Consider the following 56,460-nt stretch of genomic DNA (forward strand, 5'->3'; position numbering starts at 1 on the left):
CGTGCCGGCCCGTTGGGCGACGAACGAGCCACGGTAGGTGCCCGCCGCCAGCCGGATGGTCTGGCCGGGTTGGGCGGTGGCCAGTGCGGACCTGAGTTCCGCCGCGGTGCTCACGTTCACCGTCGGCCCGCTGGGCGGCGGTGTGGTCGGCGGAGGCGTGCTCGGTGGGGGCGGTGTGGTCGGCGGTGGTGTGGTCGGCGGGCCGGTGGTCGGCGGCGGCGTGCTCGGTGGAGGGGTCGTCGGCGGGGGCGTGGCGGTCGGGGGAGGTGGGGTTGGGCCACCGGTGCAGGGCGCGCCGTTCAGGGTGCAGTTGGTCGGGGTGGCGAGGCCGCTGACGTTGAAGCCGAAGCTCTGCGTGCCGCCGGGTGCCACGGTGCCGTTCCACCCGGCGTTGGCGAACCGGTAACGCTGCCCGGACTGGCTGCGTACGGAGTCCCAGGAGGTGCTGACGGTGGAACCGGCGGCCAGGTCGAACTCGACCACCCAGCCGTTGGCGGCGGCGTCCCCACCGTTGCGGATCGTGTACGCGGCGGCGTAGCCGCTGCCCCACGCCGAGGACTGGGTGAAGGCGGCGGTCAGGGCGGGGCCGGCGGCGTGTGCGGTGGGCGTGAGGGCCAGGGTGGTGGCGACGGCGAGGGTGGCGGCGACGGATGCGCCGAGGGCCGTACGGCCGACCGGGGTGAGTGTCACAGGCAGGGCCTTCCGTCGATCGATCGATGGGCGGAACCGCCCGACACGGAACGACCGTGCTCGATCAGTTAGTAAACCTAACAGTTATCGACGGGGTCAAGGACGGAAGCGACGCGAGGTCTAGGCGGCCAGGTGGGGGCGGCGGGCGGGGCGGGCCAGGGTCAGGCCGAGCAGGGCCAGGACGGCGAGCGCCATGACCGCGATGCCGTACTCCCGGGCGGTGGTCAGGACTCCGCCGGCGTGCACGACCAGGAAGCCGGCGATCACCGCGGGCAGGCCCATGGCCAGGTAAGACACCACGTAGATCACGGAGAGCACCCCGGCGCGTTCGTGCGGTCGAGCCAGCGGGATCACGGTCCGGATCGCGCCCTGGAAACCGGCCCCGAAGCCCGCTCCGGCCACCACGGTCCCGAAGAAGAAGAGGGCTTCCGAGGTGGCGGTGATGGCGAGCAGGGTGATGCCCACCCCCACGAACAGGCCGGCGGTGCCGACGAACATCAACGTACGGGGGGAGGCGGCCCGCAGCAGCAGCACCAGGACACCGCCGCTGGCCGCGAGGGTGAACAGGGCGAGCCCGCCGAGTACGAACGAGTTGGAGCCGGCGACCAGGCGTACCACGCTGGGGCCGAGTGACCCGTAGAAGCCGGCCAGGGCCCACGCTGCCACCAGGGCCGGTACGGCCAGCAGCAGGGGGCGGCGGGCGACCGGGGGCAGGGCGAACTGGAGTCGCAGCGAGGCCAGCGCGCCGGGTCGGGGGGACGACGATTCCCGCATCAGCAGCACGCCGACGCCCTGGAGCACGAAGATGCCGAACAGCACCAGGTAGACCAGGTGGGCCGGGGCCGGCAGGTACTGGACCAGCAGTCCGGAGCCGAGGGCACCGGTGGCCGTACCGACCATGGGTCCGACCGCGTTGGTAATCGCGCCCTTGGCCTGGTTGAGGTCGAGCATGCCGGCACCGATGGCACCGGCGGCGGCGCCGGTCGAGAGGCCCTGGAGGACCCGAGCGACCATCAGTTCCGGTACGCCGTCGGCGGCGGCGAACACCAGCATGGTCGCCGCCTGGACGGCGATGGCCGCGATCAGTACCGGCCGGCGCCCGACGTGGTCCGAGAGCGAGCCCACGGTGAGCAGCGCGACCAGTACGGCCAGCGCGTACACCCCGAAGACCAGGGTCACCGTGATCGGCGAAAAGCCCCATTCGGCCTGGTAGATGGCGTAGAGCGGGGTTGGGGCGCTGGAGCCGGCGAGGAACGCCACCACGATCGAGGCGAGCAGCCAGAATCCGACGGCGGTGGGCAGCCTTCGGGACCGGGCCGGGGCACGGGTGACGGGTGGGGTGGCAAGCAGGGAGGTCATCGGGCTTCTCTCGCGGACGGGCGCGACTTCCTCGTGGACAGGCGCACGAACAGACAGGTTTGTCTAGCTCGGCTAGGCTAGACAAACCTGTCTGTCAGTGCCAAGTGATTGTCATCCACGCCACTCTGACCAGGGCGGCTGCGCCGGTCAGGGGGCGGCGGTCGGGGTGGCCGGTTTGCGGCCGATGGTGACCCGTCGGGTGGGCGGGGGCTCCGGGGTGGCGGGGTGCGGCGCCACCAGGCCCCGCTTCCCGCGCGCCTCGCACAGCTCGGCCAGCTTCGCGTACGCGGGCGCGCCGATCAGCGCCGTCAGCTCGGCCGCGTACGACAGGTACATGGCCTCCTGGCCGACGTGCGCCTCCGGCGAGGAGGTGCACCACCAGTCGAGATCGTGGCCGCCCGCGCCCCAACCCCGCCGGTCGAACTCGCTCAGCGTCGAGACCAGCAGCTTGCTGCCGTCCGGGCGCTTGGTCCAGTCCTGGTCCCGCCGGACCGGTAGCTGCCAGCAGACGTCCGGCTTGTACTCCAGCGGGTGCACCCCGTCGCGCAGCGCCTGACCGTGCAGGGCACAGCCGCCGCCACCGGCGAAGTCGGCGTCGTTGAGGAAGACGCACGGACCCTCACCGGACGACTGGGTCGCGGTACGCCGGGCCGGCGTCTTGCCGTCGACCGTGTCCATCTCGGTGTACTTCTTGAAACCCCGCCGGTAGTGCTGCCAGGTCTGCGGGGTGAGCCGGCTCGCCGCCGCCTTCACCCGCTGCTCGTCATCGTCGTCGGTGAAGAAGGCGCCGTGCGAGCAGCACCCGTCGGCGGCCCGGCCGGCGATGATGCCGTGACAGCCCTTGCCGAAGACACAGGTCCAACGGGACAGCAACCAGGTCAGGTCGGCGCGGACGAGATGCTCGGAGTCCGCCGGGTCGAGGAACTCGATCCACTCCCTGGGGAAGTCGAGGTCGACCTCCCGGCTACGGGGGTCGGTCGGATCCTGGACCAGAATGCGGAGCTGCGTACGGCCTGCCACCTGGTCAGCGTACGCCCGGTGGGTCTACCAGGCCGGATAGCTGCCGTTTCGGGCGCGGTGCGCAGGGTGCGAGCGGACCGGGGCGGCGGGCGAGTCTAGGGTTTCGGCATGCGGCTCGGAGTACTCGACGTCGGTTCCAACACGGTCCACCTCCTCGTGGTCGACGCCCACCATGGCGCCCACCCGTGGCCGGCGCACTCGGAGAAGGCCGTACTGCGGCTGGCCGAGCAGATCGGTCGCAACGGCGAGCTGACCGGAAGCGGCGAGGACGCGCTGGTGGCGTCGGTCGCCGAGGCGAAGGCGTCGGCCGCCCGGCTGACCGTCGACGACCTGCTCGCCTTCGCCACGTCGGCGGTCCGGGACGCGAAGAACGCGGCGCACGTGCTGGGCCGGGTGCGGGCCGAGACCGGCGTACAGCTCGAGGTGTTGTCCGGGGCGGACGAGGCGCGGGCGACGTTCCTCGCGGTCCGTCGCTGGTTCGGCTGGTCGGCCGGCCGGCTCCTGGTGCTCGACATCGGTGGCGGGTCCCTGGAGGTCGCGGCCGGCATCGACGAGGACCCGGACATCGCGCTCTCGCTGCCGCTGGGCGCCGGGCGACTGACCAGGGAACGGCTCAGGGTCGATCCCAGCACCACCGAGCCGCCGTCGGCCCTAGCCGTGGCGGAACTCGAGGAGTACATCGACTCGATGCTCGACCCGGTGGTGGAGCGGATGACCCAGGTCGGCTGGGAACGGCCGGTGGCCACCTCGAAGACGTTCCGGATGCTGGCCCGGCTGGCCGGGGCCGCCCCCTCCAGTGCCGGTCTCTGGGCCCGGCGCAGCCTCTCCCAGCACGGCCTCCGGCAGGTGATCGGGTTCATCCGGCACATCCCGCCGAGCAAGCTCTCGGAGTTGGAGGGGGTGAGCAGCAGCCGGGCGCACCAGCTCCTGGCGGGTGCGGTGGTGGCGGAGGCGGTGATGCGGCGGCTGGGCATCGAGTCGCTGGACATCTGCCCGTGGGCACTGCGCGAAGGGGTCATCCTCCGCCGGTTGGACCAACTCGAACCGGCATGACCTGACCTGCGGATACGGGCGGTTTAGGGCATCTTGTCGGTGGCGCTCGTGCCGCTGAGAGCTACGCTGACAACCGTGGCGACCCCTGTGCTCCTGTCCAGCTCCTCGGTCTTCCCCGAGCCCACGGCGGCGGCTTTCGAACTCGCCGCCGCCCTCGGGTACGACGGTGTCGAGGTCATGGTCTGGACCGATGCGGTGAGTCAGGACGCCGGTGCCCTGCGTGGCCTGGCCGAGCACTACGGCGTACCGGTGCTCTCGGTGCACGCGCCGTGCCTGCTGGTGACCCAGCGGGTGTGGAGCAACGATCCGGGACAGCGACTGCGCCGGGCGGTGGAACTGGCCGAGACGCTCCGGGCGCCGACGGTGGTGGTGCACCCGCCTTTCACCTGGCAGCGCGACTACGCCCGCTCCTTCGGCCCGATCCTCGACGGGCTGGCCGAGGACCACCCGGGCGTACGCGTCGCGGTCGAGAACATGTACCCCGTCCGGATGGCCGGACGGGAGTTCGTCCCGTATGTGCCGAGCTGGAACCCGACCGACACCGGGTATGACGCGTACACCCTCGACCTGTCGCACTGTGCCGCCTCGCACACCGACTCGCTCGAGATGGCCGACATGATGGGGGCGAAGCTCGCCCACGTCCACCTCGGCGACGGCACCGGCGAGGGGCGCGACGAGCACCTGGTGCCCGGCCGGGGCAACCAGCCGTGCGCCGAACTGCTCGCCTCGCTGGCCGGTCGCGGGTTCACCGGCGCGATCGCGGTCGAGGTGTCGACCCGGGGCGCCAAGAGCCGCGCCGCCCGTGAGGCGGACCTCGGCGCGGCGCTGACCTTCGCCCGCGAACACCTGGCCACCGCCCCCACCCTCAAGCATTAACCGGAGGTAGAAACTTCGGTTGGGGTGGGGACCGGGCTCTCAGACCTTGGTGAGGGTCGGTGCGGGGAGGGCGGACTTGGGGACGCTCGGCTTGGGTACGGCCGCCGCCTGCACCGCCCCCTGGACCGCGGCCCGCTTCCGGGCCCGGTGGGCGGCGACGTGCGAGCGGGTGGCGCAGCGCTCCGAGCAGAACCGGCGGCAACAGTTGGACGAGGTGTCCAGGTAGACGTTGCCGCAGCGGTCGTCAGCGCAGACGCCGAAGCGGGCGCTGCCGTACTCGCAGAGCCAGACCGAAAGACCCCAGACCGCGCCGGCCAGATACTCCGCGCTGACCGAGGCGCCCCGGCTGGTCACGTGCATGTGCCAGTCGCTGGATCCGTGACCGGAAATGCGGGGCTGCACGGGAAAGGTCTCCAGTAGCGAGTTCAGTTCGGTCACCGCGGCCGCGTCGCGGCCGGAGGTGCCGAATTCGAAGACGTCACGCAGACGCTTCTGTGCGCGGCGGAATATCGCCACGTCGCGTTCGGCCACCTCATCGCGCATCCAGAGGTTTTCGTCGGCGAAGAGCGCCTTCAGGTCGTCGAGGTCGTCCAGGCGCGCGTTGACAAGGTCAACTCCGGTCCGGGCGTACGCGTCGAAGTTCACCCGACAACCGTAGACGATTCGCGGCCGAAGTGGCGCCTGACCGTAGTGCCGTAGAAGCCGGGCGTGTATCAGTGATAAGGCTTTCACTTTGTGATTGCCCGACCCGCGCCGGACCCAGTGGCTGATGACATACTCCGTCATCCGTGGTGACGAATCGAGAAATGCCGGCAACAGCTAAGGGTGTTCCGGAAAAAGTTCTCATGGCCTCGGCGAGTGGTCCGTTCTGTGAAAGTCGCAACTTCCACGTAACCCCCGCCGGCCGGTCGGGGAACCGCCCGAGGCCGGGTCCGGCGGATCGGACCTGCCCGCTGCCCGGTTCCGGCCCGACGGCGGGCGTTACGCTCCCAGCATGCGCTCGGTCATCCTCGCCGCCTCCCGGTCATCCCGGGTCGAGCGGCTCGTCGAGACGGCCCCGTACACCCGGGACGTCGTACGCCGATTCGTCGCCGGCACCGCCACCGACGACGCACTCCGTGCCACCCGTGAACTCGTCGGCAGCGGGCTGGCGGTGACCCTCGATTACCTCGGGGAGGACACCGTGACCCCCGAGCAGGCCACCGCGGTCCGGGAGGAGTACCTCACCCTGCTGACCGTGCTCGCCGGGGCCGACCTGACCCCGGCCGCCGAGGTCAGCGTCAAACTCTCCGCCCTCGGGCAGAAGTTCGACGAGAAGCTCGCCTACGACAACGTACGGGCGATCTGCACCGCCGCCGCGGCTGCCGGCACCACGGTGACCCTCGACATGGAGGACCACACCACCACCGACTCGACCCTGGACATCCTGGCGCGGCTGCGCAAGGACTTCCCGTCGACCGGCGCGGTGCTCCAGGCGTACCTGCGGCGGACCGAGGCGGACTGCCGAGAACTGGCCACCGCCGGCTCCCGGGTACGGCTCTGCAAGGGGGCGTACAAGGAGCCGGAGTCGGTGGCGTACCAGTCGGCGCGCGACGTCGACAAGTCGTACGTCCGCTGCCTCAACATCCTGCTCTCCGGTGACGGCTACCCGATGCTCGCCACCCACGACCCGCGCCTGATCGCGATCGGCCAGGACCGGGCCCGGTGGTTCGACCGCTCGCCGGACGAGTTCGAGTTCCAGATGCTCTACGGCATCCGCCCGGAGGAGCAGATCCGGCTGGCCGGCGAGGGGCACACGGTCCGGACCTACCTGCCCTACGGCAGCGACTGGTACGGCTACCTGATGCGCCGGCTCGCCGAACGCCCGGCGAACCTGGTCTTCTTCGCCCGCGCCCTGCTCTCCCGGAGCTGATCCGCTGCCTCTCCCGGAGCTGAACGGCGGCGCTCGCCGGGCACGACCTGGGTGTGCCCCGCCGAGCGCGACGGCCCCGAGCGCGCTGACACGGTTTCTCCGTACATCGTCTTTGATGTGGGCACATCAAAGACGATGTAGACGGAAACCGAGTTGTGCCTCCACAGGGGAGGGTGGCGCGGCGGCGTGCGTACGGATGATTGCCGTACGGGGGATATGCGGGCATCCGGCGTACAGGGGGATGTCGTACTCTCCCGTGGGTGATCGACGGGGTGGACACGCGGCCGGTGCGCCGGTGGCGGTGGCCGTTGTGGGTGGCTCTCGGTGTCGTCGGGGTGCTGCTGTTCTGCGGGGTGCCGGTCGGGTTGACGGCGGTGCTGATCGCCCGGATGCCGGACCCGGCGAGCCTGCCCGACACGGCCGCCAGCGCGACACCGGCGGTCAGCCCCGAGCCGGGCGACCCGGTGGAGGTCACCGCCGCCTGGCTCGGTGAGCGGATCGACGCCCTCCTGGACCAGCAGGCACAGGCCCTGCTGCGCGGCGACGAGCAGGGCTTCCTCGCGGTGGCCGATCCGGCGTCACCGGCTGCCGCCGACCTGAAACGGCAGTTCCGGGTGCTCCGGTCGATGAAGGTCGCCGCCTGGCATCCGTCGCTCAACGGCCGGCCGACCCGGATGAACAGCAACACCAGCGAGTGGCGGGTCCTGGTCACCATCGGACACTGCTTCGTCCTGACGGACTGCCGTACCGGTCCGGTGACGATCGGCACCCGATGGGACGACGTCCGCCCGCAGCCGCGCCTCATCGCCATCGAGCCGTCCATGTCCGGGACGGACGGACCGAGGCCGTGGGAGGTCAGCGACCTCGCGGTCGGCATCGGCGCCCGGACCCTGGTCGCGGTCCCGCAGACGGTACGCGACAAGCTCCCCGACCTGCTCAAGGCTGCCGAGCAGGCGGCCGTGGTGGCCGACCGGTACGCCGTCGGCGGCACCCGCCCGGACGTCTACCGGATCTTCTACGCCCCCGGTGCCGAGTGGAAACTCTGGTACGGGGGCGGCCGACCGGCCTGGACCGGCGGGTACGCGGTCGGTATCGGTGGCGACCGGTTCGACGTGGTGCTCAACGGCGACGGGCTGCACCGTACGGCCGTCGACGACCTGCTGCGGCACGAGATGACGCATGCCGCCTCGTTGCCCGGCCGGGGTTATGCCAGCAGCGAGAACTGGTGGCTGGTCGAGGGGATCGCCGAGTACGCCGGTGCCGGTGGCCGCCCGGTGGCCCAGTACGAGGGACTCGCCGACGTGACCCGGCTGCTTGCCGCCGGCGGCGGCTGGAACGGCAAGCTCGAATCGGTCGAGCCGGCCGACAGCGCGGAGGACTGGCGGGTCTCGGGCAGCTACGGGGTCGGTTACCTGGCCGTCCGCTACCTGGTGGACCGGTTCGGCGAGGAGGACCTGCTGGCCTTCTACCGGTTGGTGGTGCACGAGGGGCGCTCGGTGGGGGACGCCGCCCAACAGGCGTTCGGCGTGGACTGGAGCGCCCTGCACAACGAGTGCGTGGGGTACGCCCGCAGCGTCGCCCGCTGACCGACGAGAGCGGCCGGCTGTATGGGCCGGGGGTGGGTGCACCGCGCGTCGCGGTGCTCGTACCAGGGGTGTTGCTCGTAGCATGAGGCCGTGAGTCGCGTTCCGTCGCCGCCCGTGTACGCAGCGTCGCGGCCCCTCCTGCCTGCCCTTGTTGTCGGCTCGGTTGTCCTGGTGAGCCTCGGCGCTGCCGCGTGCGGCGACGAGCCCACCCCGGTCACCCTCGCCAGCGCGTCGCGGGCCAGCGTCGCCGAACTGGTCGACGCCCCGGCCAGCGTCACCGCCCGTGCGATGGCGACCCTCAGCGCGCCCGCCGACGGCGTCCTGACCGACCTGCGGGTCGACCCCGGCGACACCGTCACCGCCGGCCAGATCCTCGCCGTGGTCGACTCCCCGGTGGCCCGGAGCCGGCTCGAACAGGCCGGGCAGGCACTCGACGCGGCCAAGCGGGCGGGCCGGGGCGCCGGTGGCATCCGGCGCGCCGACCTGAAGCGGAATCAACGCGCCACCGACGAGGCTGCCGCCCGCGCGTTCGCCACCGCCCGGGACGCCGCCGGGAAGATCACCGAACCCGGACTCCGGGACGCCCAACTCGCCCAGGTCCGGGCCGCCGAACAGCAGTACAAAACCGCCGCCCGCGCCGCCGACCAGGCCGTACGGGCCGCACAGCGCGGCGTCGCCCAACTCGGTGCGGCGGTCGGCGCACTCGGCACCGCCCAGCGGATCCAGGCCCAGCAGGCGTACGACCTGGCGAAGTCGACCGTGGACGCGCTCACCCTGCGGGCGCCGGTCGGCGGAGTGGTCCAGTTGGGCGGCACCGCCGACGACACCGGTCCGGCCGACGCGCTCACCGGACTGCTCGGGGCGGCCGGCATCACCGGAGGAGCGGGCGGCGCCGGGGGAGCGGGTGCGACCCGCGGCCTCGGGCCACTGGCCAACCCGGCGGTGCCCGGCGTCGACGGAGCCGTACCGGTGGGCGGCCGGGTCAGCGCCGGAACACCGATCATGACCGTGGTGGACCTCGCCCAACTGGGACTGGTCGCCGAGGTGGACGAGACCGACGTACTGCTGGTCGCGCCCGGACTCGCGGCGACCGTCGAGTTCGACGCCGCCACCGGCGCCACGTACGACGCCCGGGTGCACGCCGTCGACGTACTGCCGGCGGCCGGGGCGGGGGCCGGGGTCAGCTACCGGGTCCGGCTCGCCCTCGCCGACGGGCGGTACCCCGACGGGCGCCCCGCCCCCGCACCGCGCCCGGGCATGAGCGCCGTCGCCCACCTGCGGGTACGCCAGGCCGACGACGCGGTGACCGTGCCGGCCGCGGCGGTCTTCTCCACCGAGGGGCGGGACAACGTCTGGCTGGTCCGGTCCGGTCGGGCCGAACGGGTGCCGGTGACCGTGGGTGTCGAGGGGGCCGAACTGGTGCAGATCCTCGACGGGGTGCAGCCGGGAGAGCAGCTCGTCGTACGCGGCACCGACCGGGTCCGTACCGGACAGCAGGTCCCTTGACCGGGACCGGTTCCACGGTCGGGTACGGGGTCGAAGCCGCGGTCGAGGCGATCGACGTGACCCGGACGTACGACCTGGGTGGGGGCGAGGTGGCCGCGCTGCGCGGGGTGTCGCTGCGGATCGCGCCCGGCGACCACGTCGCGGTCGTCGGCCCGTCCGGGTCCGGTAAGTCGACCCTGATGCACCTGCTCGGCGGCCTGGACCGGCCGACCGCCGGACTGCTGCGCATCGGCGGGCGGGACGTCGGCACGCTGAGCGCCCCGGAACTGGCGGCCCTGCGCAACCGGACCATCGGTTTCGTGTTCCAGTCGTTCCACCTGCTGCCCCGGACCAGCGCGGTGGACAACGTCGCGCTGCCCCTGGTGTACCGGGGACTCGGTGCCCGGCAGCGACGCCTGCTGGCCACCGAAACCCTGGTACGGGTCGGCCTCGGCCACCGGCTCGGGCACCGGCCGAACCAGCTCTCCGGCGGCGAGCAGCAGCGGGTGGCGATCGCGCGGGCGCTGGTCACCGAGCCGGCCGTACTGCTGGCCGACGAGCCGACCGGCAACCTGGACAGTGCCACCGGTGAGTCAGTACTCGCCCTGCTGGAGGAGTTGAACGCGGAACGCGGGGTGGCGGTCGTACTGGTCACCCACGACCGGCAACTGGCCGCCCGTACGCGGCGACAGATCATCATCCGGGACGGGCGGATCGTCGAGGACGAGCCCGCGCCGGTCGGGCCGGTTTCCTCACCTGAGATAGTGGACGCCGCTCCCAGCGCGGAGCCCCGGTTCGCGTCCGGAAGCGAGTCGGGGCACCCGTCCGGTGGCTCCGGTGGCGCCGCCGGAGCCACCGGGCGCCTTCGCCCCGCGCATCCCCTCCCCACGCCCCGCCGCGGCGGGACCACGTGAACCGGCTTCTCCGGCTTCACCTGAACCGACCGGACCCGGTGGATCGTGCGGCTGGCTGAGGGCTGGCGGGTGGCACGGGACGCGTTGCGGGCCAACCGGATGCGCAGCGCGTTGACCATGCTCGGCGTGATCATCGGCGTGGCCGCGGTGGTGGTGCTGGTGGCCATCGGCACCGGCGCCAAGCGCGAGGTCGAGCAGCAGGTCGAGGGGCTCGGCTCGAACCTGCTCGTGGTGGTGCCGGGCCGGCTCGACTTCGGTGCCGCGCCGGCGGTGTCCCGGCTCGACCTGTCGGACGTCGAGGCGGTCTCCCGGGTGGTCGGTGACGCTGGTCAGGTCACCGCGACGGTCGCCTCTGGCGAGACCGTACGGGTCGGCACCCGTTCGGTGTTCAGCACCGTGCAGGGCGTACTGGAGACGACGCAGGAGGTCTTCGTCCGCGATCTCGACCGGGGGGCGTACCTCGGTTCGTCCGATGTGGACACCGCTCGCCGGGTGGCGGTGCTCGGATCGCGGGTGGCCGGCACGCTCTTCGGTGACCGGGACCCGATCGGCCAGCAGGTCTCGATCGCCTCGGTACGGTTCCGCGTGATCGGGACCTTCGCACCGCTGGGGCAGAGTCTCGGCGTGGACCGGGACGACGAGGTGCACGTACCGATCACCGCCGCGCACCGGCTCTACGGTACGACGCGGATCGACGGGATCGCCGTGAAAGCGCCGGACCGGGAGCGGATCGGCGAACTGGGCAACCGGATCGTGGGCGAGTTGACCACCCGGCACCCGGACACCGAGTTCAGCGCGGTGACCCAGGAGCAGATCCTCGGCGTACTCGGCGACATCCTCGGTGTGCTGACCGGGGTGCTCACCGCCATCGCCGGCATCTCACTACTGGTCGGCGGGGTGGGCGTCTCCAACATCATGCTGGTCTCCGTACGCGAACGGACCCGGGAGATCGGCCTGCGCAAGGCGGTCGGCGCCCGGCCCCGGGACATCGGGCTGCAGTTCCTCCTGGAGGCGGTGCTGCTGACCGCGCTCGGCGGGGTGACCGGGATGGGGCTAGGTATCGGCGGGGCGTTGCTGGTGGCCGGACTCACCCCGGTCCCGGCGACGGTCACCGGTTGGTCGCTGGCGTTGGCCTTCGGGGTCTCGGCGGTGGTGGGCATCGTCTTCGGGGTGCTGCCGGCCCGTCGTGCGGGACGCCTGGATCCGGTGATCGCGCTGCGGGCGGAGTAGTTCTGTCCCCTACCGGGTGGAATATGCCTGCTCGCAACGGTGTGGCGGCTTGACTACCTATGATCAACAGCGTGAAGGGATCGCGCAGGTCACAGCCGTCCCGCTACCGTACTGGTAACACGCGCGTTGCCCGCCGTGGCGCGGGAGCAGCCCGCCCGGGGGCACGCGCCGGGGAATGGAATGGGTCGGTGAGCCATGACGGGATCACCACAGTCCGACGCTCGGTTGTCGGAGGTCAGGTTCCTGACCGTCGCCGAGGTGGCGACTCTGATGCGGGTTTCCAAGATGACCGTCTACCGGCTCGTGCACTCCGGTGAACTCACCGCGGTGCGGGTCGGCCGGTCGTTCCGGGTGCCCGAGCACGCGGTGCACGAGTACCTGCGCGGCGCGTTTCAAGAAACGGCCTGATCCCGCCCGCGGCGCCCTCCGGCGTCGGGGCGGTGCAGGCCGGGGTGGTCGTGGCCGGGGCCATGACGGCTGTGCATGGGGCCGCGTTGGGCCTGTGCAGGGGCGACGGCTACCCTGGACCGCGACCGTGATCCCATCTTGGTGCGTCCAACACCCACCAGCCGGGTCCGGTCCGTTGTCCAGTTCGGTTCCCGGAGCCATCCGACGATGGCTTCCGGGCCGACCCGCACGTTGCATCGGAAGGGCTGTCGTATGGGCTCGGTGGTCAAGAAGCGCCGCAAGCGCATGGCTAAGAAGAAGCACCGCAAGCTGCTGCGTAAGACCCGCGTCCAGCGTCGCAAGCTCGGCAAGTGACCTGGGCCGGGCGTTCGCCCGGCTCATGGCGCCACTTGCCACCCGTCGACCCTCGGAGGCACCCGTGACACGGTCGCGGTGGTCCGGGCCGTTGCGCCCGTACCCGCTGACGGGGAGCGTGGGATGACCCCCGGCCGCACCTCCGGTGCACCGGGGGTTGTCGTGGTAACCGGGGTCAGTCGCTACCTCGGTGCCCACGTCGCGGCCCGCCTCGCCGCCGATCCCCGGATCGAGCGGGTGGTCGGCCTGGACGCCGCCGACCCGTCCACCGAACTCGCCCCCCTGCTCGACGGGGTCGACCGGGTACGGGCCGACGCCGCGTCGGTCGGCACAGTGATCGACGACCTGGGCGCCGACTCGGTGGTCCACCTCGCGTTGGTGACCGCCCCCGACCAGCAGCACGGTGGGCGGGCGGCGATGAAGGAACAGAACGTCATCGGCACCATGCAGCTCCTCGCCGCCTGCCAACGCGCGCCGAGGCTGCGCCGGTTGGTGGTCCGTTCCTCCACCGCCGCGTACGGGGCGTCGTTCCGCGACCCGGCGGTCTTCACCGAGGAGACCGAGCCGCACGCGGTCCCGCGCGGCGGATTCGCCCGCGACATCCTGGACATCGAGGGCTACGTCCGGGGCTTCCGTCGACGCCGGCCCGACGTCACCGCCACCGTGTTGCGGTTCGCCCCGTTCATCGGCTCCACCGCCGACACGACGCTGACCCGCTACTTCTCCCAGCGGGTCGTACCGACGGTGCTCGGGCGGGACCCGCGACTGCAGTTCCTGCACATCTCCGACGCGCTCGAAGTGCTGTACCGGTCGGTCACCGAGGAGCACGGCGGGACGTACAACGTCGCCGGTCCGGGCGTACTCGCCCTGTCCCAGGCGATCAGGCGTTCCGGGCGGGTCGCCGTACCGGTGCTCGAACCCGGTCTGTCGGGTGCGGCCGGGATCGCCCGTACCCTCGGCTTCGGGCGCTACGGGCTGGACCAGGTCGATCTCTTCGTGCACGGCCGGGTCGTCGACACCACCCGGCTCACCACCGAGTACGGCTTCACCCCGCGCTCGACCGCCGCCGCGTTCGACGACTTCATCGGCGGACACACCGACCGTACGGTGGTCCGGCCCGACCAGCTCGCCACCGCCGAGCGGGCGATCCTGGACGGCATCCGTCAGGTACGTGCCGCGGTGGCCGACCCCTCGGACCGGCGACCACCGGCGAGTGACCGTTGATGAGTGAGAACGGGCGCCCACCCGCGCCGGAGCCGATCGGACCCGCGGTGCCGGACCAGCCGGGCGACGTCTGGGACCGGCGGGTCGCCTCCGGGCTGGCGTTCCTCCGCCGCCGGCTCACCGGTCAGTACGAGATCGACGAGTTCGGGTTCGACCCCGAGCTGACCGACCGGGTGTTCCATCCGCTGCTGCGCCAGCTTTACCGGGAGTGGTTCCGTACCGAGGTCACCGGGGTGGAGAACCTGCCGGTCGAGGGCGCGGGGCTGGTGGTGGGCAACCACTCCGGCACCGTCGCCCTGGACGCGTTGATCCTCTCCGCGGTGCTGCACGACCGGCACCCCGCCCACCGCTACCTGCGCCTGCTCGGCGCCGACATCGTGTTCCGGATGCCGGGCGTCTCCGAACTGGCCCGCAAGACCGGCGGCACCATGGCGTGCAACCCGGACGCGGAGCGGCTGCTGGGCCGGGGCGAACTGGTCGGGGTGTTTCCCGAGGGGTTCAAGGGGGTCGGCAAGCTCTACTCCGACCGCTACAAGCTGCAGCGGTTCGGCCGGGGCGGGTTCGTCTCGGCGGCACTGCGTACGGGCACCCCGATCATTCCGGTGGCGATCGTCGGGGCCGAGGAGACGTACCCGATGCTCGCCGACGTCAAGCCACTGGCCCGGCTGCTCAAGCTGCCGTACTTTCCGCTGACGCCGACCTTCCCGTGGCTCGGGCCGCTGGGTCTGGTGCCGCTGCCGAGCAAGTGGCTGATCGAGTTCTGCCCGCCGATCTCGACCGAGGGCATGGCCGACCAGGCGGACGACCCGCTGGTCGTGTTCAACCTCGCCGACCAGGTACGCGAGACCATCCAGCAGACGCTGCACCAGTTGCTGGAACGCCGCCCGGACCCGTTCGGCCCCTGACCGCCGGCCCTACTTCAGGGTGCGCAGGTCGAGGGTGTGCCAGGCGGTGATGTCGCTGCCCCCGGTCGACCACCACAGGATGCCGTCCCGGCAGAGCACCAGACCGCTGCCGTCGCTCACCACCACGGTCCGTTTCTCGCGTACGTCGTACAGCAGCAACTGCTGACTGTCGGTGGCGGTCCGCTGGGCGTCGGCGAGGGAGACCACCTCGAACCGGTCGAGCACCGCGACGTCGATCACCGCGGCGGTCGCCACCCCACCGGCCACCTGCTGCCGGTCCGTGCCGTCGGGGCGCATCAGCTCGATCCGTCCCGGCCCGTCGGCGGCCAGCACCAGCACCCGGCACCAGGTCGGGCTACAGGTGACCAGTTCGGAGCCGGTGGCGTCGACCTCGATCACCTTGCGCTGTTCGAGGTTGCGTAGCTGCACCGGCCCGCTCGTCCCGGTCCCGGCGCTGACCAGCCACGGGTACGCGGAGACGGACCAGGCGCCCTGCTCGGTACGGACGGACACCGCTCCGCCGGTCAACGCCACCGAACGGATCTCGGTCGCCGTTTCTTCGTCGGGCGCGACGGACGCCCAGTAGAGCCGGCCGGAGTTGATCACCATGTCGTACTGGGAGTTGAAGAAGACCACGTCACCGGTGTCCGCGGTGAGCCGCCGGGCAGGCTGGGCGGTGGCCAGGTTCGCCGCCCACACCTCGGTACGCCCGTGACCGTCCGCCCCGGGGACCGACTCGGCCCAGGCGAACTCGTCGCCGTCGCGGGCGAATCCGGCGTACACCGGGCCGTCCGCGATCGGCAGCCGGCGCAGTTCGCGGATCGTGCCGTCGGCGGCCCGGAGCACCAGGCGCAGGTGGGTGCCCTCCGGGCTGGGCGCGGTGCCGACCGACACCCGCGCGTCGAGGAAGAAGACCGGGCTGTACGCCGGCCCGTCCGACAGCGCGGCCGGGATCTCCACCGGTCGGGCGTCCGGCCACACCTGTTCGATCGTGCGGACCTGGGTGCCGGGCGGGTCAGGGTCGGCGGTGGGCAGGGCGAGCAGCACCCCGCCCGCGCCCAGTGCCGCGACCAGCCCGATCAGCCCGCCGAGCCGGTGCCGCCTCGGGTTGACGGTCGGTCCGGTGACCGGTGCGGGCGTACGGGTGGCCGTGTCGGTGGCCGGCTGCGCCGTCATCGGCCCTGCTTACGGCGACGTACCGCAAGCCCGGCGGTCACCGCGCCGGCCAGCAGGCCCGCGGCAACCGTCGACGGTACGGCGATCCTGGCCGCCTTACGTCCGGTACGGAAGTCGCGTATTTCCCAACCGCGCATCCGGGAGGCCCGGCGGAGGTTGTTGTCCGGGTTGATCGCGACCGCCCGCCCGACCGTGCAGAGCATCGGCAGATCGTTGGAGGAGTCGCTGTACGCGACGCATCGGGCCAGGTCGAGGTGCTCCACCGCAGCGAGCTGGCACACCGCGTCGGCCTTCGCCGGGCCGTGCATCAGGTCCCCGACCAGCCGCCCGGTGTACGCGCCATCGTGGATCTCGGCCACCGTGCCGATCGCGCCGGTGAGGCCGAGTCGGGCCGCGATAACCCGGCCGATCTCCACCGGTGCGGCGCTGACCAGCCAGACCCGCTGGCCGGCGTCGAGGTGCAGTTGGGCCAGGGCGCGGGTGCCGGCCCAGATCCTGGGCGCCATCAGCTCGTCGAAGATCTCCTCGGTGAGCCGCTCGACGTCCTCGACCCGCCACCCCTCCACGAAGGCGAGCGCGGCCTCCTTGGCGTGGGACATGTCGCCCGCGTGCTCGGTGGCGAGCAGCCGGAACCGCAGTTGCTGCCAGGCGAACCGGGCCAGGTCACCGGTGGTGAAGTACTTGCGTGCGGCCAGCCCACGGGCGAACCAGTAGATGGAGGCGCCCTGCATCATCGTGTTGTCCACGTCGAAGAAGGCGGCGGCGCTCCGGTCGACGGGTGCGGCCGGGGCCGGTTCGGGTTCCGTCGCTGCCCAGCCGGCGGTGTGACCGTGCGCGTCCGTACTGACGGTCACCTTTCGGATCCGGGCCACGCGGACCTCCCTCCGCTCGATGGATGCGTCCCGTGCCTCCAGCGAGCCTAGTCGGGACCGGCACCACCCAGCGCCGTCCTACCGCAGTGCACCGCCGGTCACCCGGCAGAGTGTTCGGATGGTTGCCGTCGGTGTTCGGTGCGACGCAACGGCGTACGCGCTGTGGGGTCCGGACCAGAAGGCCCGGACCCCACAGCGGATGCTCGACGTGCTCGCCGCCCTGCCGTCACTCGGCGGGTCGGCCGTCGACCGGCGTGGTGCTGTCGAAGACCGGCTTCTTCCCGTTCGGCCCGAGCTCCAACTGCCGGTCCGGCGTGCCGCTCGGAGTGACCTCCGGCTCCTCCGACGTCTCCGGCCGTGGTGTGCCCGGTGTCCGGGGAGTGCTGGGGCGGTTCTCCTGTGGGGAGTTCTGCTGTGCCCCGGCCGAGCCGCGGCTGGTGCCGCAGGCGCGGGGCAGCGGCCCGAGGGTGTCGATCCGCGCGGCCGGCTCCACGCCGCACTGCAACGCCGCGCGGAGCAGGTCGGCGCGCTTGCCGATCGAGTCGAGCAGGGCGAGCGACTCGCCCACCCGCTGACTGTCGGCGGTGGTCGCCCCGCCCAGCAGCCCGGTGATCTGCCGGCGCTGGCCGGTCAGGAACTTGCCGATCGCGTCCAGCGCCGCGGCGTCGCGGCGCTGTGCGGCGGAGGTGTTCAGAAGCTTGATGCCCTGGCGGGTGTCGTCGTCCATGTCGTCGAGAACGGCCGCGAAGCCGGCCTCGTCGCCCTGGACCGCGACCGCCTCGGCGAGTCGGGTCTGGGCGAAGTCGAGGAAGAGCTGCCCCCGGCTGAGGTCCGAACTGGCCAGTGCGAGCTGGGCCCGTTCGGTGGACCTCTTGACCGCGTACAGGGCGTCGCCCGGCAGGGCGTTCTCGCTGGCGGCGGACATGCCGGAGACCGCGATCGCGCCGACGGCCACGCCGACGATGACCGAGCCCCGGACCCGGGCCCGGCTGCGCTGGGGGCGCTGTGCGGTTCGCCGGGCGCGCTTCTCGGCACCCGGATCCGCGCCTGCCGCCGCGTCGATCGCCGCCTGCTCGGCGGCGGCCATCAGGATCAGGCGCAGCCCGGTACGGAACTCCGGGTCGACCTCGGCCTCGACGGACTGCTGTGCGCCACGCATCCGCTGTCCGACCGTCACCAGTTCGGTAAGGTCGTCGTCGGCGCGGGAACGGATGTGGTGTCGACGGCCACCGTTGGCTTCGTCGAGGAGTTGCGCGAAGCGCTCGGCGCGCCAGCGGCGGAATAGGTTGAGATTCACCGCGGGCACCTCCCTTCGCTGGTCACGGCCGTACGGGCGGCATCGTCGCCGACCGTGCGACGGTGGCTTGGGTCCGGGCCGCTCGGCCGTGGCCGATCAGTCGGCCGGACCGACGGGCCGGCGGTGTGCCTGGGCAACCGCCCGTCGCATCGGGACAAACGGCCGGTGAGCCTGCCCGGTTACGGGCCGTTCGGTCGCAGTATCACGATGAGTGATCGGTGGTGCCGCGTCTGAGTATCCCGGATGCACCGGACTCACGGCTGGAACCCGTCCGGGAGCAGGCGGGCCAGGGCCCGTACGGCGCGGTACTGGAGGGCCTTGATCGCGCCCTCGTTCTTGCCCATCGTCTGCGCCGTCTCCGCCACGGAGAAGCCCTGCAGGAACCGGAGCACGATGCATTCCTGCTGCTCGGGGTTGAGTTGTTTCACCGCGCCGAGCAGCGCCATGTTGGTGATGTGCTCGACGACCGCGGCCTCCGGGCTCCCTTCCGGACCCCGATCCTCACGATCCGCATCTAACACATCACCCGTAGTAACTTCGAGTCGGTACCGGCCGGACTTGAAGTGGTCGGCGACCAGGTTCCGGGCGATCGTCACGAGCCAGGCACCGAGATCGCGCCCCTGCCAGGTGAAGCTGCCGATGCGTTTGAGTGCGCGCAGGAAGGTGTCCGAGGTCAGGTCCTCGGCCAACTGCCGGTTGCCGACCCGGAAGTAGACGAACCGGAAGACGGTGTCCACGTACCGGTCGTAGATCAGACCGAACGCCTCGGACTCGCCCTGCTGGGCCCGCTCGATCAGCTTCCACACCTCGGTCGCCGGATCCGAGGGATCCGGGCGGTCCGGGTAGCCGGTCGGTGGCGGTGCCGCCGGCCCGGGTGCCGGGTCGACGGCCGGGACGACCGGCAGGATGGCGGTCTCGGTCTCCGGTGCGTCCGGCCGGGGTCCCGTCTGTCCGGGGCCGGGTTGGGCCGGCATCGGGGGTCGGGTCGGGCTGGTCACCCGACCGCTGATCGGGCGCGCGTTGCTCCCCGGCGGGGTGTGCCGCGACGGCGTCTCGTTCGGATGCGGTCGGTTCCGGATCCGTTTGGGACTGCCCTCGCCGCGTACGGCCAGGCTCCGCATGTCGTCCATGGAGATCCGCAGCATGCTGAGGCCCTGGTTCAGGGCCGCGCGGGCGGATTGAACCTCGCGGCGACGTGCGGCGTCCGCGTATCCGTAAGTGCTCACAGGCCCTCCCCGAGCCGGTACGCCAGCGGGGCCGGTCGCCACGATCTCGCGGCCACGATGCCGCGAACCCGGCCTGGACCGGCACGATCCACCAGACCGAGGGCAGACTGCCCCGGTTGGCGGCACGCATCCATGAGGTGCTGGTGCAGTGCAGTTACAGGCACGGCGGCCTCCTCGGGCTGAGGGGTGTCGACTCACAGCAAAAGGGGTGAGCCAACCCGAGTGATGATAGGGCCAACGTCACCCACGCGTGGCGAGTCCGTTACACAGAGCCAAAGTATTTCCCAGATTTGCCCAACTGGGGCGGACGATTTGTGCGTTGTCGGATCCTCGACAGTCGGGTCATCCGGCCCGTGAGCTGCAAAAACACCGCAACACGCCGAGGAGCGGCACGGTTTGGCGTGCCGCCGGCATAAGTGCTAACGGTGACGGTCGGTCCCGCTCGTGATATTTCCACGCCGGGACACGGTCTCGTGGACGGTACCGTGAGCCACCGGGGAAGTCGAGAGGCAGTCGGACGTCGATGCGCGGGAGCGGTCCGGGCCGGTCCTGTGCCAGACTGCTGCGATCCACGCCGGACCTGGGAGAACGCATGGCGAGCGAGCCGAGACTGACCCTGATCACCCGTCCCGGGTGTCATCTGTGCGAGGTGGCCAAGGAGGCGATCGACCGGGTGGCGGCCAGCACCGGCACCGGTTGGGTCGAGGTCGACATCACCGCCGACCTCGAACTCGAACGCGAGTACGGCGACCGCGTACCGGTGATCCTGCTCGACGGCAAGGAACACGGCTACTGGCGGGTGGAGGAACCCCGCCTCCTCCAGGCCCTGACCCGGACCTCCTAGCCCGCCCTCCGTTCCGCGGTCGGCGGGGCGGGCTCGGCGGGGTGGGTGCGTGGCGGCCGAGTTATTGTGCTGCGATGGGAACGGCTCGTAGGCACCTGGTTTGGGACTGGAACGGGACGCTGCTCAACGACCTCAGCCTGGTTGTCGCGTCGACCAACGTGGTGTTCGCCAGCGTCGGTGGACCGGTGGTCACGGCCGAGGAGCACCGGCTCGGGTTCCGGCGCCCGATCTCCGAGTACTACGCCGACGTACTGGGCCGGGCGGTGGACACCGACGCGTTCGGCTCACTCGACAAGGTCTTTCACGACGCGTACCGGACCGGGTTGACCACCTGCGAGCTGGCCGAGGACGCCACCACCGCCATGCGGTCCTGGACCGGCACCCAGTCGCTGCTGTCCATGTGGTTCCACGACGAGCTGGTCCCCGCCGTCGAGACGTACGGCCTGACCGCGATGTTCAACCGGATCGACGGTCTGCGGGGCACCGTCGGCGGCGACCACAAGGCCGACCACCTCGCGCGTCACCTGGACGAACTCGGCATCGACGGCTCGTCGGTGGTGCTCATCGGCGACTCCATCGACGACGCTGACGCCGCCGACTCGGTCGGCGCCGCGAGCGTCCTCTATACCGGCGGCTTCACCGACCCGGCCCGCCTGCGCGCCTCCGGCCGCCCCGTAGCCGACACCCTCACCGAAGCAGTAACCCTCGCCCTCACCCTCCCCACCCGGTAACCCCGTAACCCCCTTCCCTGCGTCGATCTTGCACTTTGGGTCGTTCACGTATGCCCCCAAAGAGGGACATGGCGGGAACCACAACTGCAAGATCGACGGCGGGCGGGGGGTGGGACGGGGGGTGGGGTTAGCCGCGGAGGTAGGTGAGGACGGCCAGGACTCGGCGGTGTTGTTCCTCGTCGGGGGGTAGGCGGAGTTTGGTGAAGATGTTCCGGACGTGTTTCTCCACGGCGCCGTCGCTGACGACGAGGGCGCGGGCGATGGCGGTGTTGGAGCGGCCCTCGGCCATCAGGCCGAGCACCTCGCGCTCGCGTGGGGTCAACTCGCGCAGCGGGTCGTCGCGGCGACGGCGGACCAGCAGTTGTCCGACCACCTCGGGGTCCAGGACGGTGCCACCGGCGGCGACCCGGCGGAGCGCGTCGAGGAACTCGTCGATCGCCGCCACCCGGTCCTTGAGCAGGTAGCCGATCCCGCCGCCGGCACCCGGTCCGGGATTGACCGTGGCGAGCAGGTCGTCGGCGTACGAGACCTCGACGTACTGGGAGAGGACCAGGATCGGGGCGCGGGGGACCAGCCGGCGGGCTTCCACCGCCGCCCGGAGACCCTCGTCGGTGTGGCTCGGCGGCATCCGTACGTCGACGATCGAGACGTCGGGCAGGTGGGCGACCACCGCCTCGACCAGGGCGGTGCCGTCTCCCACCGCGGCGACCACCTCGTGGCCGTGTTCGGTCAGCAGGCGGGCCAGCCCCTCGCGGAGCAGGAACGCGTCGTCGGCGATCACTACACGCATGGCTCGGTTGTCTACCACGTTGTCGTCGGTCACGGCGTCACCGGCTCTGCTCGGGATGATCGTTTCGCTCAGTACGGGAGATCGGTGCGGGAGTTCGGTCGGCGGGCTCAGCACGGGAGCTCGGCGCGGATCTCGGTCGGGCCGCCGGTCGGGCTGATCACGGTCAGAGTGCCGCCGGTGGCGCGTACGCGGTCGGCGATGCCGGCCAGCCCGTGCCCCTTGGAGAGGTGGGCGCCGCCCTCGCCGTCGTCGATCACCGCGATGTGCAGTTGACGGTCGGCGCGGGTGACGGTGAGCCAGCACTCGGTGGCCCGGCTGTGCTTGGCGACGTTGGTCAGGGCTTCGGCCACCACGAAGTAGGCGGCGTTCTCGACCGCCGGGTCGAGTCGGCCGGTGGGCGTACCGAGCTGCGGGTCGACGGTGAGCTCGACCGGGATCAGCCCCCGACCGGCGAGCGCGGCGAGGGCGCTGGGCAGGCCCCGGTCGACCAGGATCGGCGGGGCGATGCCACGGGAGAGCGCCCGCAGCTCGGCGAGGGTGTCCCGGGTCTGGGTCAGTGCCTCGTCGAGGGTGCGTCGGGCCGCCTCCGGGTCGGTGGCGAGTTGGTGCTGGGCGCGGCTGATGTCCATGGCGAGCCGGACCAGGCGTTGCTGGGGGCCGTCGTGGATGTCGCGTTCGAGTCGGCGCAGGGCGCTGGCCTCGGCGGAGACGGCGGCCCGCTTCTGTTCCTCCAGCACGGTGATCCGGTTGCGCATCTCGGCGACCCCGGTGAGCAGGGCCCGGCCGAAGCTGGCCTGGAGCAGTGCGCAGCCGCGGACCACGATCGGGAGGGTGATCAGGAAGAAGATGCCGAAGGCGCTGTTCAGCCCGATCCGGGCGCCGGCCGAGTCGCCGAGGCCGAGGAGCTCGTTCAGCCCCTCGTTTCCGTCGCCCTGCGGCAGGGTCCAGTCGTACGCCCAGTAGAAGGAGCCGCCGATGGCGCCGGCCCACCAGGCGACGGTGACGACGAAGGTGGCCGCCGCCACGATCAGCTTGACGCAGCCGTGCGCCAGGTCGAGCCAGGACTGGCCGTCGGTGATCGGTACGAAGATCCGCCGCCAGGCGTTCGCCTCGGGCTCGGGGGCCCGGTACTGCGGCCGGATCCGGGGCTGGTGCAGTACGGCGGGCAGGCGTCGCCGTTCGAGGTCGGCCCAGGCGCGGGCGAGGTAGAGCGTGCCGGCGAGGATCGGAAGTCCGATCACGGTCACCATCAGGCCCACGCCGAGAGCCAGGCCGATGATCAACAAGATGAAACTGGCCAGCGCGAGTGGGAATCCGAGCAGCACGTACGCCGAGTCGACGCCGAGTTGGCGCAGAATCGTGGACGGGGCCGGTTCGGCGTTGGCGGTGACGGTGGTCATGTCCTCCACGCTAGGCAACCGGACGACCGGTCCATATCCCGTCGGCCTGCCTATTTCCGGTAGGGCTGGCCTCACCTGCGCCGGTCCTCGCGGCCCACGATAGCTGGTCGAGTTGGCGAGAATAGTCGGAATTGAGCCATAATCGATATGGCGGAACCGTACCCCCCTGAAGCCGATCTTGTGAATGGAGTTCCTGGTGAACCCGTGTCGCGTGGCTTCAAGATCGCGATTTGTGCACGTCTTCACAAGCGCCTACTCTGTTACTCCGACGAGCCCTGCTAGCACAGCCGGTCACAGCGGTCGCAAGCGGGAGCCCTGTAATGGCCCGCCACTCCGGCTGGTCGAGGATCGCACCGCACGGAGTCACATGAGTCAGCACCGCCCCGCAGGCGCGTCCGGGCGCGCCGGTGCCGTTCCGGCGCTTCCGGATCTCCCTGAGGCGACGGTCGCCCGGCTCCCCGAATACCTGCGTGCACTGCACAATCTCGCCGAAGCCGGTGACGACACGGTCTCCAGCGAGGGACTGGCAGCCGCCGCCGGGGTGAACTCGGCCAAGCTCCGCAAGGATCTCTCGCACCTCGGCTCGTACGGCACGCGGGGGGTCGGTTACGACGTCGCCCTCCTGATCGACCAGATCGAGTACGTCCTCGGCCTCACCCAACGCCGCGCGGTAGCGCTGGTCGGCGTGGGTAATCTCGGTCACGCGCTGGCCGGTTACGCCGGCTTCGCCAGCCGTGGTTTCCGGATCGCCGCCCTCTTCGACGCGGACCCGGCCCGGGTGGGCGAGGAGATCAACGGGCTGACCGTCCGGCACATCGACGACCTGCCGCTGACCGCCGCCGAGGAGGCGATCGCGATCGGGGTGATCGCCACCCCCGCCTCCGCCGCGCAGCGCGTCGCCGACCTGCTGGTGGCCGCCGGTGTGACCAGCATCCTCAACTTCGCGCCCTGCGTGCTCGGGGTGCCGGAGGGGGTGGACGTGCGCAAGGTCGACCTCGCGATCGAGTTGCAGATCCTCTCCTTCCACGAACACCGCAAGGCATCCTTGACCGCGTTGCCCGGCGGCCGGGCCGAGACCGATCCGGATCTCGCCGCCACCGGGACCGAGGACGTCACCGTCACCGTCAGCGGCACCGGCACCAAGGAACCCGCCCCGCCGGGCCGTCCCCGCTCGAACCGTACGGAGGTGGTCGGCTCGTGAACCTGCTCGTCGTCGGCGCGTCCTACCGCACCGCCCCGGTCGCCACGCTGGAGCGGCTCTCGGTCAGCACGGCCGACCTGCCCCGGATCCTCGACCGGCTGCTCGCCCAGACCTACATCGGCGAGGCCGTGGTGGTTTCGACCTGCAACCGGGTCGAGATCTACGCCGCGGTCTCCGGTTTCCACGGCGGTCTCGGCGACGTCTGCGCGGTGCTCGCCGCCGAGGCGGGCTGCTCGCCCGCGGACCTGGCCAACCACCTCTACGTCCACTACGACGAGGCCGCGGTCGAGCACGTGTTCCGGGTCGCCACCGGGCTGGACTCGATGGTCGTCGGCGAGGCGCAGATCCTGGGACAGCTCCGGGACGCCTACCACGTGGCGACCGAGGCGGACGCGACCGGCCGGCAGTTGCACGAGTTGATGCAGCAGGCGCTGCGGGTCGGCAAGCGGGCCCATGCCGAGACCGGCATCGACCAGGCGGGCCAGAGCGTGGTCACCGCCGGGCTGGAGATCGCCGCCAACCGGTTCGGCGGATCGCTGTCCGACCGCCCGGCACTGGTGATCGGTGCGGGCGCGATGGGCGCCCTGGCCGTGGCGACGCTGACCCGGCTCGGGCTCGGGTCGATCGCGGTCACCAACCGGGGCGCGGACCGGGCGTCGCGGCTGGCCGAGGCGTACGGCGCGACCGCCGTAGCCTTCGACGATCTTACCGTAGCCCTGTCCACTGTGGACATCGTAGTCACCGCCACAGCGGCGATCGAGCCGGTGCTCACCCGAGAGACGGTGGCCGCCGCACTGGCCCGACGGGCCGCGAACGGGTCCGCCACCCCGCTGGTCCTGCTCGACCTCGCCGTACCCCGGGATGTCGACGCGGCCGTGGCCGAGCTGCCCGGCGTACTCGTGGTCGACATCGACCGGCTCGCGGCCGACCTCGCCGACGGACCGGTCGCCACCGACGCCGCCGCGGTCGCCGACATCGTCACCAGCGAGGTGGCCGCCTTCCTCACCTGGCTGCGCGGCGCCGAGGTGGTGCCCACCGTGGCCGCCCTGCGCGCCCGCGCCGACGAGGTGGTCACCGCCGAGCTGCGCCGGCTCGCCCAGCGCCGCCCCGACCTCACCGACGAACAGCGGGCCGACGTCGCGCACACCGTGCACCGGGTGGTGCAACGGCTGCTGCACTCGCCGACCGTACGGGTCCGCCAGCTCGCCGCCGAGCCCGGCGGCGACCAGTACACCGCGCTGTTGCGTGAGCTCTTCGACCTCGAGGTGCCGAACACCTCGCCGGTCGAGGCCGTTCCCGACATCGCCCCCAGGGTGTCGCTGCCCGCTCCGGGAGGAGACCGATGACCGCGCTACGTCTGGGCACCCGGGGCAGCGCCCTGGCCATGGCCCAGTCCGGCATGATCGCCGACGCGGTCCGGGCCGCCACCGGCCGGGAGGTCGAACTGGTCGAGGTGGTCACCGCCGGCGACCGGTCCTCCGCCCCGGTGCAGCGGCTCGGCGTCGGGGTCTTCGTCTCGGCGCTGCGCGACGCGCTGCTCGCCCGGGAGATCGACTTCGCCGTGCACTCGTACAAGGACCTGCCCACCGCGCCCGCGGACGGCCTGCACATCGCGGCCGTACCGGAGCGGGAGGATCCCCGCGACGCGCTGGTCGCCCGGGACGGGCGCACCCTGGCCGAGCTGCCGCCCGGCGCGACCATCGGCACCGGCGCGCTGCGCCGGATCGCCCAGCTGCACGCACTCGGACTCCAGTTCGAGATCACCCCGATCCGCGGCAACGTCGACACCCGCGTCAAGCGCGTGCTCGGCCCGGACGCGGACCTTGACGCGGTGGTGCTCGCCCGAGCCGGACTGAGCCGGCTCGGCCGTACCGCCGAGATCACCGAGACGCTCGATCCGATGCTGATGTTGCCCGCGCCCGCCCAGGGTGCTCTCGCGGTCGAGTGCCGCGGCGACGATCAGGAGCTGATCGATCTGCTCGCCCTGCTCGACCACGCACCGACCCGGGCCGCGATCACCGCGGAACGCGCGTTGCTGGCCACCCTGGAGGCCGGCTGTAGCGCACCGGTCGCCGCATTCGCGGAACTCGCCGAGGGCGACGACGGCGATGAGATCTACCTGCGCGGGGCGGTGATCAGTCCGGACGGGGCCCGTGACCTCCGGCTGTCCCGCACCGGTACGCCCGCCGACGCTGAGGAGATCGGTAAGGCGCTCGCCGCCGAACTCCTCGACCGCGGCGCCGACTCGATCCTCGGTACGCCTTCGCACCCCGGCGCGAGGACCCAGCATTTTGGAGCACAGCCATGATCCGCACCCGTAAGCCCGCAGGCCACATCGCGTTCGTCGGGGCAGGCCCCGGCGACCCCGGCCTGCTGACCCGCCGGGCGCACGACGCGCTGGTCGAGGCGGACCAGGTCATCTTCGACCGGGGCGTCCCCGAGTCGCTGCTCGATGTCCTGCGCGCCGAGGCCAAGGAGGACGCCCAGTTCAGCCCGGCGGAGGGCGCCCCCGGCGACGTCGCCAAGGTACTGATCTCCGCGGCCCGTTCCGGGCTGTCCGCGGTGCACCTCGTCGCAGGTGACCCGTTCGGCCACGACTCCGTGGTCAAGGAGGTGCAGGCGGTCGTCCGTACCGCGGTGCACTTCGAGGTGGTACCGGGCATCGGCCAGGCCGAGGGCGTGGCCAGCTACGCCGGGGTCCCGCTGCCGGGCGTACGCACCGCCGCCGACGTCGACGACGTCACCGCGCTGGACTTCGAGGCGCTCGCCGCCGCGGTCAACCGGGGTTCGCTCGCGCTCGCCGTGGACGCCGGTGACCTCGCCGCCGTCCGGGACGGACTGCTCGCGGTCGGCGTCGACGGCACCACCCCGGTCGGGGTGACCGGTGACGGCACCGGCGAGACGCAGTACACCACCACCTCGACCGTGGACAGCTTCGTCGCCGCCGCGCTCGGTTTCACCGGCCGGGTCGTCCTCACCCTGGGCGCCGGGGTCAGCCAGCGGGACAAGCTGAGCTGGTGGGAGAACCGCCCGCTGTACGGCTGGAAGGTGCTGGTCCCGCGCACCAAGGAGCAGGCCGGCGTGATGAGCGCCCGGCTGCGCGCGTACGGGGCGATCCCGTGCGAGGTGCCGACGATCGCGGTCGAGCCGCCCCGTACCCCGGCCCAGATGGAGCGGGCGGTCAAGGGCCTGGTCGACGGCAGGTACGCCTGGGTGATCTTCACCTCGGTCAACGCCGTACGCGCGGTCTGGGAGAAGTTCGCCGAGCACGGCCTGGACGCCCGCCACTTCGGCGGCGTCAAGATCGCCTGTATCGGCGAGGCCACCGCCGACGCGGTCCGCGCCTTCGGCATCCAGCCCGAGCTGGTGCCGGCCGGGGACCAGTCCTCGGAGGGCCTGCTGGCCGAGTTCTCCCCGCACGACGAGATCCTCGACCCGGTCGGCCGGGTGCTGCTGCCGCGCGCCGACATCGCGACCGAGACCCTCGCCGCCGGGCTGACCGAGCGGGGCTGGGAGGTCGACGACGTCACCGCCTACCGGACCGTACGGGCGGCCCCGCCGCCGGCCGAGATCCGGGACGCGATCAAGTCGGGCGGGTTCGACGCGGTCCTGTTCACGTCCTCGTCGACAGTGCGCAATTTAGTGGGTATCGCGGGCAAGCCGCACCCTCGTACGGTTGTTGCAGTGATCGGACCGAAGACGGCCGAGACGGCAACCGAGTTTGGCCTGCGGGTGGACGCCCAGCCGACCAACGCCTCGGTGCCCGACCTCGTCGAGGCGCTCGCCTCATACGCCGTCGAACTGCGCGAGAAGCTGGCGGCGATGCCGGCCAAGCAGCGCCGTGGCTCGAAGGTGCAGGGGCCGACCGCGTTGCGGTTCCGCTGACCGACCGAGGAACGGTCGGGGCGACCAGTCGGGTCGCGCCGACCGGGTAGTACAGGAGGGCTCATGTCGTACCCCGACATCCGACCGCGACGGTTGCGGCGTACCCCGGCGATCCGCCGGCTGGTGACCGAGACCCGGGTGGCGCCCGCCGAGCTGGTGCTGCCGATGTTCGTCAAGGAAGGGCTGGCCGAACCCCGGCCGATCGCGACCCTGCCGGGGGTGGTGCAACACTCCCGCGACTCGCTGCGCAAGGCGGCGGTCGAGGCGGTCCGGGCCGGGGTCGGCGGCATCATGCTGTTCGGCGTGCCGGCCACCCGGGACGAGCGGGGCTCCGGCGGGACCGACCCGGACGGCATCCTCAACGTGGCGCTACGGGACCTCACCGCCGAGCTGGGCGACAGCACGGTGCTGATGAGCGACCTGTGCCTGGACGAGTTCACTTCGCACGGGCACTGCGGCGTGCTCGCCCCGGACGGCAGCGTGGACAACGACGCGACCCTGGCCGCGTACGCCGAGATGGCCGTGGTCCAGGCTGCCTCCGGCGCGCAGATGGTCGGGCCGTCCGGGATGATGGACGGCCAGGTCGGTGTGGTCCGCAGGGCTCTGGACGCGGCCGGCTACCAGGACACCTCGGTCCTGGCGTACGCGGTGAAGTACGCCTCGGCGTTCTTCGGCCCGTTCCGGGACGCGGTCGAGTCCGCGTTGCAGGGCGACCGGAAGAGCTACCAGCAGGATCCGGCGAACCTGCGGGAGTCCCTGCGCGAGGTGCAGCTCGACATCGCCGAGGGCGCCGATCTGGTGATGGTGAAGCCGGCGGGGCCCTACCTCGACGTGCTGGCCGCGGTCCGCGACTCGGTGGACGTGCCGGTCGCCGCCTACCAGGTCTCCGGCGAGTACGCGATGGTCGAGGCCGCCGCGGCGAACGGTTGGATCGACCGGGAGCGGGCGATCATGGAATCGCTCACCTCGATCCGCCGGGCCGGGGCGCAGGTCATCCTCACGTACTGGGCCGTCGAGGCGGCCAAGATGCTGCGCGAGAGTTACTGACCCGGACGGGGCCGACCGGGGTCCGGCGCTACGGCGTGCCGGACCCGGAGGTGTCGATCCGGTGCACCAGCTCGGCGACGTTCACCCCGTACTCGCACCAGTCCCGTTCGGCCCGGAAACCCAGCTCGGCGTTGACCTTGATCATCGGCTCGTTGGCCTGGGCGTTCCAGGTCTGCACCTCGGCCAGGTCCGGCTCGGCCGTACGCAGCTCGAACAGCATCCGGGCCTTGATCGCCCGGTCGATGCCGTAACCGCGGTGGTCCTGGACCACGATGGTGTCGTACTGGTCCGCCCGGGTCGGGTGCTGGGCCGGCACCACCACCTCGGTCAGACCGGCCACCTCGCCACTGCTCTCGTGCACCGCGAGCACGATGTACGGCTTCATGCCCCGGCGGTGCAGGCAGCTCAAGCTGTCCTTCAGTCGCTGCGGGTCATAGGAACTCGGGCGCAGGTCCAGGTCGCCGTCGTCGATGTCGCGGATCTCGGCCTTGGCCCGCGCGTACGCGACGAGCATGTCGTCCGGCGGCCCACCCGGGTAGAACTCCAGCCGGTAGCCGCTGCCGATGCCCCGGGCCATCTCCTCCAGCGTCACCCAGTCCACCGTGGACAGGGGCAGCACACTGCGGGTCTCGACGTACTCCCGAGCGAAGCCGAGCGCCTCGAAGAAGTGGATCGCCGGGGTGTCCCCGATGACCTCGACCCCGATCGAGGAGAAGCCCTCCTGATAGGTCCGGCGGGCGGCCTTGGCCAGCAGTTCCCGTCCCAGCCCCCGCCGACGGGCGTCCGGGTGCACGAGTACGTCGATCACGCCGATGTCGCCGAGCAGCAGGACGTGAATGTGACCCATGATCCGACCGGAAGTGCCGTCGGCGGCCGGTTCCTCCTGGGCGATCCAGGAAATCCGCCGCTCGCCCGGCATCACCTCGGCGAGATACTCCCGCAAGGAGCTGTTCCGCCATTGAGGATCTGCCGGAAGGTCCGCCGCGAAGGCCGCGTTGACAGTGTCCAGCAACGACTCGATCTCGGCGGACGACGCGGTCCTCGGATCCCACTCGCGCACCATCACCAGTACAGCTTGCCGCTAACCGCAGTCTGGCGAAAGTGGCCAATTCTTCAATGTACGTGGACCATTACGCTACGTCTAGACTACGCCCGGCTGCTGGCACCGTACTCGTTGGCCTTGTTGAACACGTCCTGAGCGTAAACCTGCAGGTTGTTGTAGGAAAGGATGGCATTCCACCAGTCCTCGGGCACGGAGAGATTCCGGGTCCCCTTGCACAGATAGTTACCGGCCGCGAGGGCTGCGTCATCCAGGTCCTGCGGGTTCTTCACCCCGTCGTTGTCCGCGTCGACGCCGTTTTCCTGCCACGTGGTGGGGATGAACTGCATCGGCCCGACCGCCCGGTCGTACGTGACGTCGCCGTCGAGTGCGCCGCGATCGGTGTCCATGATCCGCATTCGGTTCCCCTGGCCGTCCAGTGGTTCGCCGATGATCTTTGGTGTGGACGCTCCGTTCGCGTCGAGCTGGGCGCCGTTCGCGGTCCCGTGTCTCGACTCGACATATCCGATCGCGGCCAATGTGGTCCAGGTGAGCTTGCACCCCGGCTTGGTCTGGGCGAGTACGAGTTCCGCGTAGCCGTACGCCTGCATCGCCATCGGGGCCACCCCGGTCTTCGCGGAGGCCTGCTGGGCCCAACTCGTGAGGACCTCCGCCGGTCGGGCGGTCGGTGGCAACGCGCCCGGCAGGCCGTTGGTCGGCAGTGGGGTGACCGGCAGGCCGCCGCCGTCGGTGGGGGCGACCGAGCCGTCCGGCCCGAGCGTCGGTGTGGCGAGGTCGGGGTTGGGGCCACCGCCGGCGCCGGCACGGGACGGCGGCACGTGCGAGGTGGCCGGGATCAGCACTCCACCGGCCAGCCCGGCCGCCGCGATCAGCGCCAGGATGAAGAGGGCGGGGAGGACGAGCCGTCCGCTCCCCCCGGTGGACCAGGACCGGACCGCGCGGGTGGTCGCGGCGGGGATCTGGCGGGGCGGTGGGAACCGGCGTACGGCGTGCGCGAACGGCACCCGGATCCGTCGGCCGCGGCCGGTGGCGCCCGCCGGGATGGCGTCGCCGGTGGCACCGTCCGGGCTCGGCGTGCTCGTGCCCGACTCGGTAGCGGTCTTCGTTCCCGGCTCACCGGCTGCCGCCCCGGTCTTGGCGTCCTTGGCGTCGGCGCTGTCGTCGGCCTTCGGATTCGGGCTCTCGTCGGCCTTCGGCTCGGCGCTCCCGCTCCCGGCCGGCTTTCCGTCCTCCGGTGCGGCGCCTTCCGGCGCGGCGGCGGCCTTCGGGGCGGCCTGCTCGGGCTCGGCCTGCTCCGCGTCGGCGCGTCCGGCGTCGACCGCTGGGGTCGCCGGGGTGTCGTTCGGCAACCGAGCGCCGGCCTCGCCGGCTGCCGGCTTCGCGTCGGGAGTGGCGGCATCGGCCGGCTTCGCGGCGGCGGGTGCCGCGCGGACCGGATCCGGTGCCGCGCCCGAACTCGCGAGCGGTCCGTCGAGCAGTGGTACGGCCGGTCGCAGCGGCCGAGCCGCCGGACTGTCCGCGCCGTCCGTCACCCGTTCATCCCGGTCCGCCACGCGTCGAGTATTACCCATCCACCGAAAATCGTCAGGTGCGGTCGTACCCTGTTGCCATGCCCCGGTATGAGTTCCGCTGCCGCGCCTGCGGTGACACGTTCGAGATGAATCGACCGATGGCCGAGGCGTCCGCGCCCGCAGCCTGCCCACAGGGCCACGACGACACGGTGAAGCTGCTCTCCGCGGTGTCGGTCACCGGTCGCGGCGGATCGGCGACGGGTGGCTCGATGGGGGCCGGTCCGTCCGGCGGCGGTGGCGGTTGCTGCGGCGGCGCGTGCGGTTGTTGAGCGGTTCTCCCCGCTGCTCGCCCGCTCCGCGTCCTGTCGTAACTGTGCATAATGCCCGAAGTGCCGCGAACGTCTAAATTGCTCAAGGAGCAGAGATTTAGGCGTTCCTCCATGGTCACGTAGCGGGTTGGCACTTGGGGCGGTCACGCCCCGTCCGTTCCTACGATGCGCTGTGACGTCGAAATGCGGCAGCATGAACGCGACTTCCAGGGGGCGGAGGTTCCACGCATGTCGGTACGGATCCACCTGCCGAGTGGGCTGGTGACTTTCATGTTCACCGACATCGAGGGCTCAACCCGGTTGGCCCAGATGCTCGGTTCGGGCTATCGCCCGGTGCTCAGTGAGCACCGACGGCTGCTCCGCTCCACCCTGGCCGCGAGCGACGGCACGGAGCTGTTCACCGAGGGCGACTCGTTTTTCATCGCGTTCGCCGACGCGGCAGCCGCACTGGACGCCTGCCTGACCGCGCAACGCGCGCTGGCCAGCCACGAATGGCCCACCCCCGAGGCCACCCCGAGGGTCCGGATGGGGCTGCACACCGGACACGCCGAGCCGCTCGCCGGCGAGTACGCCAGCGCCGAGGTGCACCGGGCCGCTCGGATCGCCGCCGCCGCCCACGGCGGGCAGGTGCTCTGCTCCGGCGCCACCGCCCGGCACGCGGCACCGCTGCCGCCCGGCGCCTCGCTGCTCGACCTGGGACTGCACCGGCTGCGCGGCTTCGACGACCGGGAACGCCTCTTCCAGCTGGTCGCACCCGGGCTGGAGCGCCAGTTCCCCCGGCCGCGTACCGCGGATGCCGTACCGCACAACCTGCCGACCCAGGTCACCTCGTTCGTCGGCCGCCGGGCGGAACGTACCGAGCTGGACCGCCTGGTCAACGAGCACCGGCTGGTCACCGTGGTCGGGGCCGGTGGGGCGGGCAAGACCCGACTCGCGGTCGAGGTGGCCGGGGCGGACGTGGAGACGTACCCCGACGGGATCTGGTTCGTCGACATCGCCGCGGTGACGGATCCGGGCCTGGTCGCCTTCGCCATCGCCGCGGTGCTCGGGTTGCGGCCCGAGCCCGGCCGGCCCATGTCGGAAACCCTGGTCGAGTACGCCGCGTCGCGGCGGATGCTGCTCCTGCTCGACACCTGTGACGCCCAGCCGGCCGCCTGCGCCGAGGTCATCGCCCGGCTGCTGACCGGCGGCAGCGGCGTACGGGTGCTGGTGACGAGCCGGGAGTCGCTGGGCCTGCCGGGTGAGGTGGTGTGGCGGATCCCGCCGCTCTCCGTGGAACCGGGACCGGGCGGTGGCCCGAGCGACGCCATCGCCCTGCTGCTGGACCGCACCGTGGCCGCCCGTGGCGGGCGACGTTCCAGCCCCGCCGAGTCGGCCGACCTGGAACGGGTGGTGGCCCGGTTGGACGGGCTCCCGCTGGCGATCGAGCTGGCCGCCGCCCGGCTGCGGGTGCTCTCGGCCAGTCAGCTCGCCGGCCGCCTGGACGACGTGCTCGGCGCGTTGGACGCCGGGCGGGACGAACCGGAGCAGCCGAGCGAGGCCGCGCCCCGGTGGATCGCCAACCAGCACGACACCGTCGACCTGGCCGCCGCCGCCCTGGACGTGCCCCCGGTCGCCGCCGCCCGGGCCGCCCAACGCTCGGCGACCCAGCGACACGTCACCATGCAGGCGACCGTCACCTGGTCGTACCGGACGCTCGGGCCCCGCGCCGCGCGGCTGCTGCGCTGGCTCGCGGTCTTCTCCGGCCCGGTCGACCTGGCCACGGTGGAGTGGCTGCTGGACGACGATCCGCTCGACCCGCTCTCGGTGCTCGCCGACAAGTCGATGATCCAGGTCGAGCCGAACGTCTCCGGCAGCACCTACCGGATGCTCGACCCGATCCGCGCCTACGCCGCCCGCCGGCTGGTCGACGCCGGTGAGGAGCAGAGCGCCCGGGACCGGCACGTCGCCTGGTCGCTGCACGCGCTGGAACGGGCGTACCTCGGGCCGGACGACCGGCCGGTCACCCTCTCGCTGTACGCGCTCGACCCGCTGGCCGACGAGATGCGTGCCGCGCTGCGGTGGACCGCGACCGGGGGCAGCGCCCGCGAGGGACTGCGGCTGGCCGGCGGGCTCGACCAGTGGTGGCGCGAACGGGGGCTGGCCCGGGAGGGACGGCTCTGGCTGTTCCGGCTCTACGGTCGGATCGCCGAGACCGGCGAGCGGATTCCCGAGGCGGAGCTGGCTGCGGCGTACCACATGCACTCGCTGCACGCCGGGGCGGACGGCGAGTTCGCCGAGGAGCTGCGCTTCTCGCAGCGGGCCGAGTCGGCCGCCCGGCAGGCCGGTGACGCCGGCCTCCAGGCCCGGGTGCTGGCGGGCAGGGCCGCGCCGCTGATCGACATGGGACAACTCGTCGAGGCCGAGCGGGTGTGCCGCGAGGTGATCGCCTGGGCGCACCAGAACGACGTCTCCGGTGACGCGTTGTTCGCCGTCTACAGCCTGGCCGAACTGCTCTGGCGGCGCTGCGCCCTGGACGAGGCCGCGGAGTTGCTCGGCGCCGCCCGGCCGGTGGAGGCGGCCCGCCCGACCGAGCGGGCCCGGAGGTCGGTCGACATGCTGCTCGGCATGGTGGCGCTGTCCCGTGGTGACCTGGTCGCCGCGCACGACCACCTGGTGGTGGCGCTCCGGTCCCGGATGGGGCACGGATTCCACGGCCGCGCCTGCGACACCATCAACGCGATCGCGGTGCGCTGCGCGTGGGGCGGTGACCCGATCACCGCCGCCCGTCTGTTCGGGGCGGCCCAGGCGACCCGGTCCGCGATGCGCAGCACGGCCGGCATGTTCGGCCAGTACTGGCTGGAGGAGCAGGCCGGGCTGCGGGGGGTGCTGGGCGACGTGGCGTTCGACGCGGCCTACGCGGAGGGGGCCGAGTTGACGTTGGAGGAGGCGGCGGCGGTGGCCCTCGCGGTCGACCATCCCGACCTGGCCGCCGGATCGATCCGGTTCTCCGGCGTCGAGCAGGCGGCCCAGCGGTCGAGGGCCGGGCGCGGCTTGGTCCAGACCGATCCGGCGCGCGAGGCCCTCGACCGCCGTGAGCATCCCGGTTCCTGACGGGCCGGTCCGCCCCGCCCGGCCGGGCTCACGGGGTGAGCCCGGCCGACCGGTGAACCCTGCTCGGTGGACGAAAACGCTTCTCAGTGGACGAGCGCGGCGGCCCGTTCCGCGTCGGACTTCATCTTGGCCGCCCGGTCCAGGTCGGCCTGGCTCACGGCGACCTTGCCGAAGACCTTGACCGCCTGGTAGTAGGTCCACGCCAGGCTGATGCAGGCCGGGCGTACGACCGAGTTGTACGTGGCGCAGGAGCGCTTCAGGTCCTCGTAGAACGCGCTGTCCAGTCGGGACTTGTTGGCCGGGAACTGGCCGATCGCCTTGAAGTTGCGGTATCCGAAGTCGTGCCGGTAGCAGGAAAGCTCGAAGTTGAACCCGAGGGGGTTGTCCGGGCTCGACGAGCAGTAGTCGGTGGACCAGTCGAAGTTGTATTCGGCCCAGGGGGCCCGGTTGGTCCGGGCGGCGTTCCAGTTGCCGTAGCTGCCGGCGCTGGTCTGGGTCCAACTTGTCAGGACGGAGAGCTTCTGGGCGGGCGTCACCGCGGCTGCGGGCGAGGCGACGCCGAGTACGCCGAGCAGGGCAAACGCTGCGGCGGCGAGCATTGTGGTCAACCGACGGGGCATGGGGGATACCTCCGGGACGAGTGACGCCCCTGGTGGGGGCATCGGGGGGAACGGGGGTTTGTTACCGGTGGGTACCGGGTCCGTACAGTCTCGGTGAATCGCCGGACGTCGATCTCGATCTAGCGTGAATATTTGTCGACATGCGTCGAAACAGGCGAATGTGTGGGGGCTGCCGTCACCGGGGCGCCGCGCCGGTTGACGCCGTGCCGATGCCCGTGCCGGCCGCCCGTGCGGTCCCGGCCGGACGTACCCGCTATGTTGTGGGCGTGCAGCAGAGTGTGGCGATCGGGCCGGGCCCGCGGTGATCCATTTCCCCGCCGTCCGGCAGGGCCCGTTACGTGCCCTCAGCCTGCGACTTCTCGCCGCGATCGGCCTGGTGCTGATCATCGTCTTCGTGGTCTACCTGGACCGGGACGGCTACCGGGACGTCAACGAGGACAGCCTCACCCTGCTCGACTCCGCCTACTACGCGGTGGTCACCCTCTCGACCACCGGCTACGGCGACATCACCCCGACCTCGCCCTCGGCCCGGTTGGTGAACGTCCTGATCATCACCCCGGCCCGGGTGCTGTTCCTGATCATCCTGGTCGGCACGACGCTGGAAGTCCTGACCGAGCAGTACCGCACCAACCTCCGCATGACGCGGTGGAGGAAAACTGTGAAAGACCACGTCATCATCTGCGGTTACGGCACCAAGGGCCGCAGTGCCATCAGCGCCCTGCTGGAAACCGACTACGACAAGTCGAAGATCGTCGTGGTCGAGCGGAGCGCGACCGCCGTGCGGCAGGCCACCGCGGCCGGACTGGTCGCCATCGAGGGCTCGGCCACCCGGTCCTCGGTGCTCAACGAGGCACACGTCAAGAACGCCAAGGCGGTGATCATCGCGACCGACAGCGACGACGCGTCGGTCCTGGTCGCGCTCACCGTACGGCAGCTCACCGCAGGGCAGGTACGGATCATCGCGGCCGTACGGGAGGCCGAGAACGCGCCGCTGCTGAAGCAGAGCGGTGCGCACCACGTGATCGTCTCGTCGGCCACCGCCGGCCGCCTGCTCGGGCTCTCCACCTCCGCCCCGCCGCTGATCGACGTGGTCGAGGACCTGCTCACTCCGGGCCAGGGCATGGCGTTGGCGATGCGCTCGGCCGAGCGGCACGAGGTCGGCACCTCGCCCCGCGAGGTCGAGGCGCTGGTCATCGCGCTGATCCGGCGCGGCAAGGTGGTATCCGTGGTGGAGCCGGCCGGGGTACGGATCGAGACCGGGGACATGCTGGTCTACGTACGCGACGACCGGACGTCCACGTCCTCGTCCACGGCCTGACCACTCAGACTGACCGCACCACCTCGACGGGCCCCACGGTTTTCCGTGAGGCCCGTCGACGTCTGTCGGTGCTGAACTACATGATGGTCCAGGTGTCACCGCTGTTGAGCAGGCCGGCGAGCTGCTGCTCCGGCGTCTCGCTGTTGCCCGCCACGGCGGTCGCGACCTGCTCCTGCACGATGCTGTCGTAGGACGGCCGGGACACCTTCCGGAGCACCCCGATCGGGGTGTTGCGCAGGTCGAACCCGGGCAGCCGGGAGAGCGCGAACGCGTACGCCGGCTCGGTCACCCCGCTGTCGTGTACCACGATGTCCTCGGGGCGTACGGCGGCGGTTTCGCGTACCTCCAGGCCGAAGCCGCCCGGCGTCTGTACGACGCAGAACTGCCCCTGCGAGCCGAACGTGATCGGCTGCCCGTGCTCCAGCCGGATCAGGTAGTCGTCGCGCGTACCCGGCTCCTTGAGCTGGTCGAACGCGCCGTCGTTGAAGATGTTGCAGTTCTGGTAGATCTCCACGAACGCCGACCCCTGGTGCTCGGCCGCGGCCCGGAGCACCGACTGGAGGTGCTTGCGGTCGGAGTCGATGGTGCGGGCGACGAAGGTCGCCTCCGCGCCCAGCGCCAGCGACAGCGGGTTGAACGGCGAGTCCGCCGAGCCGACCGGGGTCGACTTGGTGATCTTGCCGACCTCCGAGGTGGGAGAGTACTGACCCTTGGTCAGGCCGTAGATCCGGTTGTTGAACAGCAGGATCTTCAGGTTGACGTTGCGGCGCAGCGCGTGGATCAGGTGGTTCCCGCCGATCGAGAGGGCGTCGCCGTCACCGGTGACCACCCAGACCGACAGGTCCGGCCGGGAGACCGACAGGCCGGTCGCGATCGCCGGGGCCCGCCCGTGGATCGAGTGCATCCCGTACGTGTTCATGTAGTACGGGAAGCGCGACGAGCAGCCGATGCCGGAGACGAACACGGTCCGCTCGCGCGGGATCTGCAACTCCGGCATGAACTGCTGGATCGCGGCCAGGATCGCGTAGTCACCGCAGCCGGGGCACCAGCGCACCTCCTGGTCGGACTTGAAGTCCTTGGCGGTGAGCTTGAGGGCGAGGGGCTCAGGCATTCTTCACTACCTCTTCCAGCATGGACTCCAGCTCGGCGGCGGTGAACGGCAGCCCCCGGACCTGGTTGTAGCTGATCGCGTCGACGAGGAACCGGGCCCGGATCACGTGCGCGAGCTGGCCGAGGTTCATCTCCGGGATGACCACCCGGTCGTACGCCTTCAGCACCTCGCCGAGGTTGGCCGGCATCGGCGACAGGTGGCGCAGGTGCGCCTGGGCCACCGAGAGCCCCTTCTGTCGCAGCGCGCGGCAGGCCGCGCCGATCGGGCCGTAGGTGGAACCCCAGCCGAGGACGAGCACCCGGGCGTCCCCGTCCGGATCCTCCACCTCGAGGTCCGGCACCGGGATGGCCTCGATCCGGGCCGCCCGGGTACGGACCATGAAGTCGTGGTTCGCCGGGTCGTACGAGATGTCACCGGTCTTGTCGGCCTTTTCCAGACCGCCAATCCGGTGTTCCAGACCAGCCGTGCCGGGGATCGCCCACGGTCGGGCCAGCGTCACCGGGTCGCGCAGGTACGGCAGGAACGTGGTGCCGTCCTCGCCGTTGGGCTCGGTCGCGAACTCGACCTGGAGGTCGGGCAGGGAGTCGACCTCGGGCAGCAGCCACGGCTCGGAGCCGTTGGCGACGTAGTTGTCCGAGAGCAGGATCACCGGCGTGCGGTACGTCAACGCGATCCTGGCCGCCTCGATCGCGGCGTGGAAGCAGTCCGACGGGGACCTCGGGGCGATCACAGCGACCGGTGCCTCGCCGTGCCGGCCGTACAGCGCCATGTTCAGGTCGGCCTGCTCGGTCTTGGTCGGCATACCGGTCGACGGACCGGCCCGCTGCACGTCGACGATGACCAGCGGCAGTTCCAGCGCCACCGCGAGCGAGATCGTCTCGCCCTTGAGGGCGACACCGGGGCCGCTGGTGGTGGTCACGCCGAGGGCGCCGCCGTACGACGCGCCCAGGGCCGCGCCGATCGCCGCGATCTCGTCCTCGGCCTGCACCGTCGTCACGCCGAACCGCTTGTGCTTGCTCAGCTCGTGCAGGATGTCCGAGGCCGGGGTGATCGGGTAGGCACCGAGGAAGACCGGCAGTTTCGCCCGTACGCCGGCGGCGACCAGGCCGAGCGAGAGCGCCGCGTTACCGGTGATGTTGCGGTACGTGCCGGGGCTCATCTTGGCCGGCTTGACCTCGTACCGGACGCCGAAGTCCTCGGTGGTCTCGCCGAAGTTCCAGCCGGCCTTGAAGGCGGCGGTGTTCGCCGCGATCAGCTCGGGGCGCTTGGCGAACTTGCGTTCGAGGAACCGGATCGTGGACGCGTACGGCCGGGAGTACATCCAGGAGAGCAGGCCGAGGGCGAACATGTTCTTGGCCCGCTCGGCGTCCTTCTTGGCGACGTTCAGCTCGGCGAGCGCCCCGATGGTCATCGAGGTCAGCGCGACCGGGTGCAGCGCGTAGCCGTCCAGGGAGCCGTCTTCGAGGGGGCTGACCGCGTAACCGACCTTGGCCAGGTTGCGCTTGGTGAACTCGTCGGTGTTGACGATGATGTCCGCGCCGCGGGGCAGGTCGGTGAGGTTCGCCTTGAGTGCCGCCGGGTTCATCGCGACCAGGACGTTCGGCGCGTCACCCGGGGTGAGGATGTCGTAGTCGGCGAAGTGCACCTGGAAGCTGGACACGCCGGGCAGGGTGCCGGCGGGTGCCCGGATCTCGGCCGGGAAGTTCGGCAGGGTCGAGATGTCGTTGCCGAGCTGCGCGGTTTCCGAGGTGAAGCGGTCGCCGGTGAGCTGCATCCCGTCGCCGGAGTCGCCGGCGAACCGGATCACCACCCGATCCAGTTGACGGACCTGCTTGGTCACGTGACCTCCTGTCGCCGGCGGCGGTTCGTACGCCAAATGGTCTGTCCCCGCCTGTCTCTCAACCGAGAGCCTACGTCGGACCCTTAGGTAAACCTTCCCCCAGGTCCGTCGGATGGGAAGGGCAAGAAAGCGCATTTGCCGGTATTTGCCGGGTGAAACTCGATCGACGTAACCCAGATCACTGGGGTTCGGGTCCGGTTCCCGATCCATCATCGCCCGAAGCCGGTGGCCGATGCCGCTGATTGCCCGGCCGCGGAACAAGTCCGCACGATCGCGATATCCGCCCCGGTCAGGGGGTGTGCCGCCGCAGCGTCACGGCCGCGAGGGTCAGCGCCAGCACCACCAGCAGGCCGGAGACCACGATCAGTCCGATCGCGGTCCGCTGGGTGCCGGTCAGCCCGTCGTCCGGGCGTGAGACCGGTCGCACCACCGGGAGCAGCCCCTGGGAGCCGGCCGGCGCCGCGCCGGCCGCCGTCGAGGTGGAACTGGCCGCGACCGCGTTGATCCGGAAGCTCATCTGCATCCGGCTGGTCCGGCCGTGCGCCGGGGTGAGGGTGCCGATGGCGGCGCCGGACAGGGGTGCCGTCCGCTGGGCGTCCGCCGTGGCGTTGACCGGCAGCCGGACCGTGGCGGTCTGTCCGGCCCGGATCGGTCCGAGGTCGCAGGCGACCCGTCGCGGCCCGGTGCCGTTCGGGTCGGGGCTGGCCGGATCGGTGCCGGTCGGCGCCGGAGCGCTCGGCGAGGGGTCGGTGGAGCGGCACCCGGCCGGCGGGGTGGGCACGGTGACGCCGGCCGGCAGCACGACCTCGGCGGTGCCCGCCGCGTCGGCCGTACCGGTGTTGCCGAGCCGGACCGACAGCGTCGTCGGCCCCCCGGTCACGTCGAAGTTGACCTCGTCGGCGCCGAGCGTCAGCCCGGCCGACGGTGGGCCGGGTGGGAAGAGCACCGCGAACCCCTCGTCGTCGGTGACCGCGGCCAGCGTCGGCCGGGCCGGGTCGGTGGCGCTGACCTGCACCGAGCCGTCCAGCGGCATCTGCTGCCAGGCGTCGGCCGCGACCGAGACCCGGATCCGGGCGGTGAACCGGGCACCCGCCGCGGCGGTCCAGGCGCCGCACCGGTACGTCCCGGCTCCGGCGGCCGAACAGCCCTGGGTGCCGGCGTCGGTGACGCCCGCGGGCAGCGTGTACCGCATTCGGACGTGCTGCGGGACGTCACCGGTGTTCGCCACGGTGACGAGCAGGTCGGCGGTGGTGCTCCGGGCGCCCCAGTAGGCGCTGGTGAGGTTGATGTCGCCGGTGGTCACGGTGACGCCGAGGCGGGGCTGGCCCGGTTGTGGCCGGGGCCTCGGCGGGGCATTCGACGGTGTCGGGGTGGTCGGGACGGGGCCGGGGCCGCCGGTCACGGGAGGATCGTCCGGCGGGGGCGGCTCGGTCGGCACGACCGTTGTCGGCACGTCGGTCGGTATCTCGGTGGTCGGCACCGAGGTGGGCGTGGGCGACGGTTGCTCGGTCTCCGGGGGCTGGCTCGGCTCCGGGTCTTCCGGGGTGGTCCCTCCGCCGCCGGGCTCCTCCGATTCGGGCACCATTCGCGTGCCGGCGGCGGCTGCCCGACCCGGTTCGGCAGCCGTGAGCGCGGCGAGTCCTCCGGCGGTGAGCACGACGAGCGCGGCGAGGGCCAGGGCGGCGCCCGTCACCACCCCGCGACCGGCGCGGTCGCCGACCCGGCCGAGGGTGTGCGGGTACGCGCGAGTACGTGGTCCGAACTCGACGCCTGCCATCCAGCCCTCCGGTGGTTCCCCCGCTTGGTGAGTTCATTATTCGGCGCGGCCGGGCCGGGTACGGCGACTCCACACGGAACAAATCCGTAACGGGCGGGTGTCGGCGTCAGCATTTGTTGACGACTCGAGGCTCGTCAACGTATGTTGACGGCAAGGATGAGGAGGTGCCGTCATGCCACTGGTCGCAGAACAGTCCGACGACGACCCCCGACGGGCCCTGCGCGCCGCCGGGGAACTGCGCCGCAGCGCCGAGCGGGCCGAGGCGCTACAGGTACGGCGGGCCCGCAACGCCGGCCTGAACTGGCCCCAGATCGCCCTCGCACTCGGCGTCACCCACCGGGAGGTCCGCCGCAGGTACGGCAGCCGCTACCGCCTGCTGGGCGCCGGTCGGCCCTGACCGACTCCCCGTACCGGTAGGCTCCCGCCCATGAGCGGCTACCTCGGCTCGTACGCGACGCTCGGGCTCCTGTTGCTCGCCAGCGTCCTGGTCTTCGTCGGCGCGTTCTCGGCGAACCGGGTGCTCCGCCCGGCCCACCCGGCCGACCCGCCCGGCAAGCGGGCCACCTACGAGAGCGGGGTCGACCCGGTCGGCAGCGGCTGGGCCCAGGTCCAGATCCGCTACTACGTCTACGCCTACCTCTACGTGCTCTTCGCGGTGGAGGCGGTGTTCCTCTTCCCCTGGGCGGTCGTGTTCGACCGGCCCGGGTTCGGCCTGGTCACCGTCGTCGAGATGGCGATCTTCGTGGCCGTACTGGCCCTGGGCATCCTCTACGCCTGGCGCAAGAACATCCTCCGCTGGTCCGACTGAGGGTCAGGAAGGGCGGGGCGCTCAGGCCAGGCCGCGTCGGGAGAGCGCGGGCGGGCGGTCGCCCCGGATCGAGGCGACCATGTCGAGGGCCCGCCGGGTCTGGCGTACCTGGTGCGCCCGGAAGACCCGGGCACCCAACCAGGCGGAGACGGTGGTCGCCGCGAGGGTGCCCTCCAGTCGCTCGTCGACCGGTACGTCCAGCGTCTCGCCGACGAAATCCTTGTTCGACAGGGCCACCAGCACCGGCCAGCCGGTCGCGGTCAGCTCGTCGAGCCGACGGGTGATCTCCAACGAGTGCCGGGTGTTCTTGCCGAAGTCGTGCGCCGGGTCGATCAGGATCCCGTCGGGGCGTACCCCGAGGGCGACCGCGCGTTCGGCGAGGCCGGTCACCGTCGACACGACGTCGGCCACCACGTCGTCGAAGGCCGCCCGGTGCGGCCGGGTACGCGGACTGAGCCCGCCTGCGTGCGAGCAGACCAGGCCCGTACCGGTCTCGGCGGCCACCTGGGCCAGTGCCGGGTCGGCACCCGACCAGGTGTCGTTGAGCAGGTCCGCACCGGCGCCCACCGCCTCGACCGCGACCTCGGCCCGCCAGGTGTCGATCGAGATCACCACGTCCGGGAAGGCGGCCCGTACGGCGGCGATGGTGGCCACCGTACGGCGGATCTCCTCGGCCACCCCGACCTCGGCCCCGGGACCGGCCTTCACACCACCGATGTCGATGATCTGGGCTCCCTCGGCCAGCGCCCGTTCCACCGCACGCAGGGCGGCGTCCGCGGCGAAGGTCGCGCCGCGGTCGAAGAACGAGTCCGGCGTACGGTTCACGATCGCCATCACGGCCAGGTCACCGGGAGCGAAGGTCTGCGTACCCAGCCGTAACGTCCGACCCATCCGGAACCTTTCTCGAACCGACCACCGATGGTCCCGACGCTAACCGGCCGCCGGCGACGGCGGTGCGACGGGACTCCGGCGGGGTGGTGGGGTCGCCCGGCCGGGTCGGGCGTGACACGATTCTTCTATGGGTCAGTTTCTCCTCCTCCTGGTTGTGGCGTTGACCGCCGCCGCGGTCGTCTTCGGCGTGACCGTGCTGTTGACCGGCACCGATCCCGGTCTGGCGCCGGCCGAGCCGGACGGGCGCGCGGTGCCGCTGCCGGCCAGCCGTCCATTGGCGGAGTCCGATGTCAGCGACGTGCGGTTCGACACCGCGCTGCGCGGGTACCGGATGAGCCAGGTCGACCAGGCGTTCGCGCGGGCGGCCTACGACATCGGCTACAAGGACGAGCTGATCGGCGTGCTGGAGGCGGAGGTGGAGGCGTTGCGAGAGGGTCGCGGTGCGGACGCCGACGAGCTGCGCCGTGCCCGGGCGGCGGCTCTCGCGACGGCCGCCGCCGGGGCAGCGGTCGCCCAGAACGGCTCGCCGGCCCACCGGCCCGAGGTCGGGGACCCGGACGGCGTCATCCCGGCCGATTCCGGCGCCGGCGACCCGGACGCCGGCACGGGAGACTCCGCCACCGCCCCGGCGGGTTCGGGCACGGCAGACACTGCCCCGGCCCGGACCGACATCGCACCCGTACAGATCGACGCCGCCACGGCCGAGACCGACTCCGACGGTGGATCCCTCCGGGACGCGACGGAGGAGGACGCGGGGGCACGGGCGGAGAGCGCGGGCCCGGGGCTCCGGTCGGAGCGCGGGTGACCGGGTCCACCGGTCCGGAAGCCTTCGACGATGCCGTACGGCAGCCGGGCGCGGGTGAGGTCACCGCGACGGTGATCGTGCGGGCGCCCGCGGCGACGGTGTTCGCCGGTTTCACCGCCTGGGAGCGGCAGGGCGAATGGATTCCGTTCACCAAGGTCCGGGTGGTCGAGGGCGACGGTGGCGAGGGCAGCCTGATCGAGGCGGTGACCACTGTCGGCCCGGCGGTCCTGCGGGACGAGATGCGGGTGATCCGGGTGGATGCCCCGTACGAGCTGCGGGTCCTGCACTGTGGACGGTTGCTGCGCGGGCCGGGCGTGCTGCGCTGCACCCCGATGGACCGCGAGCGGACCCAGGTGGTCTGGCACGAGTGGTTCCACCTGCCCGGCGGCACGGTCGGCCGGTGGGCCTGGCCGGTGCTCTGGCCCGGCTCGAAGTTCAGCCTCGGCCAGGCGCTGAAGCGGTTCGCCCGGCTGGTCGAGAGCGGGCAGTTGCCCTGATCACGGCCCTGCCGGCGGGTTAGCGCCGGCCGGCGGCCTGACCTACCGTAGTGACCGTGACGGATCTGGTGATCGGCGCGGACGGGCTGTCCCGGTGCGGTTGGGGCGCGAGCACGCCGGACTATGCGACATATCACGACCAGGAGTGGGGACGGCCGCTGCGCGGCGACGACGCCCTCTTCGAGCGGCTCACCCTGGAGGCGTTCCAGTCCGGGCTCTCCTGGCTGACCATCCTGCGCAAGCGCGAGGCGTTCCGGGTGGCGTTCGACCGGTTCCACCTGGAGACCGTCGCCGGGTACGACGAGTCGGACGTCCAGCGGCTCCTGGGAAATGCCGGAATTGTCCGTAACCGGAGCAAGATCGAGGCGGCCATCAACAACGCCCGCGCGGCGCTCGACCTGCCCGACGGGCTCTCCGACCTGCTCTGGAGCTTCGCGCAGACCCGGCAGCGGGCCGAACCACTCACCTTCGCCGACGTGCCGGCGCGTACGCCGGAGTCGACCGCCCTGGCCAAGGCGCTCAAGCAGCGGGGCTTCCGGTTCGTCGGCCCGACCACGGCGTACGCGCTGATGCAGGCCACCGGAATGGTCGACGACCACCTGGTCGGCTGCCACGCCCGGCGGACGAACCCCACCGGTCGTTCCGAGGCGCCGGTAGCGGCCGTGATGGGATAGACCCATGGGTCAGCGGAACGAGGCTCGGGCATGAACGCCTGGGCGGTGGTCATCAGCGACGAGCGGTACGAGGCGGAGCGGCTCTACCACCACGACAGCGTGGAGTTCACCGGGCTGGAAGGGCCGCACCGGCCAGTCAACGGCGACCCGGTGCTGGTGCTGCGCGACGGCGGGAGCCCGCTCCTGGTGGCACTGGGCCGGGTCACCCCGTACGGGGTGGAGCAGGACCGGGACCCCGACGGTGAGGGACCCGGAGCACTGGTGGTGACGTACACCCGACGGGTTTTCGACGCCCCGACCGAGGTCCACCAGCTCACCCTCGACGGACTCCTGACCCCGGTCGACCCGGCCACCTACCGGACCCTGGCCGACCTGGTCGGACCGCCGCGCGACCGGCGAACCTGGCTGGTCAGCCTGGACCTGCCGATCGAGGCCGCGTCACCGGCCGAGGCGGTCGGAATCTTCTGGTCCTACGTACGCGACCTCGGGCCCCAGGAACTGCCGGCGTTCGTCTCCCCGGCCGGGAACGAACTGGCCATGCAGGCGTTCGTGCTCGGCGTCGAGGCCAACCAGGATCCGGAAGAGGACGACGACTAGGACCGCCCCTAAGGTGGCCGCGTCCCGACGGCGGCGGGACCCGTCCCGCCGCCGTCGGTGTCCCGCAGGAGCGGCTCAGCGGCCGACGAAGACCGGCCGCTGCTTGTCGACGAAGGCCGCGGTGGCGGCCCGGTGGTCCTCGGTGGCACCACAGATCGCCTGCGCCTGAGCCTCGGCCGCGAGGGCCTCGGAGAGCGTGCCGGCGTCACCGACCGAAAGCTGCCGCTTGATCGCGCCGTACGCCACGGTCGGGCCGGCGGCGAGCCGGGCGGCCAGTGCCTGCGCGGCCGGGAGGACGTCGTCGTCGTTCTCCACGAGTTGGGTGAGCAGGCCCAGCCGGTCCGCCTCGGCGGCCGGTACGGGCTCGGCCAGCATCAGCAGCTCGACCGCCTTGGCGTGCCCGACGAGTCGGGGCAGCGACCAGGAGGCACCCGTGTCGGCGGCCAGGCCGACGTTGGCGAAGGCCATCAGGAAGGTGGTCCTGGGTCCACCGATCCGGAAGTCGGAGAGGAACGCCAGCGACGCGCCGGCACCGGCGGCCATGCCCCGGACCGCGGCCACCACCGGCTTGGGCAGGTTGCCCAGCCGGGCCGCGATCGGGTTGTAGTGCGCCCGTACGGTGCCCAGCGGGTCGGCCCGGCCGGTGCGCAGGGTCTCGACGTGCTCGCGCAGGTCCTGACCGGTGCAGAAGGCCCGGCCGGCACCGGCGAGCACCACCGCGCGGCAGGAGCGGTCGGTCTCCAGCTCGGCGAGGGTGTCCCGTAACGCGACCTTGAGCGCGACGTTGAGCGAGTTCATCGCCTCGGGGCGGTTGAGGGTCAGGGTGACGACGGCGTCGGCACGCTCGATGAGCAACGGCTCGGTCACGATTTCTACGGGCCCTTCTGTCGGGGAACCTTGCTGACGTCGAGGCAGTGCTCGACGTACCGATCGGCGGCGGGACGCAGGCGTGCCGCATGCCGGTCGAAGAAGGCGGCCGCGCTGGTGCCGGGCCACCGTTCCGGCAGCAGCGCCGGAGGCAACTGCGGATCCCGGAAGAGGAAGGTACGCCAGGCGTGCACCAGGCGGAAGCGGGCCGCGTACGCGTCCTCGTCACTGCTGCGTACGGTCACCGCGCCGACCAGGGCGCGTTGTTCGGCGATGAACCCCTCGTAGGCCCGGCCGATCTCGTCGAGGTCCCAGGCCCGGCGGACCAGGCCCATCGCGCCCGGAGTGCCGGCGGCGTGCGAGGCCGAGAACCGCTCGTAGCGCACCCCGGCCTCGCTGAGGACCCCGTCCACCTCCTCACCGGTGCGGGTGGCTACCCAGGTCTGCTCGTCGATCATGCCGTACCCGAGGAAGGCGAGGCTGGTGTCGAGCCGCTGACGGTCCCGGCGGGCCGGTGGCGGTTGCAGCACGATGAGGTCGAACCGGCCATCCCAGCCGATCTTGCCGGTACGGTAGATTCGAGCAGCTGCCTCGTCCAACCGGCGGGCGGCTTTCGGGCTCAACAGATAACCGGGTCCGCTGCTCAGGCGGGCCGGATAGAGCCAGCCCTGACGGACCATGCGGGAGACCGCAGTCCGTACCGCCGGTGGCGCGATCCCCAGCGGTGCGAGAAGCTTGACCAGGGCGGCGACCGGCGCACGGCCACCTCGGCCGCGCAGATAGTCGCCGTACAGGTCGAAGAGTGCCGACCGTGCCTGCATGACCGCACATTGTGACAGCCCTTCGCAAGATATGCTAGACGCTGTTACAGCGTTGCTGGTTCGGTTTGGGTCCGGCGGTGTTCATCAGGGAAAATCGTGGGTCGGCACCGCGGGCCGTGAGCGCGGGTATGTCGACGAAGTGGATGTGGGGCAACCCACCGACCCTGGTGAAGGTCTGAGGGGAGACAACATGGCGGCGATGAAGCCGCGGACGGGCGACGGTCCGCTGGAAGTCACCAAGGAGGGCCGGGGCATCGTCATGCGGGTTCCGCTGGAGGGTGGTGGCCGGCTCGTCGTCGAGATGACTCCTGACGAGGCCAACGCGCTCGGTGACGCGCTGAAGGCCGCCGCGGGCTAAGTGATCACGAAGGTCCGGGCGCGCCGCGTGCCCGGACCTTCGTCCGTGCTGGGTCACCGGTGCTGCCGGTGACCCAGCACGTTACCCGGGCCCCGAGCGCGGTGAAGCCGCGTCGACGGCCTGCTCGTTCCACGATTCCCTGGAGGTACGGTCGGCGTGCTGACCATTCGTCTCGTCGCCGATCCCACCGGGTTCGACGCCCTCGCCCTGCCCGTCCGCCCCGTCGAAGCGACCGCGCCCGACCGGGGCCGGAGCACCGGGGAGACCGCCCGCGACGAGGGTCCCCTCGCCGAACTGCCGCCGACCGCGCTGGCCCTGCCGGAGGACCTGCTCGCCGAGGCGACCGCGCTGCTGCCGCTGGTCGAACAGACCGGTTCGGCGGGCACCACCCATCTCTCGGTCCGGGCGCTGCGTCAGCCCAGCCGGCTGCTGCTGGTCGGCGTCGGAGCCGCCGACGAGGCCGGTTGGCGGGCCGCGGGAGCGGCGATCGCCCGTACCACTCGTGAGACTTCGATCACTATAGCGATGCCCGCCGATGTCACCCCGGAGGCCGTACGCGGGCTGGCCGAGGGACTGTGGCTGGCGTCGTACCGGTTCCGACTGGCCCAGGCGACCGAGCCCGCCGGCCTCACCGAGGTGCTGGTCGCGGTCGCCGATCCGGCCGCCCACGAGCCGGCCCTCGAACTGGCCCGGGTGACCGCCCGGACCACCCGGTTCGCCCGCGACCTGATCAACACGCCGTCCTCGACCAAGTCGCCGCAGTGGCTCGCCGACCAGATCGTCGCCGCCGCGGCCGAGCACCCCGGGCTGACCGTCAGCATCCGGGAACCCGAGCAGCTAGCCGCCGAGGGCTTCGGCGGCATCCTGGCCGTCGGGAACGGCTCGGCCACCGGCCCGCGCCTGGTCGAACTGAGCTGGCACCCGGCCGGCGCGAGCACCCACGTGGTGCTGGTCGGCAAGGGCATCACCTTCGACACCGGCGGCATCTCGATCAAGCCGCGCGAGGCGATGAAGCTGATGCGCAAGGACATGGCGGGCGCCGCCGCCATCGTCGCCGCCACCCTCGGGGCCGCCGAACTGCGACTACCGGTACGGATCACCGCCCTCGCCCCGCTCGCCGAGAACATGGTCAGCGGCTCGGCGTTCCGCCCCGGTGACGTGATCCGCCACTACGGCGGCCTGACCAGCGAGACCACCAACTCCGACGCCGAGGGGCGGCTGGTACTCGCCGACGCGCTCGCGTACGCGGTCGAGCGACTCGCCCCGGACCTGCTGATCGACATCGCCACGCTCACCGGCGCCAACGCGGTGGCCCTCGGCAAGCGGCACGCCGCCCTCTACAGCGAGAACGACGAGCTGGCCGAGGCCCTGATCGGTGCCGGTCGTACCGCCGGGGAACTCGCCTGGCGGATGCCGCTGACCAACGACTACGTCGAGTACCTCGGCAGCGACATCGCCGACCTCTACAGCGCCCCGGCCAGCGGCGCCGGCTCGGTGACCGCCGCGCTCTACCTGCGCGAGTTCACCGGCCCCCTGCGCGACCGCTGGGTGCACGTCGACATGTCCGCACCCTCCTGGGCCGAGGGCAACGACGGCCCGGTGGTCAAGGGCGCCACCGGGTACGGCGTCCGTACGCTCCTGCGCTGGCTGGGCGACCTGGGCTGGCTGGGCGACCTGGGATAGCCCTCCGCCGCTCGGGTGGGGTCTGATCCGTTGTTACGCCACGGGGAACGTGCCCCGGATGGTTACGTGTTGGCCTGGGACGGCTTGATGCCGTAGGTACGCCGACACCGTGAGGACGCGACATGGCTTCGCTCAGCTACTCCACGTACGTCGCGCCGCCCAAGCCGGCGGTCTCCGACGACCTGCCGCCGGGCGAGACGGAGCGGAGATGGTCCCCGACCACCTCCACCCTCATCTCGGGCGAGCGCGACGCGATCCTGGTCGACGCCCTGCTGACCACGGCCGAGGCGACCGGTCTGGCCGACTGGGTAGCCGCCAGCGGCAAGAACCTGACCACGATCTTCATCACCCACGGCCACGGCGACCACTTCTTCGGCACGTCGGTGGTGCTGGACCGCTTCCCGGCGGCGAAGGTCGTGGCGGCTGCCCACGTGGTCGAGCGGATGCGCCAGCAGCTCGGCCCGAAGTGGCTCGACGGCATCTGGCGGGTCCAGTTCCCCAACCAGCTGTCCGACCGTCTGGTGGTCGCCGAACCGCTGGCCGACCACACCCTGGACCTGGAGGGCGAGCGGCTGGTCGTGGTCGAACTCGGGCACAGCGACACCGACGACACCACCGCTCTCTACGTACCGTCCCTCGAGCTGGTGGTCGCCGGTGACTCCGTCTACAACGACGTCCACCTCTACCTCGGCGAGGCCGCCAACGGAGGAATCGGGGCGTGGCATGCGGCCCTGGACACCGTCGCGGCGCTGAACCCCACCTCGGTGGTCGCCGGGCACAAGCGCGACGGCGCCGACGACGGGCCGCACATCATCGAGGAGACCCGCGGCTACCTGCGCGACTTCGAGGCCGGGATGGGACGGACGAACAGCACGCAGGAGTTGTACGACTACATGCTCGCGCTCTACCCCGACCGGGTGAACCGGGGCGTGCTGTGGAACTCGGCGCGGGCCGTGAAGGGCTGAACCCGGATCATCCCCGTTTGATCGCCGCCAGCAGTCCCTCACCAGACGGGAGCAGGGCCGGGATCCAGTCGTCGGACTCGCGTACCGCCTTGACGATCTCGCGTACGGTCACCGTGGTCAGATCGCGGGCAGCCGGGTCGCCGATCCGTCCGCCGGCCATCGCGCCGTGCAGGACGAGCGCGCCGCCGGGGCGCAGCAACCGCAGGGCGGCCTCGACGCAGGAGCTGTACTCGGTGGCGTCGGCGTCGGCGAAGACCAGGTCGTACACCCCGTCGGCCAGCCGGGGAAGCACGTCCAGGGCCCGACCGGTGATGATCCGGGTACGCCCGGCCGGGAAGCCCGCCTCCTGGAAGATCCGCCGGGCGATGCGCTGGTGTTCAGCCTCCACGTCGATCGTGGTCAGTACGCCGTCGGGCCGCATCCCCCGGAGCAGCCACAAACCGCTCACACCGGTGCCGGTGCCGATCTCGACCACCGAACGTGCGCTGCCGGCGGCGGCCAGTAGTCGCAGGGTCGCGCCGACACCGGGCGTGATGGCCGGCAGGCCGACCTCCCGGGCCAGGCTGCGGGCGGTCTGCAGGACCAGGTCCTCGGCGACGTACGCCTCGGCGAACTGGAGTGCCTGGGCGGTCATCGGGGTGACTGACCGGGCGACCATGGCGATGGCGTACCTCCGGAAACGGTGCGGGGTGGACGGGGGCGTTGCGCTATGAGCCTAAGGGCGTTGGTACGTGATCGACAGTCGTCCCACCTGTTCCCCGTCCACGCCGGACCCAACCGCTGAATGCTCTTCGGCTATCCGTGCAATCCTGGAGGCGGAACCCGTACGCCCCGACCGGAGAGCGGCTCACGCCGTGTGGTCGGCGAACGCTTTCCGGGACGGACTGGGAGGGCACGTGACCGACGGCTGGAACTGGCGCCAGCCCGACGGGACCCCGACGACGGCACCTGCGCCGCCGACGGTGGGCCCGCCGGTGGCTATGCCAGCGGGACCTGGTGGTGTCGGGGGCGGGATACCCCCCGTACCGGGTGGTGTCGGTGGGCCGCCGCCGTCGGCCTGGTGGTCGGACGCGATGGCCGACCCGTGGCGGGATCCGCGGACCCACACCGCGGTGGTGGTGCAGGCGCCCCCGCTCGCGCCGAGCGCCCTGCCGGAGCTGGTCACCGACCCGGACGCGCCGCGCCAGCGGGGGACCCGCCCGGTCTTCCTGGTCGCGCTGGTCGCCGCCCTGCTGGCCGGCACACTCGGCGGCACGCTGGGTTACGTCTTCGCGTCCCGGGCCGGGGTCGGCGGGGGCGGGACCACGGTGCTGGGCCGCCAGGGCAACGAGGCGCCGGCCGCCGCGCAGCGCAAGCCGGACACGTTGGCGGGGGTGGCCGAGCGGCTGGCCCCGAGCGTCGTGACCGTACGAGTCAACGGCAGCGGCGGTGCGAGCGTGGGTTCCGGCTTCGTCGCGTCCACCGACGGGTACGTGATCACCAACGACCACGTGGTCGAGGGGAGCAACGGGCGGGCGACGGTGGTCTTCAACGACGGGTCGACCACGGCCGCGACGGTGGTGGGCACCGACCCCGAGTCGGACCTCGCGGTGATCAAGGTGTCCCGGCCGGGTCTGGTACCGGTCGAGTTCGGTGACTCGGAGTCGATCGCGGTCGGTGACCCGGTGCTGGCCTTCGGCACACCGCTGGCCCTGGCGAACACCGTGACGGCGGGGATCGTCAGCGCCCTGGACCGGACGATCAGCGCCGGTGAGCCGGGCGGGCAGGTGCGGTACTACGCGGCGATCCAGACCGACGCGGCGGTCAACCAGGGCAACTCCGGTGGGCCACTGGTCGACGGCGCGGGCCGGGTGATCGGCGTGAACTCGGTGATCAAGTCGCTGGCGGTGGACGATTCGGCGGCCGGCAACATCGGCCTCGCCTTCGCGATCCCGATCAACCAGGCCAAGCGGGTCGCCCAGGAGATCATCGACACCGGCAAGGCGCGCCGTACGGTGATCGGCGCCCAGGTCAGCGGCGCCGGGGTCGGCGCGGAGGGCGGCGTACGGGTCGCCGGGGTCGATCCGGCCGGCCCGGCTGCCGGTGCCGGTCTGCGTACCGGTGACGTGCTGCTCCGGCTGGACGGCCGGGTCCTGGAAGAACCAACTGATTTGATCGCCTTGGTCCGGAAATACGCGCCCGGATCGGTGGTGACCGTCGAGTACCGTCGCGGCACCGATCGGCAGAAGGCGTCAGTGACACTTGCCGCAGATGCGAAGTAGCCGGTCCACACCCCCTCCCGCATCCGCCCCCGGCGTGCGTAGTCTTGCCCTGGACCGGTACGAGGAGGCGGCGAGGTGTTCGAAAACCTGAACTGGTGGGAGATCGGCGCGCTGCTGCTCCTGGCGCTGCTGATCTTCGGCGACAAGCTGCCGACCGTGATCAACGACGGCCTGCGGATGCTGCGCAACCTGCGCCGGATGGCCACCAACGCGACCGGTGACCTGAGTCGCGAACTGGGCACCGACATCCAGCTCGAAGACCTGCACCCGAAGGCGTTCATCCGCAAGCACCTGCTCAGCGAGGACGACGAGGCCGCGCTGCGCAAGCCGTTGCAGGGGCTCTACGACACGGTGAAGTCCGACCTCAGCGGCGTACACGACGAGCTGAAGGACGTGGCCGCCGCGACCGACCTGCGCAACGGGGGCCGTACGACGAGCGCGGCCGGCAACGGCTCCGGAGCGGTCAACGGCACCGCCGCCACGACTTCCACCACCAGCCCGCAAACCCGCTCATACGACGACGACGCCACCTGAGCGACGACGTCCCCCGAGATCGCGCAAATGTAGAGAAAGAGGGGCTTCGGTCGAGCGGGAAGCCACTCTTTCTCTACAAGAGTGCGGATCTTGAGGGGTGGGTTGGGGTGGTCAGCGACCGGCGGGGCGTAGGCCGAGGGGCTTGCCGATCAGCGACTCGCGGCGTATTGCGAGGCGGTCGGCGACCTTGTTCAGGGCCACCGAGGCGGGCGCGGTCGGGTCGGCGAGCACGATCGGGGTGCCCCGGTCACCGGCCTCGCGTACGCGGGTGTCGAGCGGGATCTGACCCAGCAGCGGGACCTGTGCGCCGACCACCCGGGTGAGCGACTCGGCGACCGCCGTACCGCCGCCTGCGCCGAAGACCTCCATCCGGGAGCCGTCGGGCAGTTCCAGCCAGGACATGTTCTCCACCACACCGACCAGGCGCTGGTGCGTCTGGAGGGCGATCGCCCCGGCCCGCTCGGCCACCTCGGCGGCGGCGGTCTGCGGGGTGGTGACAACCAGGATCTCGGCGTTGGGCAGCAGTTGGGCCAGGGAGATGGCCACGTCGCCGGTGCCCGGCGGGAGGTCGAGCAGGAGCACGTCCAACTCGCCCCAGTAGACGTCGACCAGGAACTGCTGCAACGCCCGGTGCAGCATCGGCCCGCGCCAGACCACGGCCGCGTTGCCGTCGGTGAACATCCCGATCGAGATGACCTTCACGCCGTGGGACTGCGGCGGCATGATCATGTCCTCGACCCGGGTCGGCCGGGCCTCGGTGCCGAGCATCCGCGGCACCGAGTGGCCGTAGATGTCCGCGTCGACCACACCGACGGAGAGCCCGCGGGCGGCCAGGGCGGCGGCCAGGTTGACCGTCACGCTCGACTTGCCCACCCCGCCCTTGCCGCTGGCGACCGCGTACACCCTGGTCCGGGAGCCGGGCTGGGCGAACGGGATGACCGGCTCCTCGGTCGCGCCGCTGCCGCCGCGCAGCCGCTGTTGCAGGGACTGCCGTTGCTCCGGCGTCATCACGCCGAAGTCGATCTCCACACCGGTGATCCCGGGCACCGCGGTCACGGCGGCCGTGATGTCCGTACGCAGCTTGTCCCTCAGCGGGCAGCCGGCGACGGTGAGCAGGAGCTCGACGCGTACCAGGCCGTCCGTTCCGACCTCGGCGGAGCGCACCATGCCGAGCTCCGTGATGGGCCGGCGGATCTCCGGATCGTCGACGGTGGCCAGGGCGGCCATGACCGCTTCCTCGACGGTGCTGACTGGTGCTGACATGACCGCCATGGTACGTCGCATACGGGATCCCGGTGGCGGTCGCGGGTACCCGGTGTGAGCGATCAGATTCGCAGCCGGGCGCCGGAGCCTGGGATCCGCCGGTTGGTCGGATGCTCGATCCGGCCCGCACGATGGACGCGGATGCGCCGATTTGAGGGTGGACGCCGTGCCCGTCCGGGTGTAACGATCGATGCGGTTGGCCGCGCGCCTAGCCCCTTGAGGCGCGCGGCTTGCTCTTTTCCCAGGTCAGAGCGCTGTCAGTGGTCGGCGCGGCGCTCACTCGACGTCCAGCTCGTCGACCGGTTCGTCGATGTTCTCCGCCGGCACCGGGCGGCCCGAACTCTGCTGCCGGTCCTTGCGGTACTGCCGCTGCTCCAGCCGCTGCCGGCGCTGGGCCTGCTCGTCCAGCTCCTCGGCCAGCCGGCTCAGCTCGGAGCGGAGGAAGTCGCGGGTGGCCACCTCGCCGAGGGCGATCCGGAGCGCGGCGATCTCCCGGGCCAGATACTCCGTGTCCGCCTTCTGCAGTGCCGCCCGCCGCCGATCCTCCTCGGCCGCGAGCCGGTCCCGGGCCGCCTGCCGGTTCTGTGCCAGCAGGATCAGCGGCGCCGCGTACGACGCCTGCAACGACAACAGCAGGGTCAGGAACGTGAAGGTGTACGGGTCGAAGCGCAGTTCCCGGGGCGCGAGCGTGTTCCAGAGCAGCCAGATCGCGATCACGATGGTCATGTAGACGATGAAGTTCGCCGTACCCATGCCCCGGGCGATCGCCTCCGACCAGCGGCCGAACGCCTCCGGGTCGAACCGGGGCAGGCGCAACCGGCGCGGCTCGCGTGGCTGGTCGAGCCGTTCCACCCGACGCGGCTCAGTCATCGTCGCCCACCGGCGTACGCCCGTCGCCCCGGCCGCTCGCCTCGCCAGACCTGGCCGTCGTGCTCACCGCCGCGTCCCGGTCGCGCCAGTCGGACGGCAGCGAATGATCGAGTACGTCGTCAACGGTGACCGCGCCCACCAGCCGGCTGGACGGGTCGATCACCGGGAAGGCGACCAGGTCGTACGTGGCCATCCGGCGGGTGACCTCGTTCAGTCCGGTGGTCGGTTGCAGCGGGTCGATGTCGTTGATCAGCAGGTTGCCGAGCAGTTCCGCCGGGGGCTCGCGGAGCAGCCGCTGGAAGTGCACCATGCCGAGGTACCGGCCGGTCGGGGTGGCCATCGGCGGCCGGACGATGAAGACCTGGGCGGCGATGGCCGGGGAGAGCTGCGGGTCACGGATCCGGGCCAGCGCCTCGGCGACG

53 protein-coding genes and 2 pseudogenes (2 of these 55 cut by a window edge) are annotated in these 56,460 nt (G+C 71.6%); 32 read left to right on the forward strand and 23 right to left on the reverse strand.

Features of this window, described 5'->3' with window-relative positions:
- The 3 genes from ACWEFB_RS25245 to ACWEFB_RS25255 all read right to left on the reverse strand — a co-directional run.
- Positions 1–690 carry the beginning of a cellulose binding domain-containing protein gene (locus ACWEFB_RS25245; protein ID WP_452289207.1) on the reverse strand. The gene continues 834 nt to the left of window position 1, outside the view, so 690 of the gene's 1,524 nt are visible here — the first part of the coding sequence; the start codon lies at positions 688–690; its stop codon lies beyond the left edge, outside the window.
- Between the two features lie 120 nt (positions 691–810).
- Complete coding sequence (locus ACWEFB_RS25250; RefSeq protein ID WP_452289209.1) at positions 811–2,049, reverse strand: MFS transporter; 1,239 nt, start codon at positions 2,047–2,049, stop codon at positions 811–813.
- A 147-nt stretch (positions 2,050–2,196) separates the two neighbouring features.
- A complete protein-coding gene (locus tag ACWEFB_RS25255; protein WP_452289311.1) occupies positions 2,197–3,045 on the reverse strand; it encodes a hypothetical protein in 849 nt (282 codons plus the stop codon).
- A 132-nt stretch (positions 3,046–3,177) separates the two neighbouring features.
- On the opposite strand from ACWEFB_RS25255, the gene ACWEFB_RS25260 reads away from it, so the two are divergent.
- Positions 3,178–4,122: a Ppx/GppA phosphatase family protein gene (locus tag ACWEFB_RS25260; protein ID WP_452289211.1), complete on the forward strand. Its 945-nt coding sequence runs from the start codon at positions 3,178–3,180 to the stop codon at positions 4,120–4,122.
- A 54-nt stretch (positions 4,123–4,176) separates the two neighbouring features.
- Complete coding sequence (locus ACWEFB_RS25265) at positions 4,177–4,998, forward strand: sugar phosphate isomerase/epimerase family protein (RefSeq protein WP_452289313.1); 822 nt, start codon at positions 4,177–4,179, stop codon at positions 4,996–4,998.
- A 39-nt stretch (positions 4,999–5,037) separates the two neighbouring features.
- Here the strand turns inward: ACWEFB_RS25265 and ACWEFB_RS25270 are convergent, their stop codons facing one another.
- Positions 5,038–5,643 carry a CGNR zinc finger domain-containing protein gene (locus ACWEFB_RS25270; protein WP_452289213.1) on the reverse strand — a complete coding sequence of 202 codons (606 nt, stop codon included), beginning with the start codon at positions 5,641–5,643 and terminating at the stop codon, positions 5,038–5,040.
- Between the two features lie 349 nt (positions 5,644–5,992).
- On the opposite strand from ACWEFB_RS25270, the gene ACWEFB_RS25275 reads away from it, so the two are divergent.
- The 9 genes from ACWEFB_RS25275 to ACWEFB_RS25315 all read left to right on the forward strand — a co-directional run bounded on the left by ACWEFB_RS25275 (position 5,993) and on the right by ACWEFB_RS25315 (position 15,016).
- Positions 5,993–6,910 (forward strand): proline dehydrogenase family protein, encoded by a 918-nt coding sequence (locus tag ACWEFB_RS25275; RefSeq protein WP_326562375.1) that lies wholly within the window; start codon positions 5,993–5,995, stop codon positions 6,908–6,910.
- 260 nt (positions 6,911–7,170) lie between these two features.
- A complete protein-coding gene (locus ACWEFB_RS25280) occupies positions 7,171–8,496 on the forward strand; it encodes a hypothetical protein (protein ID WP_326562376.1) in 1,326 nt (441 codons plus the stop codon).
- A gap of 90 nt (positions 8,497–8,586) precedes the next feature.
- Positions 8,587–10,002, forward strand: coding sequence for an efflux RND transporter periplasmic adaptor subunit (locus tag ACWEFB_RS25285; protein WP_452289216.1), 1,416 nt, complete (start codon positions 8,587–8,589; stop codon positions 10,000–10,002).
- Positions 9,999–10,895: an ABC transporter ATP-binding protein gene (locus ACWEFB_RS25290; RefSeq protein WP_452289218.1), complete on the forward strand. Its 897-nt coding sequence runs from the start codon at positions 9,999–10,001 to the stop codon at positions 10,893–10,895. The genes ACWEFB_RS25285 and ACWEFB_RS25290 overlap by 4 nt, the downstream gene beginning before the upstream one ends.
- Before the next feature lie 45 nt (positions 10,896–10,940).
- Positions 10,941–12,125 (forward strand): ABC transporter permease, encoded by a 1,185-nt coding sequence (locus tag ACWEFB_RS25295; RefSeq protein WP_326562379.1) that lies wholly within the window; start codon positions 10,941–10,943, stop codon positions 12,123–12,125.
- A 195-nt stretch (positions 12,126–12,320) separates the two neighbouring features.
- The gene (locus ACWEFB_RS25300) at positions 12,321–12,533 is read left to right on the forward strand and encodes a helix-turn-helix domain-containing protein (protein WP_121157347.1); all 213 of its coding nucleotides are present in this window, start codon (positions 12,321–12,323) and stop codon (positions 12,531–12,533) included.
- Positions 12,534–12,785: 252 nt separating this feature from the next.
- Entirely contained in the window at positions 12,786–12,887 is a 102-nt protein-coding gene (locus ACWEFB_RS25305) for a 30S ribosomal protein bS22 (protein ID WP_020520584.1), read from the forward strand.
- A 123-nt stretch (positions 12,888–13,010) separates the two neighbouring features.
- Positions 13,011–14,111: an NAD-dependent epimerase/dehydratase family protein gene (locus ACWEFB_RS25310; protein ID WP_452289221.1), complete on the forward strand. Its 1,101-nt coding sequence runs from the start codon at positions 13,011–13,013 to the stop codon at positions 14,109–14,111.
- Positions 14,111–15,016: a lysophospholipid acyltransferase family protein gene (locus tag ACWEFB_RS25315; protein ID WP_326562381.1), complete on the forward strand. Its 906-nt coding sequence runs from the start codon at positions 14,111–14,113 to the stop codon at positions 15,014–15,016. The genes ACWEFB_RS25310 and ACWEFB_RS25315 overlap by 1 nt, the downstream gene beginning before the upstream one ends.
- Before the next feature lie 9 nt (positions 15,017–15,025).
- On the opposite strand, the gene ACWEFB_RS25320 is transcribed toward ACWEFB_RS25315, so the two are convergent.
- The 4 genes and pseudogenes from ACWEFB_RS25320 to ACWEFB_RS25335 form a co-directional block, all read right to left on the reverse strand.
- Positions 15,026–16,192, reverse strand: a complete 1,167-nt coding sequence (locus ACWEFB_RS25320; protein ID WP_452289224.1) for a hypothetical protein — start codon at positions 16,190–16,192, stop codon at positions 15,026–15,028.
- Positions 16,189–17,064, reverse strand: a complete 876-nt coding sequence (locus ACWEFB_RS25325; protein ID WP_452289226.1) for an HAD family hydrolase — start codon at positions 17,062–17,064, stop codon at positions 16,189–16,191. Before ACWEFB_RS25325 ends, ACWEFB_RS25320 begins: the two co-directional genes overlap by 4 nt.
- Positions 17,065–17,494: 430 nt before the next feature.
- A pseudogene (locus ACWEFB_RS25330) lies at positions 17,495–18,361 on the reverse strand (DUF5667 domain-containing protein); the annotation flags it as partial.
- A 254-nt stretch (positions 18,362–18,615) separates the two neighbouring features.
- The gene (locus tag ACWEFB_RS25335; protein WP_442792107.1) at positions 18,616–19,587 is read right to left on the reverse strand and encodes an ECF subfamily RNA polymerase sigma factor, BldN family; all 972 of its coding nucleotides are present in this window, start codon (positions 19,585–19,587) and stop codon (positions 18,616–18,618) included.
- Positions 19,588–20,179: 592 nt separating this feature from the next.
- Here ACWEFB_RS25335 and ACWEFB_RS25340 point away from each other — a divergent pair.
- Together ACWEFB_RS25340 and ACWEFB_RS25345 are read left to right on the forward strand one after the other, a co-directional pair.
- On the forward strand, positions 20,180–20,431 hold the full coding sequence (locus tag ACWEFB_RS25340; protein WP_326562384.1) for a glutaredoxin family protein: 252 nt from the start codon (positions 20,180–20,182) through the stop codon (positions 20,429–20,431).
- 74 nt (positions 20,432–20,505) lie between these two features.
- The gene (locus ACWEFB_RS25345) at positions 20,506–21,162 is read left to right on the forward strand and encodes an HAD family hydrolase (protein WP_452289229.1); all 657 of its coding nucleotides are present in this window, start codon (positions 20,506–20,508) and stop codon (positions 21,160–21,162) included.
- A 127-nt stretch (positions 21,163–21,289) separates the two neighbouring features.
- Here the strand turns inward: ACWEFB_RS25345 and ACWEFB_RS25350 are convergent, their stop codons facing one another.
- Positions 21,290–21,952 (reverse strand): response regulator transcription factor, encoded by a 663-nt coding sequence (locus ACWEFB_RS25350; RefSeq protein WP_326562386.1) that lies wholly within the window; start codon positions 21,950–21,952, stop codon positions 21,290–21,292.
- A 107-nt stretch (positions 21,953–22,059) separates the two neighbouring features.
- Complete coding sequence (locus ACWEFB_RS25355; protein WP_452289232.1) at positions 22,060–23,352, reverse strand: sensor histidine kinase; 1,293 nt, start codon at positions 23,350–23,352, stop codon at positions 22,060–22,062.
- Between the two features lie 367 nt (positions 23,353–23,719).
- On the opposite strand from ACWEFB_RS25355, the pseudogene ACWEFB_RS25360 reads away from it, so the two are divergent.
- The 5 genes and pseudogenes from ACWEFB_RS25360 to hemB form a co-directional block, all read left to right on the forward strand.
- A pseudogene (locus ACWEFB_RS25360) lies at positions 23,720–24,457 on the forward strand (redox-sensing transcriptional repressor Rex); the annotation flags it as partial.
- A 92-nt stretch (positions 24,458–24,549) separates the two neighbouring features.
- The gene (locus ACWEFB_RS25365; protein ID WP_452289234.1) at positions 24,550–25,899 is read left to right on the forward strand and encodes a glutamyl-tRNA reductase; all 1,350 of its coding nucleotides are present in this window, start codon (positions 24,550–24,552) and stop codon (positions 25,897–25,899) included.
- The gene (gene hemC / locus ACWEFB_RS25370; RefSeq protein WP_326562389.1) at positions 25,896–26,861 is read left to right on the forward strand and encodes a hydroxymethylbilane synthase; all 966 of its coding nucleotides are present in this window, start codon (positions 25,896–25,898) and stop codon (positions 26,859–26,861) included. The genes ACWEFB_RS25365 and hemC overlap by 4 nt, the downstream gene beginning before the upstream one ends.
- Complete coding sequence (locus ACWEFB_RS25375) at positions 26,858–28,438, forward strand: uroporphyrinogen-III synthase (protein ID WP_452289236.1); 1,581 nt, start codon at positions 26,858–26,860, stop codon at positions 28,436–28,438. Before hemC ends, ACWEFB_RS25375 begins: the two co-directional genes overlap by 4 nt.
- Positions 28,439–28,501: 63 nt before the next feature.
- On the forward strand, positions 28,502–29,485 hold the full coding sequence (gene hemB / locus ACWEFB_RS25380) for a porphobilinogen synthase (protein ID WP_452289238.1): 984 nt from the start codon (positions 28,502–28,504) through the stop codon (positions 29,483–29,485).
- A 28-nt stretch (positions 29,486–29,513) separates the two neighbouring features.
- On the opposite strand, the gene ACWEFB_RS25385 is transcribed toward hemB, so the two are convergent.
- Both ACWEFB_RS25385 and ACWEFB_RS25390 read right to left on the reverse strand, forming a co-directional pair.
- The gene (locus tag ACWEFB_RS25385; protein ID WP_326563121.1) at positions 29,514–30,548 is read right to left on the reverse strand and encodes a GNAT family N-acetyltransferase; all 1,035 of its coding nucleotides are present in this window, start codon (positions 30,546–30,548) and stop codon (positions 29,514–29,516) included.
- A gap of 83 nt (positions 30,549–30,631) precedes the next feature.
- Complete coding sequence (locus ACWEFB_RS25390) at positions 30,632–32,098, reverse strand: lytic murein transglycosylase (protein ID WP_452289240.1); 1,467 nt, start codon at positions 32,096–32,098, stop codon at positions 30,632–30,634.
- A 56-nt stretch (positions 32,099–32,154) separates the two neighbouring features.
- Between ACWEFB_RS25390 and ACWEFB_RS25395 the strand changes: the two genes are divergently transcribed.
- Entirely contained in the window at positions 32,155–32,385 is a 231-nt protein-coding gene (locus ACWEFB_RS25395; RefSeq protein WP_326562392.1) for an FmdB family zinc ribbon protein, read from the forward strand.
- Positions 32,386–32,613: 228 nt separating this feature from the next.
- On the forward strand, positions 32,614–35,478 hold the full coding sequence (locus ACWEFB_RS25400) for an NB-ARC domain-containing protein (protein WP_452289242.1): 2,865 nt from the start codon (positions 32,614–32,616) through the stop codon (positions 35,476–35,478).
- An 83-nt stretch (positions 35,479–35,561) separates the two neighbouring features.
- Here ACWEFB_RS25400 and ACWEFB_RS25405 read toward each other — a convergent pair whose 3' ends face one another.
- Positions 35,562–36,098, reverse strand: a complete 537-nt coding sequence (locus tag ACWEFB_RS25405) for a phospholipase (RefSeq protein ID WP_452289244.1) — start codon at positions 36,096–36,098, stop codon at positions 35,562–35,564.
- 301 nt (positions 36,099–36,399) lie between these two features.
- Between ACWEFB_RS25405 and ACWEFB_RS25410 the strand changes: the two genes are divergently transcribed.
- Positions 36,400–37,416, forward strand: a complete 1,017-nt coding sequence (locus ACWEFB_RS25410) for a potassium channel family protein (protein WP_452289247.1) — start codon at positions 36,400–36,402, stop codon at positions 37,414–37,416.
- Positions 37,417–37,492: 76 nt separating this feature from the next.
- Here ACWEFB_RS25410 and ACWEFB_RS25415 read toward each other — a convergent pair whose 3' ends face one another.
- The 3 genes from ACWEFB_RS25415 to ACWEFB_RS25425 all read right to left on the reverse strand — a co-directional run bounded on the left by ACWEFB_RS25415 (position 37,493) and on the right by ACWEFB_RS25425 (position 42,144).
- A complete protein-coding gene (locus ACWEFB_RS25415; protein WP_452289249.1) occupies positions 37,493–38,527 on the reverse strand; it encodes a 2-oxoacid:ferredoxin oxidoreductase subunit beta in 1,035 nt (344 codons plus the stop codon).
- On the reverse strand, positions 38,520–40,367 hold the full coding sequence (locus ACWEFB_RS25420; protein ID WP_326562397.1) for a 2-oxoacid:acceptor oxidoreductase subunit alpha: 1,848 nt from the start codon (positions 40,365–40,367) through the stop codon (positions 38,520–38,522). The genes ACWEFB_RS25415 and ACWEFB_RS25420 overlap by 8 nt, the downstream gene beginning before the upstream one ends.
- A gap of 289 nt (positions 40,368–40,656) precedes the next feature.
- A complete protein-coding gene (locus tag ACWEFB_RS25425; protein WP_452289251.1) occupies positions 40,657–42,144 on the reverse strand; it encodes a hypothetical protein in 1,488 nt (495 codons plus the stop codon).
- 172 nt (positions 42,145–42,316) lie between these two features.
- On the opposite strand from ACWEFB_RS25425, the gene ACWEFB_RS25430 reads away from it, so the two are divergent.
- Positions 42,317–42,541: a hypothetical protein gene (locus ACWEFB_RS25430; RefSeq protein ID WP_452289253.1), complete on the forward strand. Its 225-nt coding sequence runs from the start codon at positions 42,317–42,319 to the stop codon at positions 42,539–42,541.
- 30 nt (positions 42,542–42,571) lie between these two features.
- Positions 42,572–42,952: an NADH-quinone oxidoreductase subunit A gene (ndhC, locus tag ACWEFB_RS25435; protein WP_326562400.1), complete on the forward strand. Its 381-nt coding sequence runs from the start codon at positions 42,572–42,574 to the stop codon at positions 42,950–42,952.
- A gap of 21 nt (positions 42,953–42,973) precedes the next feature.
- On the opposite strand, the gene folP is transcribed toward ndhC, so the two are convergent.
- A complete protein-coding gene (gene folP, locus ACWEFB_RS25440) occupies positions 42,974–43,843 on the reverse strand; it encodes a dihydropteroate synthase (protein WP_326562401.1) in 870 nt (289 codons plus the stop codon).
- Between the two features lie 127 nt (positions 43,844–43,970).
- Here folP and ACWEFB_RS25445 point away from each other — a divergent pair, with 127 nt between their 5' ends.
- Genes ACWEFB_RS25445 through ACWEFB_RS25460 form a run of 4 tightly spaced genes read left to right on the forward strand, consistent with a single transcriptional unit; the run spans position 43,971 to position 46,416 of the window.
- Complete coding sequence (locus ACWEFB_RS25445; RefSeq protein WP_452289256.1) at positions 43,971–44,648, forward strand: DivIVA domain-containing protein; 678 nt, start codon at positions 43,971–43,973, stop codon at positions 44,646–44,648.
- The gene (locus ACWEFB_RS25450; RefSeq protein WP_326562403.1) at positions 44,645–45,145 is read left to right on the forward strand and encodes an SRPBCC family protein; all 501 of its coding nucleotides are present in this window, start codon (positions 44,645–44,647) and stop codon (positions 45,143–45,145) included. The genes ACWEFB_RS25445 and ACWEFB_RS25450 overlap by 4 nt, the downstream gene beginning before the upstream one ends.
- 56 nt (positions 45,146–45,201) lie before the next feature.
- Positions 45,202–45,819 (forward strand): DNA-3-methyladenine glycosylase I, encoded by a 618-nt coding sequence (locus ACWEFB_RS25455; protein WP_452289258.1) that lies wholly within the window; start codon positions 45,202–45,204, stop codon positions 45,817–45,819.
- Between the two features lie 30 nt (positions 45,820–45,849).
- The gene (locus ACWEFB_RS25460; protein WP_452289260.1) at positions 45,850–46,416 is read left to right on the forward strand and encodes a hypothetical protein; all 567 of its coding nucleotides are present in this window, start codon (positions 45,850–45,852) and stop codon (positions 46,414–46,416) included.
- Between the two features lie 75 nt (positions 46,417–46,491).
- Here ACWEFB_RS25460 and ACWEFB_RS25465 read toward each other — a convergent pair whose 3' ends face one another.
- Together ACWEFB_RS25465 and ACWEFB_RS25470 are read right to left on the reverse strand one after the other, a co-directional pair.
- On the reverse strand, positions 46,492–47,283 hold the full coding sequence (locus ACWEFB_RS25465) for an enoyl-CoA hydratase-related protein (RefSeq protein ID WP_326562406.1): 792 nt from the start codon (positions 47,281–47,283) through the stop codon (positions 46,492–46,494).
- Between the two features lie 5 nt (positions 47,284–47,288).
- A complete protein-coding gene (locus ACWEFB_RS25470; protein ID WP_326562407.1) occupies positions 47,289–48,104 on the reverse strand; it encodes a PaaX family transcriptional regulator in 816 nt (271 codons plus the stop codon).
- Positions 48,105–48,294: 190 nt separating this feature from the next.
- Between ACWEFB_RS25470 and ACWEFB_RS25475 the strand changes: the two genes are divergently transcribed.
- The 3 genes from ACWEFB_RS25475 to ACWEFB_RS25485 all read left to right on the forward strand — a co-directional run bounded on the left by ACWEFB_RS25475 (position 48,295) and on the right by ACWEFB_RS25485 (position 51,110).
- Entirely contained in the window at positions 48,295–48,462 is a 168-nt protein-coding gene (locus tag ACWEFB_RS25475) for a DUF3117 domain-containing protein (protein ID WP_007455245.1), read from the forward strand.
- Between the two features lie 156 nt (positions 48,463–48,618).
- The gene (locus tag ACWEFB_RS25480) at positions 48,619–50,145 is read left to right on the forward strand and encodes a leucyl aminopeptidase family protein (protein WP_452289263.1); all 1,527 of its coding nucleotides are present in this window, start codon (positions 48,619–48,621) and stop codon (positions 50,143–50,145) included.
- 122 nt (positions 50,146–50,267) lie between these two features.
- Positions 50,268–51,110: an MBL fold metallo-hydrolase gene (locus ACWEFB_RS25485; RefSeq protein ID WP_452289265.1), complete on the forward strand. Its 843-nt coding sequence runs from the start codon at positions 50,268–50,270 to the stop codon at positions 51,108–51,110.
- A gap of 7 nt (positions 51,111–51,117) precedes the next feature.
- Here ACWEFB_RS25485 and ACWEFB_RS25490 read toward each other — a convergent pair whose 3' ends face one another.
- A complete protein-coding gene (locus ACWEFB_RS25490) occupies positions 51,118–51,744 on the reverse strand; it encodes an O-methyltransferase (RefSeq protein ID WP_452289315.1) in 627 nt (208 codons plus the stop codon).
- A gap of 262 nt (positions 51,745–52,006) precedes the next feature.
- Between ACWEFB_RS25490 and ACWEFB_RS25495 the strand changes: the two genes are divergently transcribed.
- Both ACWEFB_RS25495 and ACWEFB_RS25500 read left to right on the forward strand, forming a co-directional pair.
- The gene (locus ACWEFB_RS25495) at positions 52,007–53,371 is read left to right on the forward strand and encodes a S1C family serine protease (protein WP_452289267.1); all 1,365 of its coding nucleotides are present in this window, start codon (positions 52,007–52,009) and stop codon (positions 53,369–53,371) included.
- A 75-nt stretch (positions 53,372–53,446) separates the two neighbouring features.
- Entirely contained in the window at positions 53,447–53,905 is a 459-nt protein-coding gene (locus ACWEFB_RS25500) for a preprotein translocase subunit TatB (protein ID WP_452289269.1), read from the forward strand.
- Between the two features lie 111 nt (positions 53,906–54,016).
- Here the strand turns inward: ACWEFB_RS25500 and ACWEFB_RS25505 are convergent, their stop codons facing one another.
- The 3 genes from ACWEFB_RS25505 to ACWEFB_RS25515 all read right to left on the reverse strand — a co-directional run.
- Entirely contained in the window at positions 54,017–55,168 is a 1,152-nt protein-coding gene (locus ACWEFB_RS25505; protein WP_452289271.1) for an Mrp/NBP35 family ATP-binding protein, read from the reverse strand.
- A 276-nt stretch (positions 55,169–55,444) separates the two neighbouring features.
- The gene (locus tag ACWEFB_RS25510; protein ID WP_326562412.1) at positions 55,445–56,038 is read right to left on the reverse strand and encodes a DUF1003 domain-containing protein; all 594 of its coding nucleotides are present in this window, start codon (positions 56,036–56,038) and stop codon (positions 55,445–55,447) included.
- On the reverse strand, positions 56,031–56,460 hold the final stretch of the coding sequence (locus ACWEFB_RS25515; RefSeq protein WP_452289273.1) for a magnesium transporter MgtE N-terminal domain-containing protein. It continues 884 nt past the right edge of the window; 430 of the gene's 1,314 nt are visible here — the last part of the coding sequence; its start codon lies beyond the right edge, outside the window; it ends in the stop codon at positions 56,031–56,033. Before ACWEFB_RS25515 ends, ACWEFB_RS25510 begins: the two co-directional genes overlap by 8 nt.

Source organism: Micromonospora sp. NPDC004704, from assembly GCF_053601675.1.

Bases quoted from the DNA above. Each gene is read 5' to 3' on its own strand.
- hemB (WP_452289238.1), top strand. From the start codon at position 28,502: ATGTCGTACCCCGACATCCGACCGCGACGGTTGCGGCGTACCCCGGCG.
- ACWEFB_RS25475 (WP_007455245.1), top strand. From the start codon at position 48,295: ATGGCGGCGATGAAGCCGCGGACGGGCGACGGTCCGCTGGAAGTCACC.
- ACWEFB_RS25345 (WP_452289229.1), top strand. From the start codon at position 20,506: ATGGGAACGGCTCGTAGGCACCTGGTTTGGGACTGGAACGGGACGCTG.
- ACWEFB_RS25355 (WP_452289232.1), bottom strand. From the start codon at position 23,352: ATGACCACCGTCACCGCCAACGCCGAACCGGCCCCGTCCACGATTCTG.
- ACWEFB_RS25405 (WP_452289244.1), bottom strand. From the start codon at position 36,098: ATGCCCCGTCGGTTGACCACAATGCTCGCCGCCGCAGCGTTTGCCCTG.
- ACWEFB_RS25340 (WP_326562384.1), top strand. From the start codon at position 20,180: ATGGCGAGCGAGCCGAGACTGACCCTGATCACCCGTCCCGGGTGTCAT.
- ACWEFB_RS25320 (WP_452289224.1), bottom strand. From the start codon at position 16,192: ATGACGGCGCAGCCGGCCACCGACACGGCCACCCGTACGCCCGCACCG.
- ACWEFB_RS25460 (WP_452289260.1), top strand. From the start codon at position 45,850: ATGAACGCCTGGGCGGTGGTCATCAGCGACGAGCGGTACGAGGCGGAG.
- ACWEFB_RS25385 (WP_326563121.1), bottom strand. From the start codon at position 30,548: ATGGTGCGCGAGTGGGATCCGAGGACCGCGTCGTCCGCCGAGATCGAG.
- ACWEFB_RS25415 (WP_452289249.1), bottom strand. From the start codon at position 38,527: ATGCCTGAGCCCCTCGCCCTCAAGCTCACCGCCAAGGACTTCAAGTCC.
- ACWEFB_RS25490 (WP_452289315.1), bottom strand. From the start codon at position 51,744: ATGACCGCCCAGGCACTCCAGTTCGCCGAGGCGTACGTCGCCGAGGAC.
- ACWEFB_RS25400 (WP_452289242.1), top strand. From the start codon at position 32,614: ATGTCGGTACGGATCCACCTGCCGAGTGGGCTGGTGACTTTCATGTTC.
- ACWEFB_RS25275 (WP_326562375.1), top strand. From the start codon at position 5,993: ATGCGCTCGGTCATCCTCGCCGCCTCCCGGTCATCCCGGGTCGAGCGG.
- ACWEFB_RS25485 (WP_452289265.1), top strand. From the start codon at position 50,268: ATGGCTTCGCTCAGCTACTCCACGTACGTCGCGCCGCCCAAGCCGGCG.
- ACWEFB_RS25510 (WP_326562412.1), bottom strand. From the start codon at position 56,038: ATGACTGAGCCGCGTCGGGTGGAACGGCTCGACCAGCCACGCGAGCCG.
- ACWEFB_RS25350 (WP_326562386.1), bottom strand. From the start codon at position 21,952: ATGCGTGTAGTGATCGCCGACGACGCGTTCCTGCTCCGCGAGGGGCTG.
- ACWEFB_RS25425 (WP_452289251.1), bottom strand. From the start codon at position 42,144: ATGGCAGGCGTCGAGTTCGGACCACGTACTCGCGCGTACCCGCACACC.
- ACWEFB_RS25375 (WP_452289236.1), top strand. From the start codon at position 26,858: ATGATCCGCACCCGTAAGCCCGCAGGCCACATCGCGTTCGTCGGGGCA.
- ACWEFB_RS25260 (WP_452289211.1), top strand. From the start codon at position 3,178: ATGCGGCTCGGAGTACTCGACGTCGGTTCCAACACGGTCCACCTCCTC.
- ACWEFB_RS25430 (WP_452289253.1), top strand. From the start codon at position 42,317: ATGCCACTGGTCGCAGAACAGTCCGACGACGACCCCCGACGGGCCCTG.
- ACWEFB_RS25310 (WP_452289221.1), top strand. From the start codon at position 13,011: ATGACCCCCGGCCGCACCTCCGGTGCACCGGGGGTTGTCGTGGTAACC.
- ACWEFB_RS25305 (WP_020520584.1), top strand. From the start codon at position 12,786: ATGGGCTCGGTGGTCAAGAAGCGCCGCAAGCGCATGGCTAAGAAGAAG.
- hemC (WP_326562389.1), top strand. From the start codon at position 25,896: ATGACCGCGCTACGTCTGGGCACCCGGGGCAGCGCCCTGGCCATGGCC.
- ACWEFB_RS25395 (WP_326562392.1), top strand. From the start codon at position 32,155: ATGCCCCGGTATGAGTTCCGCTGCCGCGCCTGCGGTGACACGTTCGAG.
- ACWEFB_RS25470 (WP_326562407.1), bottom strand. From the start codon at position 48,104: ATGCAGGCACGGTCGGCACTCTTCGACCTGTACGGCGACTATCTGCGC.
- ACWEFB_RS25300 (WP_121157347.1), top strand. From the start codon at position 12,321: ATGACGGGATCACCACAGTCCGACGCTCGGTTGTCGGAGGTCAGGTTC.
- ACWEFB_RS25445 (WP_452289256.1), top strand. From the start codon at position 43,971: ATGGGTCAGTTTCTCCTCCTCCTGGTTGTGGCGTTGACCGCCGCCGCG.
- ACWEFB_RS25250 (WP_452289209.1), bottom strand. From the start codon at position 2,049: ATGACCTCCCTGCTTGCCACCCCACCCGTCACCCGTGCCCCGGCCCGG.
- ACWEFB_RS25315 (WP_326562381.1), top strand. From the start codon at position 14,111: ATGAGTGAGAACGGGCGCCCACCCGCGCCGGAGCCGATCGGACCCGCG.
- folP (WP_326562401.1), bottom strand. From the start codon at position 43,843: ATGGGTCGGACGTTACGGCTGGGTACGCAGACCTTCGCTCCCGGTGAC.
- ACWEFB_RS25505 (WP_452289271.1), bottom strand. From the start codon at position 55,168: ATGTCAGCACCAGTCAGCACCGTCGAGGAAGCGGTCATGGCCGCCCTG.
- ndhC (WP_326562400.1), top strand. From the start codon at position 42,572: ATGAGCGGCTACCTCGGCTCGTACGCGACGCTCGGGCTCCTGTTGCTC.